Raw genomic sequence first — 46,416 nt, 5'->3', positions numbered from 1 at the left:
AGCTTATCACACAGTAAATGGAGATGCAAATACCATATCGTATTTGCGCCCAAATATAGAAGACAAGCTATATATGGGACCATAAAGGTGGATATAGGAAAAATATTGCGGGAGTTGTGCACCCGGAAGCACGTAGAAATACTGGAAGCAGAATGTTGTCCGGATCATATCCACATGCTGGTGACAATACCACCACATCTAAGTGTATCCGGTTTCATGGGATATCTAAAAAGTAAGAGCAGTTTAATGATATTTGATAAACATGCAAACTTAAAATATAAGTATGGCAATAGACATTTTTGGTGTCGGGGGTACTATGTGGACACGGTAGGAAAATACGAAGGTGCGATAAAAACCTATATCCGACAACAACTGCAGGAAGATATAGCACAGGACACGTTGGATTTCAAAGAGTATGTAGACCCGTTTACGGGTAAGAAGAGTACATAAGTAGGCAAAGAAAGAGCCCCCGAGTAGGGGGCTGCCAGTAACAGTGATGTGATTATAATTATTCTAAATATAGCTTGTCAAAAGGTTGCAAGAGCTCCGGGTGGCGCAGTATATAGCCGCTAAGGTTTTTCCACGCCTGTTGTTCATCCATATACGGTCGAGATCCTTCCAGAATATCTGATTCTGTATAATCGGGACCCAACGGTTGATATATATCACTTTCATACGTGCCGTAGCCGTCCGGCCGCAACCAGTGGTAGGGGCTTACGACATGGTCAATAGGTTCGGTAAGAGAAGTAAATAAGGAATAATATATAAAACCTTCAGGGGCAATGAGTTCCAATACAGTTGGCATAATGTTCATGTGACTGCCAATTGTATTGCCCGTAAACAAGCTTTGGTCGATGTCCTTGTGATGGAACATGAAGACCGGACAATGGCGTTCGCGAATGGAACACTCCCGCTTCATTAAAGAGGTGTTTTCGAGGGGAGTCATAGCAATAGCGTGGTCGGCCGTTACGACAAATAAACTGTCCGGCCATTCTTTTATCATCTTATCCATAAAGTCGGCGACAGCTCGATCGGAAAGCCCGAAAGTACCGAGATTCTGTTGGAGACTTTTATTTTTCTTTATGTCATCCGGTGCCTCGGCCATTACGGCTTCCGGATCGTAGCCGTATTTTTTTAGATTCATTTTAAACGGCCCATGGTAGGACGTAGTGTAAATCATATGAAATTCCGGCGTTTCCGTATACTGTTCTCTAATTAACTGAGTTGCCTTTTCCAGATAGATGTTATCATAAACACCAACCCATGTTTTCGGTGCTGACGGCCCGCAGAAGTCCGTGGCAGTCATGACCTTGTCAAAGCCGCAGGCCGGAGCAAACTGGTTGAAGTTGCCGTACGTAACATTGCCGCCATACCAATAAATGGAACGATAGCCCAGCTTTTTCAGCTGCAGCGGCAGTGACGTAGGGACGGTGCCTTTCCAAAAATCTTCCTTTTCATTTAATTCGAGGCCCGCGTCAAAAATGCCCGACATGAGACTGACAATAGACGGTCGTGAAATAATACCGGCAGAGAGTGAGTTTTTTAAGGAGGCGGTGTGGTCATGATTCAGCCATCGTTTACCGCCGTCGGCGACGTGGAGACACGCATAGGCCGGGTCGAATAATTGTTGTAAGTAACTTTCTCCGACAATAAGGAATATGTGCGACGGTTTGGCTATTCTGGGGCCTGCAGCGATCTTTTTAAAACAGTACAGCGGATTGTCACCACTTTTCAAATGTGGTGAATTAGGGGGCAACAGTACGTTCAGCGAATTTAAATCTTCTTCGTCCGTATGTGTATAGGCTTCATTGAGTTTATGCTTTTTTACCTGCTCCAGAGCAACTAAATCATCGACAGTGGCCTTGGCGAAGAATGTATCTTTTTTGACGATGCTGGGGATAGTATCCCATTCGGGCTTGTCATCATGACTGAGCGTACCTCCGTAGCGGAACCAATAAAAACCTAAAATAAGAACAAGAAAAAGCAGTGTGTTAAAGAGATAATAAATTGGACCGGAGAGAAAGGGCGGATAGGGAAGACTGGGTAGATTCAGAAAAAAGGAGACTGTGAAGAAGCAGCCTGCCATGTACGGAATGAGAGCCAGCAGAATTAAGACACCGTGATCCTGATGGAAAAATATGTCCAGGAGGTTATGCTTTTCCGCCTTTTCGGCTAAGCGCAGTATATGGTTATACGTCGTGTGAAAGTGATTGTAAAAAATCATTTTGCCCACAAAGGCGGCGTATAAGATGAAAGCATATATCATGGCTGCGCCTAAGCGCAAGGTATTCCCCCAAGCGTATAGGGAAGGGAAAAAAGCTGTCGGCACGGACAGTAAGAGCATGGGCAGTAAAAACACATAGGCGTTAAAGTCCATACCCCACCAAAAGCCGTAGCGGAAGCAATGCCAAATAACTTTCCCTTTGCCGCGGAGCGTGTCATACGGGCTATATACTTTTATGAATACGGCACGAAAGAGAGCGCATAAAATCGGAAAAAATAAGAATAACTTTATATCCTGCTGTACAGATTGAAAAAATAGAGTAAACACGTTGTACACTCCCGTTATACTAAAAAATGAAGTTATGTTTGCAGCACTTTTATCGGTCTCGGTGAAGGCGGGGAAATTACTTTCAATTGCAGAAGGCAACCTAAGAGAAACCAGAAAATACGCATATTTGCCGACATATCAAGAGTGTATTCTACCTGACCGAAGAGTACGATATAGCTTAAAACAGTAGTGAATATTAGTAAATCATAAGGATTTTTTTTCTTATGGTAGGCTTTTAATGAAGCGCATAAAAAGTAGGAAAGCCAATAGAGAAGGCCGAGAAAACCGATAATTCCCGTTTCCGCCAAAAGATGGAAGAAGTTATTATGCGCATGGCTCAGGTGCTGCGTTTCCTGCGCATATCTGTATCCGTTGTCATAATGGAACCTGAACTGCCCCAGGCCTACGCCCGTAAGAGGCCTATCTTCGAACATGTCCAGGCTGGAGGCCCAAGTCCAAATGCGGTCGCTGTTGGAACGGTCCGTCGTTGTGTTGGTAATAGAGCGGAAGCGTGCGTTATATTCGGGCTGTGAAATCATAATACCGCCGAAGACGAGGAGCAACAAAAGAGAAAGAACGATTTTTTTCTTTTGCCGTATAAGATAATGGCCTGCCGTAAGGGGGAGCGTAATGAGGCAAGTCAGCCAGGCGCCGCGGCTCTTGTTACAAAATAAGGCGATAATAATACAAAACAGCGTAATCAGAGAGATACATTTCAGCCGTTTTTCTATAGAAGGTTCGTAGAGCATGACGAGAACAAAAGGGAGCATCATGCAAATGAGCCCGGCAATGCCCAACTGACTGCCGCCCAAGCCCCAACCGCGATCGTTATTTCCCAAGTGATAGACGACCTGGATTAAGGTGACAAAGCAGTCGATGCCGAAGACGGCCGTAAATAGTGTCAACATGTTGATTAGGTAATGCCGTTTGCGGATAAACAGCAAAATGAGCAAGAACGGACAAAACCGCCAAAGCCACATTTGCAGAAATTCGTGCATGCCGACGGTTATGTTGCCGGTCAAAAGCGTTGCCGGCAAGGTAGATAATACGAAGACGGTATAGGCTTTTAAATATCCCTTCGTTTTCTTCGGGATATGGACGGTTTTTCTCATTTTGTAAAATAAATATATCCCTATTGCCAAGGCAATACCGTTGCATATTTCTCCGACCGCCATAGATAAACGGGAGAGAGAAACCGTTAGGGCAATAGTAATAGCCAATACCCGTACAAGCATTGTATTTTCTTTCATACATAAGCTCCCGGAAAAGAAGAACGGCGAACTGTATGCAGTTGCCGTCATCAGTTATTTTTCAGACATTTTACAGCAAAAAAATATCGGTCTTATCTTAGGCTGTTTAAAGATGATTTATAATTTCTTTTATCTTATTTACTGTTTCATTGATCATGAAGCGGGAAGCGACAGTTTTCTTTCCGTTCTCTATGACGGCAGGCAAGTACTCTTTATTTTCGTAAATTTCTTTTATTTTAAGCGCTAAAGAGGTCGCGTTTACAGAGGCAATAATGTAGCCGTTTTTATGATCCTCAATAATTTCAGTTTGCGCACCGGATCTGCTCGTTAAAACGGGAATACCCAGATACATGGCTTCACATAAGACCAGACCGAATGCTTCCGCTACTTTAGAAGGGAGAACCAGTATGTCCAAGTCTTTATAAAAAAGCTCTATATGCTCGTAAAAACCGCGGTACTGCACGAAGCTTTCCGCTCGGCTGGCGGCAATGTGATTTTGCAACGCCGCGAGGGCTTGTGGCGTACCGTGACCGGCGAGAAAGAGCCTGACAGCAGGATAGTGTTTGTGCAGTATAACGGCAGCATCAATTAAGTCATAAACACCCTTATTCTCCCTTATACGGCCTGCATACCCTAAGGTGAAAAAGTCGGTGTCCTTTGTGGCTGTCGTATTTTTTGCAAAGCGGCGGGGATTAACACCGTTATAGACCATATGAAACTTGTCCGTGCGTGCAGGGACCGTTTGTTTATCATAGACGAGCTGTGATACACAGATAAACGCATCTACTTGTGATGTAATCCAGCGATGATAGATATCGGTTTTATAAGGGATTACATTGTGCTTGAAGAATAGCAATTTACAGCCAACCAGCTTTTTTAAGGCAATGCTTAATAATACGTACTTACCGGAATGACAGCAAATTACAGTTATCCCCAATTTTGTTAGGGTGCGGGCAAGAGTGCGAATGTTCATGAAGCCCTTCCATTTTTGTAAATTATGCGGCACGATATGACTGACGGGCCGCATGCGCTCCATAAAAAGCCTGTTGTGTTCATCAACTAAGACATAGTTTTCTATGCCGCGAGATGTCAACTCATCGCATACATCGTATACATATTGTTCGCCGCCGCCCCAGAGAGAGGCACCCATAATATTTATCATCGTCATATGATGTTGTCCTTGCTTTTGCCGTAAATCATAATTCGCCGTCACTGCGGTAAAGGTAATAGGCTTTTACATATTTGGTAAACGTGTAAAAGGCATGGTTCATAGAGAGAACAAAGCCTATTTTTCCATCTCTGAAGCCGCCTTGGATTAGATATATTTTGATAAACGCCCAAAGCGGCCGAAGTAAAATATGGGACACAAAACGGATCGTTTTTTTCTGTTCCACATATTGCTGGGCTAAAAGAGATGTATATTGATTGAATTTTCTGAAATACTGCTCCCAGTTTTCATAAGTACGATGATATAATTTCCCGCTCAGCACTTTTTCTTCATAAGGCGCTTCCAGCTGCTCGTGTATACGCCCCACTACATGAGCTCCCTTTTTTGGGCAGAGACGCAATACCTTATCGGGGCGTACGGAGCCGTGAGTAGCCGTATAATGGCGGAATTGATTATACCGCCGGATAATGCCGCAAATATAGGTGTTATTTTGGACAATTTTGCTGATTTCGTCTGCCAAATTGGAGGAAATACGCTCATCGGCGTCCAAAAAGAATATCCATTCACCGGTTGTGATAGAAATGGCAAAGTTCTTTTGTGATTCCCAACTGTTGTTAAGGCTGTGTTCTACAACGCGTGCGCCTAATGTTTTCGCAATAGATGCGGTCGAGTCCGTGCTGTAATCGTCGATTATGAGTATTTCATCAGCGAATTTTGCCGATTTGATGCAGTCACCGATGTTTTTTTCTTCATTTTTTGCAAGTATAATCACGGAAAGCGAGCTCATATGATCTCCTGTCGATGATATCGGTCGTGCGGTAAAAATATATGTAATATATCCTGTGTATCAATGGAATTATACCATATACGGAGGCAGAATAATATTTTAATGAAGGAAATGGCCTTTTTGTTTGGACTGTCGGGGTTTTATGATATACTGATATAGATAAATTAGGTTTACTATGTTGGATTGATATAGTCATGTCTTAGGGAGTAGTGTAATTATGATAAAAAAGTCCGAAGAATGGCTGCACAGGGAAATTGATTCTCTTGCCGAAGAAGGGCTTATTTCTGAAAATGCGCGGCAAGAACTGAAAGTGCGATACAGTAGAGAAAAGGCCGTGTCTTTTTTGGAGTTGCCCTTAGGGATTCTCCTGCTTGTAATCGGATTCACTTTAGCGACAATCGGTGCCGTCTGGGGTGTTGCACACGTGTGGTATGCCGTATCCATGACGGCACGCCTGGTCTTTGGAGCGGTTTTGCTCTTTCTCTCTCAACTCGGTATTTTTGCCGGTATCGTACAGCGAAAACAGGCTCAATTATTCGGAGAAATTGCCTGCATTGTCCATTATTTGATTATCTTTGTCGTCTTTGCCGTCGTGGAACAGACCTTTTATGTCGGCGGCGACAGGTCTTCGTATATTGCCGTAGGCGCCCTTCTAGGGTTGCCTGCCGTGTATTTGCTCCGCTCTCTCGGCGGAGCCGTTTGGTATGTCGCGTCTCTGCTGTTTTGGGCCGGCACGGGCGGCATGCTTAACGCACCCTTCGGGGTGGGCTCTATTTGGCTCATGTTGATTGCACTTCTGCCGGCATATGGCGTTTTTTTCCGTCACGGTGATGAAGTGCGCCTGTCCCTGTTTTCTTGGCTCATGACGATCGGGGTCTTTGTGGCTTTTGCAGTCGTTATCGTTGAAAGTGATTATATTCCCTTCTTTGTTTTGGGGAACTTGGCCGTACTGATGATGTTGACGGGCTATTCCATTGACATTCACAAGGCGTACGGTACGCCTTTCCGTTGGTTCGGCCGTATTGCGGCAATAGGTGCTTTAATAATTTCTACAGTGCCTTCCGTTTGGGTCGGCATTGCCGATATAGCCGGATTTCACTGGTCCACGACATTGATTACAATTGTTATCTTCGCAGTGGAAGCGGCCCTTTTCACTAAAGGTGTAAAGAAACGTTTATGGGCACCTCTTCTGTACACGGGCATACCCGTGCTGCTGGGAGTTGAAACGTTGTTGGTACGCAGCGGCATATATTCATCCTTGCCATTGGTACTCTCCTTTCTCTATGCCTTGTTTATAGCTTTTTATGAAGTCGGCCAGGGTACCCGGCCGGGACATGCCAACCATCTGCGCCTGGGTATCGGCGCCTTGGTTATACTCGTTATTGCCGTCGTGGCGGGCAACACGTTCTCGCCCTTTGTACCGGTGACGGTTATTGTCATTGCAGCTTTGGTGATTACGCAAATCGACAAAATACAAAAGAAGCGCCGTGCCCGTACCGTTACGCCGCACAGCGGCAGAACCGTTACGGATGTGCGCAGCGGCGGCAAGCGAAAGAATCGCGGCAAGGCGGGCCGGCAGGCGGAGCCGGCTTCCTTGCAGAGCCGTGAGGCGGATATGCCTGAATGGATGCGCCAATCGGAGACCGCAACGACTGTCGTAGCGAAAGAAACGGAGCCGTCACAATTTGTGCCGCCCGTCTTCCACAGTCCCGACAGTGTGCCTATTATAGCCCAGCAGAAAGTAACGCGTCCGAAAGAAAAGGCAACCGAAAGAAAGCCGGGTACGTCCCCGTGGGAAAGTGTCGGGAAGGACAGCAAAAAAGAAAAGAAAGAGCCTATGCGCTCTCCTTGGGCTGATGAAGGAGGCGGAAAATAATGAAGATAAGAGGCAACTCTTTTTCCGTAGGAGCCGGCGGCGTATACTTGGTTTTGATTATGACCGTCCTGATTCAACTGGGCTTTCTCTTTTATTACAGTTGGCATTGGCATAATATTACGGTCGACGGTATTCCCTACCAGTGGCGCTGCGTATTGCGTCTGGAAATGAGCGCTTTCGGTACGGATTATATTCGGGTTATTTTTCCGGAAGATACAACCGTCTGGAATGACACGGCCTTGCCTGTAAAGGGTCAGGAAATATATGTGGCCATCGGGCAGGATACACGGGGTATTATGGAAGTTCGCGGTGCATCGGCCTCGCCGCCTGCGGATCGGAGCGATTATATGAAGGCGAAGGTTGTCGCCGTCGATGAAGAAGCGAGGAGCGTGCAGTTCAAGGTCGGCTTTGACCGATATCGCGTAGCGCCCGAATATAGAGACGGTATTTACGATATTTCCGCAGGAGACAGCGTTATTGCCAATGTGCGCCTTAAAAAAGGGGACGGTGTTATTGACGGAATTTATATTAACGGCATTCCCTTGGAAGCGAGCAGTACAGGTGCCGCTTTGCAGGGTATGCCTCATGACGATGCCAAGGGGACGGCTCCTAAGATTCGCATAGTAGAAAGCACCATGGTTCCGCCGAAGGAAGAGTAAAAGAACTGTAAGGGAAAGAGAGGGCATAATGAAACCTTATGTAAAAATAGGGCTGACAGCCGCTTTAATATTTGCTTTCGCCTTATTATCTGGCTTCAGATCGCAAACGATTATTCACGATGACGGCAGCGAGACGCAGGATATTTTGAAGGTATCCGCTTCGGAGTCGGATAAGGATGCGCTTGAAGCCGACGCGGACGAGTTTCAGAAGCGCAATTATACGGTTATGGATTATGACAACAATAACGGCAAGGGCTTTCGCGCCATGAGGACCTTAACCAGTGAAGGCGCCAATAAGAGCTCTATTGACCGAATCGTGCACAAGACCCATGACGGTATTATTTGCACCATGTATTATATTGATTATACTTACAATGACGGCAGTCTCGGCTATTTGCGTTTGGGTAAAGCCATGCCTGAAAACGGCGCCGACTTGGAATACATCGTGTCCTTTCCGGCCGGTACGGATGTGAAAAGTAACAGCCCCGCCGCCGATGTGCAGGGGCAAACTTACATGTGGCGGCTCACCGGCACAAAACCGCAAACCATTAAGCTCCAGGCGACGGTTTGGCATAAATTGACGATTTACGCATTTTTATTTGTCATCATATGTATTTTCTTCAGCGTTATCGTCATGGAATTTCGCCGCAAATATACCCGTGATTGGGATAAGGCCGTGCGCCTGCGCCGCTTTGAAGTGGCCTTGTTATTCATTCCCCTCTTTATCCTGGGCTATATGGCCTATGAATACTATGAAGGTACACATATTACGGCCAACACGTTGCGTACTATTTCCGAACAGCAACAGGAAGAACAGCGGCTGCGGGACGAAGAGGACCGAAAGGCCAAAGAGACGGCCGCAAGAAAGCAGCTGGAAAGCGATGCGGCTGTTGCACGTATTCGTAGGAAAGCCGAAGATATTACGGAATCTCTTCATGCGCTGCAGCAGAAATATGAGAACGGAAAGCTTAGTGTCTCTCAGGTAAAGAGCGAAGCTGCGGCCATTGCCGGGCAGGCGCGGGAGCTTCTCGGTTCGGAAACGGCTTTGAGTGATGCCGATACGGAAGTGGTAAAGCAGGTCATATCGACCATTACAAATGAGGCCGAGTCGTTATCGTCTCGTGCGGAAGCGAAAGAAAAAGAAGCGGTTGAAAAACAGCGTAAGAAGAAAAGCGATACGAAGAAGTCCGGTGACGCCAAAGAGACGGAGCGGAATAATACGAAAAAACGATGAGGTTATTTTTTACCGGATATTACTTATTTGTCTGAAAAATGATACAATAAGGAACACAGTAATGGATAGAATTTCAATATGAAGTTGTGTAGACCTAAGGAGGACGCATATGCATAGTGTTGAAGAAATTAAAAACGGTGTCTATTGGATGGGGTGCAATGACTTTGTCACTCCCTTGTTTGAACGTATTTTTCCGCTTCCTGCCGGCGTAAGCTATAATTCATACTTTATTGATGACGAAAGGACCTGCGTTCTCGACGGTATCGACAAGAGTTGCCGCGACGAATTTTTGGAGGACGTGGCGTATCTCTTGAAGGGCCGCAAACTGGACTACTTTATTATTCAGCACATGGAGCCGGATCATGCAAGTTCCGCCCTGGCCCTCATTGAAAAGTATCCTGATGTAAAAATCGTCGGCCAGGCACAGACCTTCAAGCTCTTCGAACAGTTCTACAGTGAAGACTATAAAGCCAATTATCATCCCATCGGAGACGGCGATCAGCTCGACTTGGGTAAACACAAGCTGACTTTCGTCAAGGCGCCTATGGTTCATTGGCCGGAAGTGTTCATGACCTATGATGCAACCGACAAAATTCTCTTTTCCGCCGATGCTTTCGGTATGTTCGGCACCGTCGGCAATGTGTATGCGGACCAGGTAAACTATGAGGGAGAATACTTGGATGAAGCACGCCGTTATTACGTCAATATTGTCGGTAAATACGGTATGCAGGTTATGAACGTCCTGAAAAAGGCCGCGACCTTGCAGATCGACTATATTTGCCCTTTGCACGGCCTTGTATTCCGTACTCCTGAAACGATCAAATATATTGTCGACAAGTACCTTCATTGGGCGCAATACGTACCGGAAAGAAAGGGCGTCATCATCGCCTTTGCATCCATTTATGGTGATACAAGCCGCGCTGCTTGCGTTTTGGCCAATAAGTTGAGCAAACTTGGCGTGAATAATGTATATCTCTACGATGTGTCCAAGGTTCACCCGTCCTATATTAATGCCAAGGTTTGGGAATACAGCCACTTGGTACTGGCATCGCCGACGTATAACCTGAATCTGTTCCTGCCGATGGAAAACTTTCTGCACGACCTCGCAACCTTGGCCTTCCAGAATCGCAAAATCGCCGTTTTAGGCTGCCATTCGTGGTCGTCCGTAGCGCATAAAGAAATGGTAAATTATGTGGAAAACGTATTTAAGAAATGCGAACTTTTCCCGACTACCTTAGATATGAAGTCGTCTCTTCATGCGGATCAGGAAGCGATTATTGATGCCATGGCCAAGGAAATTGCCGATGATGTTGCGGCTTATGCCGAACCGAACACTTTAATTTAATAGGAAAGCCGGGTGAAAAACGTGATTATTCGTGACGACAGTGCGAAAAGCGGCGACCTTCATAATCAGGATAAGGCAAAAAACAAAGGGGAAGAATTGAAAGTGGACTTAGGCCGGCCGCTGACGGAAGAAGAAGAAAAAATCTTTGCCAAATTAAAGGAAGGCTTACAATTGTAATGGAAAAGCCCCGGAATTTATGTTCCGGGGCTTTTTACACAGTAATAAAATAAACGTTATGCTGTGTAGAGGAGACGTTGTATATGGCTCTTACGGTCCTTTTCGGAAAAGCGGGCAGCGGAAAAACTACATACTGCTTTAATAAAATAAAAGCGGCGCAGCAGGCAAGCAAAAAAGCACTGCTTCTCGTGCCGGACCAAGGCACATACAGCACGGAACGGCGCCTTGCCGAATATATGGCCGGCCGCGGCTTTATGGGCACGCGCGTCGTCGGTTTCAACCGTCTGGCCTACCTGGTGCTGCAAGAGTGCGGTATGGCCGAAGCATCTCTTTCCGATTTTGATAAACGAATTGTTTTGAATCGCCTTACCGCCAAGAACTTGACGGAGTTTACGGCTTTACGGCAGGCCGCGGAACAACCGAATTTTGCCGGCATGATGGCAAAGTTTTTGAATGAATGTCGTTCTTTTGCCGTCCCGGCGGACGCACTGAATGATATTGCCCGTTCCTTGCCGGAAGGTGTGCTGCAGCGTAAAATTGCCGATACGGCTTTCCTCTACGACCGGTATGAGGCCTATCTGCAGGAGCACTTTGACTCAAGCTGCGACATCTTTACGGCTCTTGCGGAAAAGGCGGGACAAGCGACGTTCTTGCAGGATGCCGTTGTCTATGTCGACGGGTTCCAGTGGTTCACGCCGCAGCAACTGCACGTTTTAAAGAGCGTGGTTACCGCAGCGGCGGAAGTGGTCATCACTTTGACAATGGATCCGGAACAGCCGGAGCGGCAGGCACGGGAGACGGCTCTTTATCACAGAGCTTATGAAGCGTACCGGGAAATTTGTGAACTTTTTACAGATGTACGCCTTGTGAGTGTGACCGGGGCAGGGCAAAGTGAGCTGCAGCGCTTTCATGATGCTTTCTTTAAAACGTTGCCGACACAATTAGAGAGACCGATTTCGGGACTGACCTCGGCAGAATGCAAAAACAGAACTATCGAAGTCGATTATATGGCAAGGACCGTACGACGCCTCGTGCGGCAAGGGCGGCGGTGGCGGGATATAGTGATCATATCCCGCTCAGGTGACCCGTATAATCAGCTGTGCGAGCGTATTTTTAAGGAATATGACATTCCCTGTTTCACCGACTACCGTCGGCCCATGAAGGCGCATCCTCTCGTGGAAGCGATTGCGTCCGTCTTGGAAACGGTATTACACAATAAGGGCAATACAGATGCCCTCTTTCGCCTCTTAAAGACGGATCTCATGCCCTTTACGCGGCGCGAAGCGGATGATTTGGAAAATTATTGCCTTGCCGCCGGTATTCGCGGCATCCGTTGGCAAGAGGCGCGGGATTGGCAGTATTTGCCGAAGGGGCTGCACCCGTACAACTATGATCTGACCTATATTAACGATATTCGTCAGCGTGTAGTCGCCCTCTTGTCGCCGCTGCGGCGGCTGCAGGGAGAAACGGCGGAGCTGCATGTATTCGCTGCGCTTCTGTGGCAGTGGCTTGCGGCTGTTGCCGTACCGGCGCGATTGTCGGAGTGGCAAAAGGAGGCGATTGCCGCAGGACGGGAGGAGGATGCGAAGGAGCACGAGCAGGTGTGGAAAAAAGTTGTCTTCCTCCTGGAACGGCTTGTTGAACTGTGCGGCCATGATATAGTGACGGGACGGGAATTCGTTAAGCTGCTGACGGAAGGATTGGAAGAGCTTCACTTTACGCTCATTCCGCCGACCTTGGATCACGTGACGGTTACAACTGTCGACAGGGGGTATACACTGCGCAGTCCCGTCGTTTTCGTTTGCGGTATGAATGACGGTGTTTTTCCGCTGCATTACGGTGAAGAAGGTATTTTAAACGACAGGGAGCGGCAGGCTTTGAAGAAAACGGGATTGCCTCTCGGACCGGACAGCCGGTTCCGCACCTTTCAGGAGCGCTTTTTGTTTTACCTTGCCGTGACGCGAGCGGAAGAGGAACTGTATCTTACGCGGGCTCTTGCTGATGAGGACGGTACCGAACTTATCCCGTCGACATGGATAAAGGAACTTGAAAAAAAAGGATATGTTCGGGAAACCGTGAAAGAAGACGGCAGCGTTCGACCGGAGCGGGCAAAAGAGTTTTTAGTTGCCGCGCCGTCGGCCTTTCACTATTTGCCCGCTATGCTGCGGCCTGCCCTAACAGGCGGGCCCGTAGCCGATTTGTGGTGGTCTCTCTATGATTGGGGTCTTGCGCACGGGTACGGTACGGATATGCGCAAACGCTTGGCCGGGCTTTTTTATCAAAACAGTGTACAGCCCTTGCCGCCCAAGCTGACGGCAGCCCTGTTTCTGCATGACCGTAAATTGAGCGGGTCCGTAACGCTTTTTGAAAAATATAGGCGCTGCCCCTTTGCTTTTTTTGCGCAGTATGCTTTGGTTCTCCGAGAAAGGCCCGTATACACCTTTGCGGCACCCGATTTCGGTACTCTTGTGCACGGCGTGTTGCGAGGTCTCGGCGAAAGATTGTTGGCTGCCGGCCGGCAGTGGCGTGATTTGACCGATGACGAAATAGAAGTGCTGTGCCGTGAAGAGACGGAGAAATTGGCGGCAAACACGGCCGGGAATATTCTTGTCTCCGACGCATATTTCCTGCAAATCAAGGAGCGCCTTGTTGACACCTTGATACGGACTGTGCGGTACTTGCAGGCCTTCAGCCGTGTTTCGGAATTTTCCCTTACGGCCCTGGAAAAGCCGTTCGGTAAAAAAGGTGACTGGAAAGGCGCCGCCTTTATTTTGTCTAACGGCGTAACCGTACAATTAAACGGACAAATAGACCGCATTGATACCATACACCGGCAAGGGCGCACATTTGTCCTGATTATGGACTATAAGTCCGGCAGAAAAGCCGTTACCTTGCAGGAGATATATGACGGGCTCGAACTGCAGCTCATCATGTATATGGCTACGGCTCTTAACAACCTTGACGGAGACTGCGTTCCGGCAGGGGCCGTGTATTGTCATGTGCGCAACGATATAGACAATTGCAAAACGGAGCCGCCTGAGGACGAGAAAAAAATTGCTTATATGAATGCCGGCAGAATGAGCGGCTTCTATTTGGATGATGCGGGCGTCATGCAGGCTATGGACGCCACCATCGTCGAATCTTCACCGTTTTCGGGGCTGCACATCAACAAGAACGGTACGCTGAGACATTCTGCGGCTATATACAGCGAACTCGCTTGGAAAGGTCTGGTACGGACGGCGGAGCAGCGTATTGTCGACCTGTCTTCCCGCCTGACGGGCGGCCATATTACTGTCAGCCCGGCGCGGTGGGGCCGGAAGAATGAAAGAAAAGCCTGTGACTATTGCCCGTATGCGGCAGTGTGTCGCTTCGACGTTACTGCCGACGACGGCAATCGGTGGTCTTTTGCAAAAAAAACGGCATCCGAAGAAATTATGAAGGAGCTGTTGAAAAGAGGAGGGGCGGAAGATGGCGTGGACTGAGTTCCAAGAAGAGGCTATACAAAGCAGAAATCAGAATCTGCTCCTTTCGGCGGCAGCCGGATCGGGGAAGACGGCTGTCCTGGTGGAACGGATTATTCGACGCCTTCTCGATAAAAAAGAGCCTCTCGATATTACGGAAATCCTCGTCGTCACTTTTACGAAGGCGGCGGCAGGCGAGATGCGGGATCGCATCGGTGCCGCCTTGACGGCAGCTCTTGCGGAGCGGGACGACAGTCATGCGGAGCGGCAGCTGGCCCTCTTGCCGTCGGCAAAAATTTCCACATTTCATGCCTTTTGCCAATATGTCGTTCGCACCTACTTTTATACGATCGACCTGGACCCGCAGTTTACCGTGGCCGGCACGGAAGAGCTGGAGCTCTTGAAGCAGTCCGTCATGGAAGATCTGTTCTTATCTTATTATGAAGACTCGGAAAAAGCGAAAAAATTGGCTCTCTTAGCCGATATTTTCGGCAGTGATCGCGGCGATGACGGCCTTATGGAGCTCGTCGGCAGGATATACGAGTATATTCGCAGTCAGCCTTGGCCGCTCGAGTGGCTGCATCATGCCGTGCTGCAGTATGAAGAAGGAAGCGCGTGCGCCTCGATTGATGAACTGCCGTGGACCGCGCCCATTATGAGCGTCGCCGCAGCAGCGCTGAATTCCTGTTCGGTTGCATATGATGAAATGTTGCGGGTTCTTGATCGTGAGCCGGAACTGCAGTCTCAGCGGCCCTTTTTTGCGGCGGAACGGCAAATGGTGGAAGCTGCCGCAGCATGCCGGACGTGGACGGACCTTGCGGTAAAACTTTCAGATCTGAACTTTGGACGTCTAAAAGCGCTGCGGAATTTGGCTCCTCACGTAAAAGAACTTTGGGAAGAATGCAAAGAGAGACGTAACGGCGTCAAGACATCTGTAGGTAAGCTGCAAGGCGCTTATTTCGCTATTCCGGCAGAGCGGTGGCTTGACGGTATTCGTAAGTCTCTGCCCGTCATGCACTGCCTGGCCGAATTGACGAAAGACTTTTACGAGGCCTATAAGACGGCGAAAAAAGAGAAAAACTGGCTCGACTTCGGCGACTTGGAGCATTTCTGCCTGGCCGTGTTAACGGAGCCTCGTACAAATGAAGAAGAGGCGGTTCCGTCTAAAGCGGCCTTTGAATTGCAGCAGACGTATAAAGAAATCCTTATCGACGAATATCAAGATACAAACGGTGTGCAGGAGCTCATTACAAACCTCATTTCCAACGGACACAATAAATTTATGGTCGGCGATATTAAGCAGAGTATTTATCGTTTTCGACTTGCAGACCCCTCTCTTTTTATGAAAAAATACGCTGCTTATGGACGCAACGCGGCGGCAGCAGATCGGTGCATTGATTTGTCATGTAATTTCCGCAGCACACCTGCCGTCATTAATGCCGTAAATGAAGTGTTTGCCTATGCCATGACGGAAGCGGCCGGAGGGATGACCTACGGCGAACGGGAAAAATTATATATAGGCAGAAGTGACGGCGCTCCGGGGCGGGTGGAGCTGCATTTGTTGGAGCGGGGTACCGCATCTGTCGTGGCGGATGATGAAGAACAGGAAGACGCAGATGATTTTGCGCGCCAATGCATTTGCATCAGTCGCCGTATAAGCGAGCTTATCGAATCGGGGGCGACGTACGTAGAGCCCAATGGAGAGGAAAAAATACTGCAGTACAGGCATATGGCAGTCCTCCTTCGGTCTGCGGCGCGTAAGTCCGATATCTTGCTTGCGACGCTGCAGGCGGCGGGTATTCCCGCCTATGCCGAACAGAAGGGCGGTTATTTTGATGTCATGGAAGTCCGCCTCGTTACGTCTCTGCTCATGTGTATTGACAATCCGTGCCAGGACATTCCGCTGGCCGCCGTCCTGCGTTCGCCCATGGTCGGACTGGATGAGACCGCTTTGGCGGAGCTGCGGCTGTCCGGCGAAGGGTATTTGTGGGACTGTGTACGCGCCTATGTCAGATCCGGAGTTACAGGTCGGCGGCAAGATATACTCACTCGTTTTTGTAAGCAAATGGATGAATGGCGCACTTTCAGTCGCCGTGCGGGCGTGGCCGAGTTGTTGGAACGCCTTTATGATGATACACTGTATTTCGACTATGTGGGGGGCATGAGAAACGGTGCCCTCAGGCAGGCCAACCTGGAAGCGTTGTATGAGCGCGCGCGACAATATGAAGGCGCCGGCTTCCACGGTCTCTTCCGTTTTCTGAAATTTATTGAAAAAATGAAGCAAAATGGTGTTGACTTAGCGCCGCCGGCTATTCTCGGCGAGGGTGAGAACGTCGTGCGCATCATGACCATTCACAAGAGCAAGGGGCTGGAATTTCCCGTTGTCTTCCTGGCCGATACGGAAAAGGGCTTTAATAAAAAGGATACGCAGGAAGCCGTCCTCTTCCATAAGGATCTGGGCATAGGTATAAAAGAATATGATGCCAAATGGCGCATGACCTGGCCTACCCTTGTTTGGAACGGTATTAAGGAACGGACTTTGCAGGAGAATAAAGCTGAAGAAGAACGGCTGCTCTACGTAGCCATGACGCGTGCTAAAAATCTGCTCATCATTGTGGGTACGCCCAAGGGGCGTGCCGGCAGCCAGGCGGAATCCTTGGCACAGCGCTTGCAACGATGGTGCGGCGAGCCGCGTCCCGAAGCGGGAGAATCGTACCTGGATTGGATTATGCCCGTCGTCATGTCCGCACCGGGCAGTGAAGCGCTGCAAGGTACGGCGGCAACGGCGGAAGCGGTATTTCATCCGTGCGGCATCTGGCATGTTGCCCTGCGCAGTATTACGGCAGGCGAATCGCAGCCCGAGACGAGCGGTGACAGTGACGATCGCCTTCATTGCGTACGGGAAAACCGGTTAACCCGTACGGCCGTTCCGGCTTGGCTTGAAGCGAACTTATCCTGGCAGTATCCCTACGGGGCTGCGACGGTGATGACGGCAAAGCTTTCCGTAACCGAGATTAAACGACGCATGCAAGAAGAAAACCGTGATGAAGAGTCGGCCGCGCTCATACGATTGCAGGCGGAAGAAGAGGATGTCTTTCAAGCCGGTCCGTCCTGGCTGGAGACGGAGCGGCAGGAAAAGGGCGGAACCTTTGCAGGTACGGTCTTTCACAAGGTCATGCAACATTTGGACCTGAGCCGTCCCGTGACGGCGGACTTGTTAAAAGAACGGCGCCGCCTGTGGGCAGAGCAGGGCATATTGACAGCTGAAGAAAATAGAATTCTGCCAACCGCCGCCGTTTCGGCTTTTGCCGCTTCTCCCCTTGCCCGGCGTATTGCCGCTTCAATTGAAGTGCATCGGGAATATCCGTTTACGCTGCTCTTGGACAGCAGCCGCATATATGCCGACGTGAAAGGTGAAGAAATACTGATACAGGGCGTTATAGACTGCCTTTTTAAAGAAGAAAACACTTGGGTCATTGTGGACTATAAAACGGACCGACTGACCGAGGAAGCGGATTTTCGCGCACGCTACGGTGTGCAGTTGAGCTTATACAAGCGTGCGGTCGAGCAAATGAGCGGCGAGAAGGTACGTGAAGTAATCATATACAGTTCGTACCTGCGAAAAGAGATTATAATGTAGAAGGAGCAAGACTATGAGCATGTTTGATATTATCGGCCCCGTCATGATCGGACCCTCCAGCTCTCATACGGCCGGGGCTGCCCGTATCGGATTGACGGCGCGCCATATTTTTCATGAAGAACCGGCAGAAGCGGAAATTACGGTTTACGGTTCTTTTGCGAAAACCTATAAGGGACACGGCACGGACAAGGCGCTTGTAGCGGGCATACTGGGGTTCGGCGCCGACGATGTGCGACTGCGCCGCTCCTTTGAAATAGCTGCCGAGCGGCAGGTGAAAATCCTTTTAAAAACGTCGGACGCCGAAGTGGCTCATCCCAATACGGTACGCATCCGTTTAACCGGAAAAAGCGGCAGGACGGTGGAGGTTGTGGGCGTATCCCTCGGCGGCGGTAAAATAGAAGTTCGCGAAATCGACGGCTTTGATGTTCTCGTGACAGGGGAAGAGCATACGCTCATGACCTTTCACCGCGATAAGCCCGGTATTATTTCCCGCGTGTCCGGTATCCTCGCGGCAGATAATATTAACGTCTCAACCATGCGCGTCTTTCGCAGCGGCAAGAATGAAAATGCCGTTATGATTCTCAGCACGGACAGTCCCGTGCCGGCGGAAATGGTGGAGGAAATAAAAAAAATAGACGGTATAAGCAATGTTATTGCCATGTTACCTTTATAGGAGAAAGATATGTATCAGTATGAATATAAAACATTAAGCGACCTTGCCGAACTGGCGGAGCGCTACGGAGTAGGTCTGTCGGAGGTCGTTTTACGACACGAGACGGAGACGACCGAACGGACCAAAGCGGACGTACATGAGCTTATGGCGGCACGGCTCGCCGTCTTTCGCGAATCCATCCGTTCGGGGTTGGCGGATACGGAAAAATCCGTCAGCGGCCTCGTCGGCGGTGATGCGGCTAAACTGGAAGCTGCCGGTGCGCGCCTGCTCGGTCCCTTGCCGCATAAGGCGGCAACCTATGCCATTGCCATCAATGAGGCCAATGCCAAGATGTTCAAGATCGTCGCCTGCCCGACCGCCGGCTCGTGCGGGATTTTGCCGGCAGCCCTGATTGCGGCGGCAGAGATACTGGGAAAAAGCGATGAAGAATGTCTGCGTCCCCTTTTTACTGCGGCCGGAATAGGTGCCGTCGTGGCACGCAATGCGTCCGTTGCCGGCGCTGTCGGCGGCTGTCAGGCCGAATGCGGCTCGGCTGCAGCCATGGCGGCAGCTGCCGTTGCCGAATTGGCCGGCAGTACGAACGAGCAGATTTTACACGCCTTTGCCCTATGTATGAAAAATACCTTGGGCCTTGCCTGTGATCCCGTTGCCGGCCTGGTGGAAGTACCCTGCGTTAAGCGTAACGGTGTGTACGCCGTAATGGCCGTAACGGCGGCTGAAATGGCCTTGGCCGGCATAAAGAGCGTTATTCCGCCGGATGAAGTCATTGAAGCAATGGACCGCATCGGGAGGAATATGCCTGTGGCTTTAAAAGAGACGGCGGAAGGTGGCCTGGCGAAGACCAGGACGGGTATGGAAATTACGAAACGACTTACGGAAAATGCGATTTAAGGATATGAGGATAAAACAAAAGTTCCCTATTCGGAGGATCCTCCGAATAGGGAACTTGCATGTCCTTATTAATTGACGATGTCGGTTATCCGCACATGACGGCTCGGTACTGTCGCACTTATAGAAAGTTCACCGGCCTCAAAGACCGGTAATCCCTCCAAACGGCGGTAGATAGAACGACACAAGCTTGCCGGGAGCGGTTTGACGGCGGCAACAGGAATATATTCACGAAGCAATTCGCTTTCCAAACGGCTCAACTCGACGCATCTTGTTTTCATAATAAGCATCCCTCGCAATTTTCGTCAACAGGCTACTATATATTGGTTTTTCTATGCGTATATTCTACAATAAATTCGGTATCTTGACAAGCAGTTAACGTGTAACTACTATATATTCCGTATAGGCATTATTTTGATAAATTAAAATATGACTTCTCTTTATTCAAAAGAAGTCATATTATCATTCATTGGTCTCGATTATCCTTGCAGACTTGTTACGTAAGAAGAAATATCGTTACTCTTCATGAGACCCGACATCAAGGCTACGCCTTTGACGGGAATATTATTTAATTTTTCCACCGTACTCGGATTGACTCCGCCCAAGGCATAAACCGGAACGGAGACGGCCTTACAGATTTCCTTTACCGTCGGCACGCCGATAGGCTCATAGGCCGCTTTGGACGGTGTCGGGAAGACATGTCCCGCAATGACGTAAGTTGCGCCGAGCTTTTCCGCTTCATGTGCTTCTTCCGGCGTGTGGACGGAAACGCCGAGCGTCGCCATATAATAGCTGATGGACGTGTGCGTCTTTAAATAGTCGAGAGAACACTGGAAGTGAGGAATATGCAGGCGCACGGCAACGCGTCCGAAATTATGCAGCACGCATTGCTTACCTCGCAAATTGCATAATTGTAATGCTTTCCTTGCATAATTAACATACTCATCTTCCGTTAAATCTTTTTCACGGAGAATGAGAGACTCTACAGGAGAGGATACAATTTGTTCCAATTGATCCCAATAATCCCTGTGGACAAGGTGTCTGTTTGTGATGGCAATGACTTTTCTCATCATAATCTCCTAATACATTACGACGCCCTATAATAGGGCTAAACAATAACTATAACAAATAACACGAATGAATTATTACAATTATTACTATACCGCAATGCGTAAGCGTAGTCAATGAGAGTATGCGTTAGATGTATGTTGAAAAGTAAAGAGACGGCTGTTATGAAAAAATATATACATGAAAATTACAAATAAAATTTGTCCTTATAACCGGTCGATAAGGAGTTCCAGTACCAGGTTGGCTTCATGAGCCGCGCAGAGAGCGACGCGCGGAGCCATGAGGCCTCTTCCCGGCAAGGCTTCCTGTGTAAAATCACCGCAGATATAAAAGTGCTCCCCTATTTTTTTTGTGCGAATATTATTGCTCTTGCCGTAGCCGGCCATGCCGGAAGCGGAAATAAGATAGGTGTCGGGGCATTCGGCGAGAATGACGTTTGCCAGCATGGCCTTTGTCTCTGCCGTATCGACAGCCTCTATAATGACCTTGTAACCCTGCAGCAGACGCTGCGTGTTGCCTTCGTCCAAGCGGACGCTTGTCGTCTTTACAACCGTATAGGGATTGATGCGCTTCAGTTGCCGCGCCAAGGCTTCCGTTTTCAGGCGGCCCAGGTCTTCCACGTAATAGGACTGCCTGTTTAAATTGCTCAGGTCGACTCGGTCGAAGTCGAATAGGTGGAGCTCGCCGATGCCGCAGCGGCAAAGCTGTACGGCTATGTTCGAACCCAGTCCGCCCAGTCCGATGACGGCGACGACGGCATTTTTGAGTTTGTCGTGCACTTGCGGCGTATGGCGCAGGCGGAGCATTTCTTCTATTTCTTCTTTTCGTATGGTCATGGCGAAACCTGTTAGACAAAAATATAATCACTTGTTACGGGCTGCATGCCCGCATCTTTTACAGCTGCGTACACTTCGCTGAAAGAGCGATTATCCGAAATTTCAAACTGTTCGTCCCCTTTTTCGGTACCTTCCGCATCTAAATGCGCGCCGATACCGACGCAGACACCGGCAGAGATTTTTGTAGCCGCAATTTTGATGATATTATTGCGAAAACGTGCATTTTCACGGCTGGAAACCGTAATGGAAGCGAAGGGGAGAAAGAGGCGATAGGCGCAGATAATTTGTACCAGGCGCCGTTCATCGACGTCTTTCGGGTTGATTTTGTCGTTATTGATAATCGGACGCAAGCGCGGACAGGAGAGGGCAATTTCCGCATGCGGATATTTACGCTGCAAAAGGGCGGCGTGTATGCCCGTTGCAACGGCATCGCGCTGATAATCGTCGAGGCCGAGAAGCGCCGCGAAGCCGACACCGCGCATGCCGCCCAAAATAGCCCGTTCCTGCGCGTAGAAACGGTAGGGGAAGATGCGTTTGGAGCCTGCCAGGTGCAGCTTCTCATAGGTGTCGGAGTTGTATGTTTCCTGAAATACCGTTACATAGTCGGCGCCGCAGTCATGCAGGTATTTGTATTCGGCCACATTGACCGGATATATTTCCAGGCCGATAACCCGGAAGTAGGAACGTGCAATTTTGACGGCTTTGCCGATGTATTCGACATCGGACATGCGGCGGCTTTCACCGGTCAGCATGAGAACTTCTTCCAGCCCCGTAGATGCAATGCTGCGGCATTCCGTATGGAGCTCTTCTTCCGTCAGGCGGGCCCGTTTAATATTATTGTGCGAGTTAAAACCGCAGTAGACGCAGTGATTTTCACAGTAATTGGCAAAATAAACGGGCGTGAACAGGGCGACGGAATTGCCGAAGTGCTCCCTTGTAACGGTTTTGGCTTTTTGTGCCATTTTTTCCAGGAAGGGAAGGGCCGCCGTAGAGAGAAGGGCCATAAAGTCGTGCGGCGAAAGGTCATCCTTTTGCAGGGCCGACCGTACGTCACGGCCCGTATAATCTTCGTTGTGAAAAGCATTGCGGTAAAGGAGCACGTCATCGAGCATGCCTGATGACAAGATGTCCATGTGGGGCAGATATTTCATGTGGTCCGTTCTTGTTGTACTCATTATGGCCTCCTTCTACGAATCGAGAAAACCGGTAAGCGGATCGGACGCGGCAGCCTCTTCTTTAATGCGGCCGAGACCGGCCAGGTAGGCATTTCTGCCGGCACGGACGGCTTCTTTAAAGGCACGGGCCATTAAGGGAACATTGCCGGCCGTGGCGACGGCCGTATTAGCCATGATGGCGGCCGCACCCATTTCCATGGCTTCACATGCTTGCGACGGGCGGCCGATGCCGGCGTCGACGATGACAGGCAGGTCGATTTCCCGAACGAGAATTTTAATGAACTCTTTCGTACACAGTCCCTTGTTGGTACCGATGGGCGCACCTAAGGGCATAACGGCTGCAGCCCCTGCCGAGACGAGCGCCCGGGCGGCGTATAAGTCGGGATACATGTAGGGCAGGACGACAAAGCCGTCTTTGGCAAGGATCTCCGTAGCCTTAATCGTTTCATTGTTATCGGGTAAGAGATATTTCGTGTCGCTCATGATTTCTATTTTTATGAAGCTGCCGTAGCCGACTTCACGGGACAGGCGCGCAATACGGATCGCTTCATCGGCGTTGCGCGCTCCCGACGTATTGGGCAGGAGCGTAACCGTTTCGGGAATATGTTCCATAATGTTGTCTTTTTCCCCGGCTTCGGCCCGGCGCAGGGCAAGCGTAATGATTTCCGCACCGGCTTCTTCAACGGCTGCATCGATGAGGGCGACCGAATATTTGCCGGAGCCGAGAATGAAGCGGGATGTAAATTCACGGCCGCCTAAGAGTAAGGGATCATTTTTCATACTATAAAGCCTCCTTGTAATGGTATCAGCCTGCCTATTCGGTATCAGCCGCCGCCGACGAACTGTACGATTTCAACGGTGTCTTTATCTTGAAGGAGCGTCGTATCATAGGCGCTTTTCGGGATAATCGTTCCGTTTCGTTCTACGGCAATCCGCAGGCGGTTATAACCCTTGTCATCCAAGTATCTTCCCAAGGAAATCTCCGTTTCAAATAAGGGTTGACCGTTAATTTTTATCAACATTACACCTCCGTTCATAAAAAAAGCCACACGAAAAAATACACCGACGGTGGTGTACCCCTTCGTGTGACCTGGACTACGGACTCACTCTATATAAAGTATAAGATATAATGGACTGAATGGCAATTATGAACAACGGCATAAAGAAGGCGAGCCTATAATTAAAAGGTATAAGAAAAACAAAAAGGAACCGCAGTAATAGTTGCTCTCTTTCCATTTAGGTAGGAGCTGATAAAGGCAAAAAAATAGGAACAATATCTTTCGATACTGTTCCCGCAAAAACATGAAGTTTTTTTTCTGTAACAATATCTTACAACAGGCAAAAATAAATTGTCAATAATGAAAAAGACTCCGGCTTTGTGCCAGAGTCCGTATAAAAAATTAAGACGCTTGTCCGAAGACGCGCGTCCGATAAAACCGATATTCGGTTTTTGTAATGGCTAGAATATATCAGAATTAAAGGACTCTTGTCAATATTTTTTTTTGAGTTTTAAGTACTTTCTTTCGGTCTATAGTCAGAATCGCAAGTATACAGACCGTCAATGTGTTCGTACAGGTCAGGTTTTATATGATTATAAAGAGGGTCAAGAATAAAATCTATTCCTTCCCGCCGTGCTTGTTTTGCAGCCGGTACGAAGTCACTATCACCGGAAATCAAGATTATTCTTTCGACCTGTTTTTTAAAAGCTAGTGATGTAATATCAATGCCGATTTTCATATCAACGCCTTTTTGCTCAACATTGATACAAAAGTCGTTTTTCGTTAAATCATTCAGTGTTCTGGAACCATTTAAAACCTTCCTCAACATGTCTTGTCTGATATTGAAATGTGCCTGTTCGTCGGCCAGCTTACCCAATCGCAAAGCTACCTTCCTTTTTCTTTTCAGCTCATCGAAAAATTTTATTGTCCATTCGTATAGGTCCGTTTTTGCAAAGTCTATATTTTCCCGTGTAAGAGGATGATATACGGTTTTTCGCATGGGTGGGCAGTCATAATAAAAGATACGATATAGCTGATGTTGATACTTGTTTTTCCCTTTTTTAGAGCGCTCATAAAGATGTCGATGGCAATATTCGATTAACTCGTCTGCCCTTTCTTCAGCTGTTTTAACACCTTTACATGCTTGCGCCCTTTGACGATAAAAACCGCCATCTACTAAAATCGCTACTTTCATCTGATCATCTCCTATATAAAATAAAAGTCCTTGGGTTCGGCCAAATCCATATTAGGGGACGGCTTACAACCAAGGACACTATTAGCAAATTAATTTGTGTATTTATTTTAATTCCTTAGTCTTAAAATGTCAAGTATATTTCGGCGTCAGTCTGCGTTATTATGAAACACAAATGATATTGTCATAGGGGAAACGCAAATGAAATTGTCACCCTGTTAAAAGTTTACTATAGTATCTCCATAAGACACATAAGGAGGTACCTATGAGAAAGGTTGAGTTAACAATGACAGAACAAGTTATCTATGAAATAGTCAAAGACTTTGTAGACCATCGCTCAAGATACAAAAAGGCTATTCACGACATCTGGGCGCTCTCTTTCGCGTATTTCAGCGTCTTGGCTTTTGTAAAAAGGCTTCTTCCTCCCAACAGCCTTATACCCCGCAGCATTATGACGCACCCTCGGACCTCGGTAAGAAATGGCAAATGGATGGTAAGCATGTGCCTGCTGCTTGTTACACGGCAGACGAGGATAGACACTTCTTCCAATACATGGCTCTTGACGAGGCTGAAAGGGAGCGCTTTATCTACGCCTATGAGGAGCAATCGAGCTATTCTACATGCGACTTCATCCGCCGGGCGATCGCTCACTTCGGGTATCTGCCGAAGATCATTCAAACCGATAACGGCGCTGAGTTCACTCACCTTGCTAAAAAACGCGTTCTCAAATTTTACTCTCTTGATGACCTACAGATCCGGATGAAGCGCTATCTCTTTCGCTCCAACAATTTCCCACAAAGGTGCTCGGCCGGCTCTCTCCCTCTCAAAAACGTAACCAACATATTGAGTATTGGATAATCCCAAGGTATGGTAGAATAGGCATATGTAGGAGGTTGCTATGACGGAACGAAAACGGAAAGACTGGCTCACAATAGGCAGCGCATTTTACCAGTCCGATGAAAGGATCCTCCGTTGCTACTATTCTTTTCTTGAGGAGATGCGAAAAGCCATGGCCGGCGGAGAGTCGTCTCTCGCCAAGGAGCGTACTTTTATCGGATTGCCGACGGGAAGCGAGTGGGGGCGGTATATTGCCGTTGATTTCGGCGGCTCGACCATACGGGCGGCCCGTATATTCCTGACGGGAAAAGGGTATTATGTCATCGAGCGAAAGGCGATGAAATCCTTGCGAGTTTCCGGAGAATATGATTTGACGGCAGAGGAAGCCACCGGAGAAACGCTTTTTGATGCGTTGGCCGAACTGGTGGAAAAGGTGGCGGACAAGGACAAGCGCTACGTTTTGGGGCATACCTTTTCATTCGGCGTAGACCGGAAGTCCCTTGCCGATGGTGTGCTTACGGCCTGGTCCAAGGAGATTCGGACAAGCGGCGTTGAAGGCAAGGCGGTTAACGAATTGCTTAAGGAAGCGCTGAAGCGGCGAGGGCTTATTTATATTGAACCTATAGCGCTCATCAACGATACGACGGCCGCTTTGTTGGCCGCTGCGTATACGGAAAAAAATTGCCCCATCGGCCTTGTCTGCGGCACGGGATTTAATATGTGCTGCTATGACGCGGCAAGCGGGGAAATCGTCAATTTGGAAGCCGGCGGCTATGACTATGGCGAGCGTACCGTTTGGGATTATGCTGCCGATACGGAAACACGGCAGCCGGGTTTTCATGTATTTGAAAAGATGGTGAGCGGCGGTTATGTGAGCCGTGTCTTTCAAAAGGTCGTCACGTCTTACTTGGGCTGCGTCGATATACCGCACATAGGTGCGGACCGGATGAACGAACTGATTACGTCGGCGTCGATTAAACAGCTTCGAGTGTTGGCCGGGAAATTCTGGCATCGCCTTATTTCGCCGGAAGAAGCGGAAGGGATTTGCAATTTGGGTACGTCTCTTTTTGTGCGGGCGTCTCAGTTGATGGGGACATCCGTTGCCGCTGTCTTAACGTACTTGTACGGGAAAAACATGCCGTCGGAACAGGTTGTTATTGCGGTTGAAGGCAGTATATGCCTGCATGTGCGCGGCTGCCTGCCCGTTATGGCAGGGGCTGCGCAAACGTGCCTGTCCGCCGACGACGATTCGGATCAAACACTGGAAATCGTACCGCACTATACGGCGGACGGTGCACTCGTAGGCGCGGCTATTGCCGCAGCTATCGCTATGGCAGACGGGGAGTAGCGGGACGTCGGTTTAAATCGCGCAGCATTTGGCGGTCTACCGGCGTCTCGTTGCCGTTCGTCGTCAAGTAGCCGCCGATCATAAGGCCGTCCAGGCCGGATGTGAGGGCATATGCCTGCATGGAGCGGAGATTAACCTCTCTGCCGCCGGCCGTGCGGATTTGTGCGTGCGGCAGAATAAAGCGGAAGACCGCAAAGGTGCGCAATATTTCCCATGGCGAAAGGGGGGGCGCTTTTTCCAAGGGTGTGCCCTTAATGGGATTTAAAATATTGAGCGGCACCGAGTCGATACCGAGGTCTTTCAGGGCAAATGCCATTTCCAGGCGCTGCTCGCACGATTCGCCGAGTCCGAAAATACCGCCGCAGCAGGGGCGCAGTCCTACCGCCTGTACGCGTTTTAACATAGCCGCTTTGTCGGCAAAGGAGTGGGTGCTGCAAATATGAGGAAAATAAGAAGGCGCCGTCTCAATGTTACTATGGTAACGTGAAATCCCCGCCTCTTTTAAAGCCAGCAGTTGTTTTTTTGCGATAAAGCCTAACGAACAGCATACTTCTATGTGTACGGTTTCGCGAATAAGAGGCACGGCCTGTAAAATTCGTTCGAACTCCGGTCCTTCTTCGACGGAACGGCCGCCTGTAACGATGGAAAAGCGGGCAGCACCGGCAGTTTTTGCTTTGCAGGCGGCCCGTACCATGGCATCGATTTCGATCAGGGCATGAACGGACAGTCCCGTATGATAGTGTGCCGATTGGGCGCAAAACCGGCAATCTTCGGGACAGCGGCCGGAGCGACCGCCGACGATGGCGCAACAGTCCACCTCGTTGCCGCGAAAACGGTGCCGAATCTTGTCGGCCATGGCGAGAAGGAGCGGCGTTTCGTCGTCGTTCAGCGTAAGGAGCGCAAGGGCTTCGTCAAATGTCAGACTGCCGCCGTCCAGAATACGTTGTGTGTACGTTAATAGTTGCAATGTATCCATAGTACCTCCTTGGGAAATATGTATATCGGCAGTATCAGTATACCGTAAGGGAAATATAAGGTCAACTTAAAATAAAACAATAAAGTTGACAATAAGGATGATACTAAGTGCCTGCCGTGTGAATTTGCTTTTCAAAAAGGTTCTTTTTCGTTACAATAGACGTATATTTCGTATAGAGGAACCCAGGCGATATGCTGCAAATTGACAGGCGAACCAAAACGCCCTATTATGTGCAAATTTATGAATATTATAAAGGCGAAATAGAAAAGGGACGTATGTGTCCGGGTACTAAGCTTCCGTCTATGCGTTCGCTGGCGACCTTTACGGGCTTGAGCAAACTTACGGTTGAAAACGCTTATAGCCAGCTTGTCGATGAAGGCTATATTGTAGGCCGCCGCAAGGCTCGCTACTGCGTGGCCGATTTACCCTTGAAGAAATATGTTCCAACGATCAGCCCCGCTCCGGAGGCGGCTGTAAAAAAGCGGCAGTATATGTACGACTTTGCCAGCGGCGACGTAGACTTGGACGGTTTTCCCCTTGTATTGTGGCGAAAGTATATGAACCGCGTCCTCTCACGGCCGGACATGCTGTTGGCCGGGCAGGATGAACAGGGCGCACCTGTCTTACGGGAGACACTGAGCCGGTATGTCTATGAAAAACGCGGCGTTTATGCGGCAGCCGACAATATTATTATTGCTAACGGTGTTACGACATTGCTCCGTATTTTAGGGCATCTTCTGCGGCTGACGCATAGACGTATCGGCGTGGAAGAACCGGGATTTCGCTTGGCCCGGGAAATTTTCCGTTCCGGCGGTTACGAAATCGTGCCTCTTCCCGTCGGGGAAAAGGGGTTTGATATAGACGGACTGAAGGCGGAAAAAGCGAGTCTTGCCTATGTTACGCCGTCTCATCAATTTCCGACGGGAAAGGTCATGTCTGCCGGGGAACGTCATAAGTTGCTCCAATGGGCGGAAGAGACGGACGGGCTCATCATTGAAGACGATTATGACAGTGAACTTCGTTATGAAGGACGCCCCATTCCGGCCCTGCAGGGATTGGACCGCAATAACCGAGTCATTTACTTGGGCTCCTTATCAAAGGTCCTGCCCTTTTTCGTGCGCATCAGTTATATGGCTTTGCCCAATCGCCTGATGGACCGGTATTATGAAGAGCAGGCTCTTTTTCGGCAGAGCGCGTCCGTTCCGGAACAATGTGTTGTTGCCGAGTACATCCACGACGGCGAAATGGACAAACAAATTCGTCGCCTTCGGCGGCTTTATCAGGAGAAGGGGAAGAAGACGGAACAACTTTTACGGCAGTACTTCGGAGACGCCGCCGGTGTCAGTCCCGTCGTATCGGGTATTCATTGTCAATTGGCCCTGACCTCGTCACTGACGGAGGCGGAGCTCACGGAAGCGGCCAAGCGGGAGGGCTGTCTGGTCCTGCCGATGGGCACTTTTTATGAACGGCCCGCCGATTTACAAGTGCGGCGCTTTTTATTGTCTTTTGCGAAAATACGGGAATATATGTTGGAAGAGGCTGTTGCGGCCTTGCATCGGGCTTGGATGACGGGAGGAAACGGGAATGGTTGAAACACTACGTTTTATTCACTGCGGCGACTTACATTTGGGCTGCCCTTTCGGCGGTCTTGCGCCGCTTGATGACCGGTGGGAACGGATTATCGGCAACGCGCCGCTGCGGGCTTTTCAAAAGGTCGTCCGGCTTGCCATAGATAAGCGCGTGCATGCACTCCTTATTGCCGGCGATATTTATAACAGCGCTACGCATAATCTGGCGGCACAACTTGATTTTGTCCGCCTCTTGCATAAACTGGCCGTACATGAGATTCCCGTGTACATTGTTCTGGGCAACCATGATCCCAAGTCGTCATGGCAGGCTAAAATTCCCTTTCCTTCCAATGTGCATGTCTTCGCGACGGATAAGGCCGAACGGGTGCCCATTTTTGTAAACGGAGAAGAAGCTGCCGCCGTGTACGGTCAAAGTTATGAGTATCGCGAGTTTCGGGATAATGCGGCGCGACACATGCGGCGCCGTGAAGGCGACCGCTATGCCGTCGGGCTGCTGCATACGCAGGTGGGAGATGCCGCCTCACCTTATGCGCCCTGTACGTTGCAGGACTTAAAGGAAAGCGGTATGGATTATTGGGCCTTGGGGCACGTGCACAAAAGGCAAGTGCTTTCGGAAGAGCCGTACATCGTGTATGCCGGCAATACGCAGGGGACAGATCAAACGGAGACGGGGGCGCGCGGCTGCTATTATGTGGAAGTCGGCCCGCACGGCACGGCGGAGCTGCGCTTTGTCGATACAAGCGTTGCCCGTTGGGAAAAGATTGATATTCCCATTGACACGATCGAATCCGTATCGGCCTTGCGCGAATCCGTGCGTATAGCAAAGGAAAAGATTCGCCGTGAAGCGGGAAAGCCCGTCTTTTTGACGGTTAATTTTATCGGTGCCGGCAGCATGTACAGAGTCATTAATAATCCCGAATCTGTGCAGTACTGGATTAACAGCTGGCAAGAAGATGAAGAAGGTAAATATGCCTTCGTTATGGTTGTGGCTATCCGTAACGGAGCACGGCCGAAAATAAATCTTGCCGAGCGGAGCAAATTACCCGATACGGTCGGTGATTACCTGAATATAGCCGAGCAGATAGATTCTTTGGGGGATGAGGAGAAGTCGGAATTGTTGCGGCGTATTTTTACGGAACGGCCGGAGTTCGAACGCTTCGGCGCATACGGCAGAGAACTTTCGGACGCGCGCCTGCGTGCAGCTTTTGAACGGGCGAAGTGGCTGGGTATGCAGCGTCTTTTGGAAGATAACAGAGGATAACGGGTATGAAAATCATACAAATGAATTTGGACGATTTCGGTATATACCATAATGTCATGTGGAATCCGCCCGAACGTGGCTTAATCGTCATACACGGCCGTAACGAAAGCGGCAAGACGACGCTCATGAAGTACGTGCGCTCCATGTTTTTCGGCTATTTGCGCGGTGAGTGGAAGGGCTGCTTCGGCCACATGGATATACGCCGCGAAAACGGCCGGGAATACCGTATTTACCGTAACGAGAAAGAATCGTATATTGCCGACGGCGACATGCTCATCCACGAAGAGCCTGCAGCCTTGTGGTGGCATGACTTGGAGCGGACTACGTATGACAAAATATTTGCCGTCGGATTGGAAGATTTGCAAGGCTTCAAAATTCTTTCCAACGAGTCCGTGCGCAGTCACTTTTTCAGCATTGAAAGCGGCGTGCGCATGGGCGTGACGAGCCGTGACTTACAGCGACTTATGGGAGAACTCTTCGTTGCATCGCCTCAGGGGAAAAAGCCGATCAATATGTTGTTGTCGGCGCAGCACGACGTGGATCTTCAAATTGATCGCCTGGCCTATGATGAAGAAGAATTTGCGGCCCTTCAGGGAGAAGAAAACGGGACCCATGAAGAAGAACGGAAAGTGCGGCTTGAAATAGAAGAGTACAAGCAGCAGTTGGAACGGACAGCCATGCCCATTACCGCTTGGAATGTGTATAAGCGCGGTCAGGAGGCGCGGCGGTATATGCAGGAACTGGCCGATGTCGCGCAATTTCCTGCCGACGGGGCGCAGCGCTTTACGGAGCTGGAAGATAAGATTACCCTGTATGATGAACAAATAAGGGAATTAAAAAGGAACCGCTCTGAAGCCTCCGGTTTTAAAGATGAGTGGAATCACTGGTTTGCGGCGGCGGCACAAATTGAAGAACTGCATGAGCAGTTGCCGCAGTGGCGGCAAGATTGTGCTAAACTTGCGGAAAATGCGGATAGCGACAGAGACCGGCAGCTTGATAAGAACCGGGCGACCCGGCAATTGCGCGAGTGGTTGGATGGCGCCGTGCCGACAGCCGTTGACTGGGAAAGCGGATTGACTGTTGCTATGAATTTGGAACAGCAAACGCGGGGTGAAGAAAAGTGGCGTGCCGCTAAACCGACCTTGCCTGATACGGCGCAGGTGCCTGCTATAAATGAGCCCGTGAGGACAAAGACGCAGTGGCAGGAATTGGGGAAAAATTTAGCCTCTGCTCAGGAAATCCTGCTGGAACGGAAAAAGACGGCCGAACTGCTTGCCTGGGTACAGGCCGAGCCGGAACAACATGCCTACGGATTTGCGGCCTTGGCGGTTTTGTGCGTTACTGCTGCCGTTGCCCTGTGTTACGCGGCAACTGCATATGCATTGGCTGTCATATATGCCGGTGCCGCTGCGGCGTTCGCGGGAGCGGGCGCATTCTTTTACAAGTACAGACAGGCGACGACGAGAAAATCGAAACGGTCGCTGGCTTTAGAAGCGGACATGGAGCGAATTAACAAAAAACTTGACACCTTTGCGAAAAACTACGGCCTTACGTCGTGCGGCGGAGACGACAATGAAACCTGGCAGCACGGTCTCGAGGGCCTGCGCAAGGAATATCTCGACTGGCAGACCCGTTCTACACGCGAGTCGTGGGAGCGGGAACAACAGGATATGTATCAAGCCATGTACACGAAGTGGAGCCGTGAAGGAGAGGCCTGGGCAGAGCGAATCGGCAAGATTCGCGGCGAATGGCAGGCCTGGCAGCAGCAATCCGGATTTATTCGTCTTCAGGCGGATCGGCTGACGGAGGCGAAGACAATATGGGAGCAGTGGCAGCGCCTCGACCGGGAAGAAAAAGCCTGGGAAGCGGAGCGGGCCGTATTGGAGCAACGTGTCGGCCGCATCGCCGATAAAGGGGAACAGCTTTTCCGGGAAATTTCCATAAAAAAAGCCCTCACGCCGGCTGCGATGGAGGACGTATATAAAGAATGGCAGCACATACAAGTTCAGGCGGAAGTGGCCAAGGAGCAGGAACGGCAGCGCAAAGAAGAACAGGCGCGCCTTGACGCGTTGGAAAAAGAAAAACAGATTCGTCTTGACCGGCAGCAGGAAGTATTGCGACAAGCGAATTGCCACAGTGCCGGAGAGTTTCGCAATAAAGTCCTGCAGTATCGGCGTTTTTGCCAATACAAGGAAGTGTATGAACAGTCGGAAGCGCATATTCGCCTCATTGCGAAGTCGCCGAAAAATTTCAGCGCCCTGCAACGGGAACTGAAGACACGCAATCTGAAAGACTGGCAAGATGAACAGGCGGCGTATGAAGAGCGGATTGCCGCTTGTGAACGGAAGTTGGCTGCTATTGCCGAACGGCGCGGTTCTGTTGTAGAACGGCTGAGCGCCATGGCCAAAAGCGATACGGGGGAAAAACTCTTGCAGAAAAAGCAGGCCCTTCGTGCAGACCTGGATAGGAATGTTGACGACTGGCTTACTTATTTGTACGCACAGTACATGCTGCGCGAAGCACAGTCTTATTACGAGCGGGTGCGGCAACCCGTCGTCATTCGCAAAGCGGGTGAATACCTGTCCCTCATGACGGGCGGCCGGTATACCTTGCAGGCTACCTTTGACGGGCGCCAACTCTTTGCCGTAGACGGCATGCAGCGGCGTATCCCGGAAAAGCAGTGGAGCAGCGGGTTGGGCGATCAAATTTACTTGGCCGTTCGCGTCAGTCTGGCCGTGGCCTTTTCGCACCAAATCGAGCCTATGCCGCTCATTCTCGATGATATTCTCGTCCGCTTTGACGAAGAACGGCAAAAGGAAGCGCTCCGCTTTTTGGCGGACATGGGCAAAGAAGAACAGATTTTCCTTTTTACGTGCTCTGAAGAAACGCGGCGTCTCGCAGAAGTCGTGCGAGGTGAATTGGCCGGAGAAACGGATACAGTGCATGTATTTGAAATTTCTAAAGGGACTATTCAAGCAGCTGCAGAGTAACACTTATTCCGTATTGAGGTTGTACTTTTCGTTTAGCTGCTGAATACAGATCAGTATATGCAGGAGATCCTTGCCGAAGGGCCTTAGTGCGTACGTGCCTGCTTCGGCTTTTTCGATGAGGCCGTTGTGAAGGAGCAGTTTTATTTTTCGTGTCAATTCTGTCTGGCTTAAATAAGGAACATTTATCAGGATGGAAGAGAAAGACGTACAGCCGTTTTCAATAGAAATTAAAATTTCAGGCACCCATTTAGAACGGAGTACGTCCTGGATGTTGATGAAGTTTGCGTTAAACTTTTTCATTGACGGACCTCCTTCAGCGTAACAAGTGTTCTTACCGACTAGCTTATCATATAACGAACAAAATTGTTAGTTGAAAATTTAAATCAATACTATTACAATATACTTTAGGAGGATTATTCTCCGTTAGTAGTATTAGGAGGTAGTAAAAATGAAAAACTTAGACAGTGTAAACAAGTATCTTGCAAACTTAGCCGTTTTGAATGTAAAAACACATAATCTTCATTTTAACGTGGTAGGTCCGAGCTTTAAGAATGTACACGAATATTTGGAAAGCATTTACGATACGTACTTTGACTATTACGATGCCGTAGCGGAACTTGTTAAGATGCAGGAACAAATGCCCATCGTTTCCGTAGCGGAATACCTGAAGCTGACATCCATTGAAGAAGTTCCCGCTAAAGAATATCCTATTGCGGAAGCGTTAGAAATCGCCCGTAAAGACATGGAAGTCATGCGTGATGCAGCTCTTGCCATCCGTAAAGAAGCGGAAGAGGAAGATAACTTTGCTCTTGCCAACATGATGGAAGACCATGTTGCATATTATGCAAAGCAGCTGTGGTTCATGAAAGCGTCTTTAACGAAGTAAGCTGTGAGCTCTTCAGCTTGGATATAAGAAAGAAGGGGTACTTTTCGAAGTGCCCCTTCTTTCTTATATCATTTTTATTTTTCCCTGTGTTTGTCCGTCAGCTCTTTGCGGTGCTGCATAATGCGCATCCATCGCGGCGTAAACATGTGATTTTTCGTAATCAGGACATAATATAACGGAATGGATAAGAATGCAATGGCGGCAGCGACGAAGTAAACTCCCGAAAAGCCCCAAAGAGAGACTGTCAGACCGAGGGGATAGGGTCCGATGCCGATGCCCAAGTCGGTGAGCGCAAAAAAGGTGGACGTTGCCAAGCCTATCTGTGCATCCGACACGCCGTGAATAGCCAAGGCCTGGCCGGCCGAGGTCATGGTGCTGAAGCTTAGTCCCAGGAGGAGTCCGCCGATGATAAAGTACAGGCTGCTTGAGGCAAAGGCGACGAAGAGCATGCACAGGCCGAGGAAAATCAGGGTCGGGTACATGACGATATTACCGCCCGAGCGATCGAGAATACGCCCCGTAACGGGACGGCTCAAGAAGGAAGACAGGGCATAGGCGAAGAAGAAGAGCGTGCCGCCCGTAATGAGTCCGAGTGAGTCGGCGTAAGAGCCCATAAAGCTGAGAACTGCCGAGTAGACGACACCGCAGAAGAAGGAAATACATGAAATGGGCAGGGCCTTTTCCAAAATAAAGCTTCGCGCCGATAAATGATGTAACGCTTCCCGTTCCGTTTCGGTTGTAACGTGTTCCGGCGTGTGCAGGGACAAGGTTAAGAAGACGATAACGGCGGAAAGAAAAAGACATTCGTACAAATTGAAGAAGTAGTTGCCGCCGCGGCTGAGGACGATGCCGAGAAAGGGCCCCAAAGCGGATGCTACCGTATTGCCCAAGGCATAATAACCGATGCCTTCGCCGCGCCGTGCTGCCGGTACAAGGGCGCCGACGACCGTGCTGGCCGCCGTGGCGGATATACCGTAAGCCACTCCATGTACGCAGCGGACGATCATAAATGTACTTAAAGATGAGGCAATGAAGTAAAAGGGCAGGGCGGCGAAATAAATAACCGCACCGGCAAACAAAATCCGCTTACGCCCCGTAATATCGACAAAACGCCCGGTAATGACGCGGGAAATAAGAGCGCCGATAATAAAAATACCCGATGCCAGACCGGCTTCGCTGAGTGAAACATGCCATGCCGCCTGTGCGTACACGGTCGACCAGAGCATGAGCTGATAGTAAATCATGTAGAGCAAAAAGTTGATTGCCGTAATACAAATAAAATCACGGGTCCAAAGACGTTCTGAAGCCATTTATAACACCATACCTCTCTTTCGGGCGACATGCGTTCCCGTCCCTATAAACACCATAACTATACGCCATATTGTGATATAAAACAAGTATGCTGCGGCAGGCTTTCTAAATGAGCGACATGAGCAATTCTTTTGTGTATACCGTGGGACAGGATAAAAATTCCCTGGCCGAGCCGGAAAAGTCTATTTTACCCTCTTTGAGGACGAGGACACGCGGCGCAAACCGAAGGGCCGTACGAATGTCATGCGTAATAAAGATACAGGCAACAGTACGGCTGCAGCACAACCTGTCGAGCAGGTGCGTAACGGAGGCACGCAGGGGCAGATCGAGTGATTCCGTTATTTCATCGCAAATGAGAAGCCGCGGCTTTACGCACAGGGCGCGCAAAATAGCGGCTCGTTGGCATTCGCCGCCGCTTACTTCGTGCGGATAACGGCGCAGTACGGTTTCATTAAGCTCCAATTCCGTCATGAGCTGCGGCAGTTCTGCTGCGGTTTTGGAAAGTCCGTAATTATTCAACACGGCGCAAATACTGTCAGATAAGGTATAACGCGGGTGAAAAGAGAGAAAGGGGTTTTGTGAAATAAGGCGAATATCTCTGCAGAGGCGGCGCTTTTCTTTTTTTGAAGCGCCCGTAATAGCCGTATCGCCGAAAAATATTTGTCCGCCCGTTGCCGGTGAGAGCAGACAGATTGTACGTGCCAATGTAGTTTTTCCGGAGCCGCTTTCACCGATGAGCGCCAGTTTTTCGCCTTTGTCCAATGAAAAGGAAATATTCTTCAAGGCGTAGGTTATATTGTTGCGGGCGCAGTATGTTTTAGTCAGGTGATTAACTGATAAGAGCATGTATATCCCTGCCGATGTCGGCCAGGCGGAGCAGTTCTTTCGTATAGACAGAATGAGGTGCGTGCAGTATTTCATTTTTCGTGCCGTAGTCCTCTATGCGTCCGTTATGGCAAATGAGTAAAGAGTCTGCTAAAAAAGCGGCTAAACGGAGATTGTGCGTGACCACGACGATTGTTGTGCCGTATTGCCGCAGTTGCCGCAGGGATGCGGCCATTTTCACTTCTGTAAGGGAATCGACGGAAGCTGTCGGTTCATCTGCCAAAAGCAGCTTCGGCGGTACGAGAAAGGGGAAGAGGACGGCTGCCCGTTGGGCCATGCCGCCGGACAGCTCAAGCGGATATTTTTCCAAATCTGCCGGCGACAGACCTAGGGTCTTCGCAGCTGCAGCCAATCTGTTTTGAACAATGTCCGGGGATTCCGGTTTTTTGACGTTGAATCGGTAGAAGTCGAGGAGCTGCTTCTTGACCGTTCGCAGCGGCGCGAGCGTAGCCGCCGCATTTTGAAAGAGGAGCTGCCTGTATGGCGATGCAAGGCAGCCGTCTGCAGGTTCGCCGTCTATGCGAAACTGCGTGTAATTGGCCGTAAACTCCGGCTTGAGGAGACCGCCGAGAAAGCGGAGAAACGTGGTCTTGCCGCAGCCTGAAGGGCCGACGACGGCAAGTATTTCTCGGCGTCTTACGGAACAGTGAAAGTTGCGAAGAATTGATTTTTCCGTCGTCTTTATGTATAAATGATCAACTTCCAGAAAGGGCGCAGTATTCATAAGAGCTCCTTTATATCAAGCGTATATCCAGGGCCGGCGTGATTTCGTAAAAATCCGTGCCGTGAGCCTGAAAGCCCGTGACGGTCGACTTCATAACCAGTGTCATATTGAGAAAAGCAACGTATACATAAGCGTTGTCTTCCAAGGCGAGGCGAACAATGCGTGCGGCCAGGTCGTTTCTGGCGGCAGCGCCGAAGGTTCCGTGCAGTTCATCGGCCAAGGCGTCGATCTCGGCATTTTCGTAGTGGCCGGCATTATACGGTCCTTTGTCGACAAGGCAGGAAGAAATATAATATTCCCTGTCGCCTGTAGGAACGGTGACGATGGCATTGGCATAGATGTCGAAATCGTCGCGTTTTAAGAAATCTTTATATGCATCCGTGCTGTTAATGACTACATCGATACCCATGTCCTTCAAGCGGCTCTGGGCATATTCCGCAAGGACAGGGAGTTCCTGGCGTGACGGATAAGTAAGCCAGCGCAGGCGCAGGCGTCGGCCGTTTTTTAAGACATAGCCGTCACTGTCTGTTTCCGTATAACCGGCCTGTTCCAACAGTTTGCGGCCTGCCGTTATGCTGTCGGCCTCGGGGCTTGCCGTTTCTTCCGCCGCTTCCGGATCCGGATAGGGGCCGAGTGCGGGACGTCCGTTGCCGTTTAACAAGACTTGGGCAAACTGCTTTTTATCAATAGCGCCGGCAACGGCTTTGCGAACAAACGGATCCTGCAGAGCGGGCGAACGAAAATTCATAGCCGCTTCATATACGCGGGATGTTTGCGCCGTGCTGAGTGTATAGTCGGCGTTCTTGCGATACGTTGGCAGGACCGTATAGGGCAGGCCCTGGGCGGCATCAAATTCGCCGCTCTGCAAGGCTGCCGACAGGGCGGCGCCGTCAGGGACGGACGTGACGATGATTTTATCCAATTTCGGTTTTTCAGTACCCCAGTAAGCGCCGTTTTTCTCTAAAACCACTTCCTTGTCCGTTACGGATACGGCTCTGTACGGTCCCGTGCCGACGCAAATGCGGTTATCCGTACCTGCGTCCATATCGATGACGGCGCTGTACGGATCCGTCAGGTAATTAACCAGGGCCGGAACGGGCTCTTTCAAATGGAGTGTCAGAACCTGCCCGTCCGAGTCCATGGATGCGATTTTTAAATCATAAGCGGCCCTGTCGTGTTGTGCGAGCAAGTCGGCGAAGCAGGTTTTAACGGCATCGGCCGTTACTTTTTTGCCGTTTGAGAACGTAAGGTCATCGCGGATTTTTATTTGTGCCGTCACATCATCCGTAAAGGTGAAGGATTCGGCGAGCCACGGTTCGATTTGCCTGTCGTCCGTCAGGCGAAAGAGTGTTTCTCCTATGCCATATCGTACGGTTGACCAGCCGCAGTACGAGTCGTGCGGATTGGTGCCGGCGTTTTGCATGGCCGGGCCGTAAGCGGTTGTGCCGTAACGGAAAACTTTTTCACTGCCTGCATTGTTTTTATCATTGCCGCAGCCGGCTGTACAGAAGATAAAAAGGGTTAAAATAATACAGGTCAATTTACTGAAAGTATTCATGATTACGATTCTCCTGACGTGTCGAAAATATCCCGCACCGTATCGGCGAGAAGCTGGAATAAGGCAACTGTGGCGGTGACGGCTGCCGCCGGCGCGAATAACAGCCACGGTGCCTGCTGCAGAAAGTTTCGCGATTCGTTCAGCATAGCCCCCCATTCGGGCGTAGGCGGCACGGCGCCGAGGCCGAGAAAAGAAAGACCGGACAATTCGATAATGACCGTGCCTATGTGTAAGGCCGCCGTGACGACGAGGGGGCCGATGACGACGGGCAGGATTTGGCGGGTAACGAGTGAAACAGTCGTAAAGCCGTCCATATAAGCCGCCTCAATATAGGATTCTCCGTACAGGTGAAAGGACTCGCTGTAGGCCAGGCGCATGTATTTCGGCCAGGACGCGAGACAGATGGCCAGGGCCGCCGGGATGATGCCGCCGCCGAGGACACTCGCCACAGCCAGTGCCAGGATCATGGACGGAAAGGCGAGAAAAGCGTCGGCTATGCGCAGTATCAGAGAAGCGGCCTTGCCGCGCGTACTGCTGCAGAAGAGGCCGAGCATCGTGCCGAAAGAAGCGGCGACCAAGGTGACCGCAAGGGCCGTAATGACCGTGTAAGATGCGCCGCCGACGACGCGGCTGAGCACATCGCGCCCGTAGCGGTCCGTTCCGAGAAGGTGTGCCACACCGGGCGGAGACAGGGCGGTATCCAGATTTTGACTGTACGGATCAAGGCCGAAAAAGGCTGCCGCACAAAGAGAAAAAAGAAGTTCCGCACCAATAAGTCCTGCCAAGAAGTAAAAGCGCTTGTGCAAGGTCATGACAATACCTCTTTTTCCCTCGTGTCAGCACGGCCGGGATTGATTTTGCGCCCCAACATATCGGCTAAAAAGTTGGCGCTTACGTATACTGACGTTGACCAGAGTACATAGGCCTGAATGATCGGATAATCGCGCAGAGAAATAGCTTCGACCGCTGCCCTGCCGAGGCCGTCCCAGCGAAATATGGTCTCTACGACGGCCGTTCCGCCAAGAAGAGAACCGACGGATAAGGCGAGGATAGTCAGCAGCGGTGCCGTGAGAGCCGGTAAAATATAATGCATCCAGATAAAGCGGGGCGGAATGCCTCGGGCCAGTGCCGCTTTTACGTAGGATTTATTCAGTTCTTCCAAAAAGAGAGCGCGTATTTGGCGCGTATATTTTGCGGAAATGACGACGGACAGGGTCAACGTCGGCAAGATCGGTAATGACGGTGAAAAAAGCTCCTTTCCCGAACCTTGCGCAACCAAGCAGTATAGAATCAGCAGGCCGATGCAAAAATCGGGCAGAGACGTGCCTATAAAAGAAAAGATCCGGCAGCCGTAATCGGGAAAGCGGTCTTTTTTTACGGCACTTATAATTCCTAAAGGCAGGGAAAGGCAGACGGACAGTGCGGTTGATGTGAGCATGAGCAGGGCCGTACCGGGAATTTTGGCCGCCAAAATTTCACTGACCGGCCTGCCCGAGACGAAAGACGTGCCGAAGTCACCGCTGCAGATTTGAGAAATCCAGTGAATATATTGCGTGACTATGGGCTCATTCAAGCCAAGGGCAATCCGTTTTGCCGTAAGGGGCTCTTCCGTCGTGCCGCCATATTGGCTGTAAAGCAAATCGACCGTATCGATTGTACCGATATGCATGAGTGCGAAAGAGATGAGGGAGACGCCGAAGAGTATGATAATAAGGTGTAAGAGCGAACGGAAAAAATAAAAATTCATGAACCGACCTTGATATTTAAAATTTATAATATTATTTTTATACTTGTCAGTATGCAGGAAAAAAAAGAAACGAACAAGCCCACCAAGGGGATAAAAGAATACTTTCCTGCAAATACTGCGCCGCAAATTAGGAAATTGACACATTATAAAAAGAAAGACCGTATGCAAGGGGCTTCATTATCGCCGTCGATGCATACGGTTTTTTGCTTGAATTTTACTTTGATTTTTTGTAAGTCGATCTGTGCTTGTACTTTTTTTTATCCGCTTTGACGCGAAAATAATTGTGTTTGATGGCTGTATTCTTTTCATCCGTCATTGTGTAGACATCAAAGAGGTCAAGAGATTCAATGAAAGGGACGAACTTTTTGAAGCCGAAGTTACGGACATCAAAGTCGGAAAACTGCTTATTCAAAAGATTGCCGAGAGTCCCCGAGAAAATCCATCCGTCTTCATCCGAATTTTCTTCGGTCAGCTTGATGAGAGCCTGTTTTATGGTGGAAGGATCCTTGCCGAGGGTTCTGTCAAAGGCGGAACCGCCGTCGGCAGGAAGCGGCAGCTGAGAGGCGTGGCTTTTTTCGGCCTGTGTCGCCGTCGCGTCTTCTTCGTGGTGGTGTTCTTCTTCCGATTCTTCCCACAACACGTCGAGGTAGAGGAACTTATTACACGCCGAAATAAAGGAACGGGGCGTTTTGCTTTCGCCCATGCCGAGGACGTATTTTTGCGATTCCCGCAGCCTTGACGCAAGACGCGTAAAATCGCTGTCGGACGAGACTATGCAAAAGGCATCGAGCTCACTTTGGTAGAGTAAATCCATCGTATCGATAATCAGGGCCGAGTCGGATGAGTTTTTGCGAATAGTATTGCTGTATTGTTGAATCGGCTGAATGGCGTTGTCAAGAATAATATTTCGCCACGATGACATTTGCGGTGTCGTCCAGTTGCCGTAAATTCGTTTATAGACGATATTGCCGAGGTTATTCGCTTCCGAAAGAATTACATCAATGTATTTGTTGGAAATATTTTCGGCGTCAATGAGAACGGCCAATTTCATCTCTTGGTTCATACCGGTTGCAGACTCTCCTTCGAGTTGTAATTAAATGAGTTTTTTCAGATTTTCCGTTATTTTGGACGGGTTTTTGACAGGCGCCAAATCCATAATCGGCTGTTCGCCTACATAAAGAAGATTGTCGCTGCCCGTACGGACGTCGCCGGATGCCGGCTTTTTGCCGTCGTGATACACGGCGGAGAGATTGCCCGCAATAAGATACGCCCGTTCTTTACCGCTCATGGCAGCAATGTCTTCCGGTTGATACCAGTCCTTGCCGTGCAGGGATATCATACCCGTGTCGGCATTGACCTTGACGACCTTGCTGCTCCATTCCGTAATATCTTTGCTGTACTTATCGCGGCGAGAAACGGTGGTGGGATGATCATTGAAGAGATCGGACAAACCGCCGCCTGATTCACCGGGATTTTTGTCGAGGACGCGTTGCCATACGGCGGCGCCGGCACCGATGTTGTAGCCGGCCCCTACGGCATAGCCGAAAGCCAGCTCGTCGGCTTGCTTTTCCATAGGCTTTGTAATTAATTTTGCCGAGCCGACTTGCGCCAAAATGCCGGCCACGAGTTGGCTCGAATAGTTGCCGCCGACGGCCGCGCTTGCCAAAACGAGAGGCATTTGTTTACGAATGCCCTGAATAGGATGGCCTTTTTGGCCGTGACCCAATTCATGGGCGAGAACGAAGGCGATTTCGTTTTCATTATAATTGAGCGGTTCAAAAGCACCGATGTTGATGCTGAGGTTATGTCCGATGGTGCAGAAGGCGTTAAAGCTCGTGTCGTTATTGACGAAGTAATTGTACGGTTTTTTCGTAATGGACGGATCGGATTTCGCAATGGAGGCGGACAGGCGTGTCATAATGCGGTCCAACATGGCGTTTGCCTGCGGATCCGTATTGACGCCGTACTTTTGCTTCAATTGTTCAAAGAATTCGTTGCGCCCTTGATTATCGAGATATTTTAATTCCTTTTCCAATTCGATGTATTGCACGCCCGCGCCGGCAAGGCCTGCCCAGTCGATAGCCTGTGCGGGCTGAGTTGCCGGCAGAGCCGCAGCAAAAGAAAATGCCAAGGCGCCGGCCATAACACTTGACTTTATAGCATGTTTCAGCGAGTTCCCATTCATATAAAAGCCTCCTGTATATATGCCTGTGATTATACGATTGACCTTATTATAGCATAGAAATGATTGTGATATAATGAAAGAGATTCATGATTTCCGTATCAATCCCGCATGTATTTGCGGAATCTTTCCGGGAGGTATATATGAAATGTGTTGTCATCGGTATCGGCGGTGTAGGCGGTTACGTTGCGTCCGTTTTGTGTAAGAACGACGAAGACGTGACACTCGTCGCCAGAGGAGGGCGTAAGGAAGCACTTCGGCATAAAGGGCTTGTTCTGCACAGCGCCTATATGGGAGAGCATGTTTTTCATCCCGCCGTGACGGATGATGCCGCAATAATCGGCATGGCGGACATCGTCTTCGTGTGTGTCAAAAATTATTCTCTTGTCGAAGCGCTTCGTTCCGTAGAGCCGTGTATCGGCGAGAAGACGCTCGTCGTTCCCGTCATGAACGGACTGGATCATGCCGCCGTTACGGCGGAGATACTTTCGCACGGCATCGTCGTCGATTCGGTCATGTACATTACATCTTTATTCAACGACGACTATTCCATTACGGAAAGCGGCGGCTTTGCCCGTATGGGTGTAAGCTCGAAGACGGCGGGAGCGGCCGAAAGGGTGCGAGCCCTGCTCCATCATCCCGGCGAGATGACCTGCTTTATTCCCGAGGATATGCAGGCCGCCGCATGGAGCAAATACATTCTCAACTGCGCTTATAACGTCATTACAGCCTACTATAAGGCGAACATTGCCGATCTTTCGCAAGGCGAGCGGCTGACCGAATTTCGTGATCTCATTGACGAAGCTTATGCCGTTGCCGTTGCGGACGGCGTAAGCCTGGCGGCAGATCTGCCGCAGTCAATATATGAAAAAATCATGGGACCGCGGAACGATAAAAACTCGACGAGTTCCATGGCCCGCGATGTCATGTCCGGACGCAGAACCGAAGTGGAAACCTTCAGCGGTTACCTCGTGCGGTTGGCCCATAAGCTGCATGTGCCCGTTCCCGTATCGGAACGATTCTACGAAGCCTTGAAACATACGGGTGTATAATATGTATTTAAGTTAGGATAAAGAGCATTATATTATAAGTACTGATAGTGTTATAGTAGGCGTGGCATTGTAATTTAATGGAAGCGAAGATTCCGCGGAATCGATTATTGTATTGACGAGTATTGTGTCGGCAAGTATTGGGACATTAGTATTGGTAGTTGCAAGTTTTATTAAATAAAGAATTATATTTTGAGCGTAGGAGAAGAAAAAAAGAGGCTAGGGTTTTGGCCAAATAAGATATTTGCAGAGACGCTAGATAAAATAAAGAAACATGAATTGGGGTTTCCCTTATCTCCATGATTGCACCGACGTCGTGTGGACGGATTTGGAAAATTGCCCGGACAAGCGGCGGCTTTCTTTATATCGTGTCGTCTCTCGGTGTTACGGGAACGCGCGCGGAAATTACAACGGATCTAAGCGAAATTATTCGGCACGTCCGTTCCGTTACGGACACTCCGGCGGCAGTGGGCTTCGGCATCAATACACCCGTACAAGCCGAGACCGTTGCCCGAATAGCGGACGGCGTCATCGTCGGCAGCGCTATCGTAGACATCATTGCGGAACACGGCGCTGAAGCCGGTCCGTACATTTACGACTATGTGAAGATGATGAAAGAAGCAGTGGAAAAGGCGAAAGAATAAAATAGAAATGAGAAAAGTACAGGTAAAGCGGTTTGGGTAAATTTAAATGCCCCGTTCATGCAAACAGCGTGAACGGGGCATTTTTGCGTGTATTCGGACCGGAACCTTACAGCATAAAACTGTAAACTTGTGCTTTACAACCTGTAAAAGTGTAAAGTCACTTTACACTTTTCATACTGAGAAAACGGCTGCATTACGGCATTTGAGATTGGCACGAAAGTTTCATGACTATATAGCAGAAACAATCCTCAAACTATGAATGGATTGCAATAGAGCTGATAGGAGGAAAAGAAAATGAACGATTTATCCGATAAGATTATGTTGACAGTTGCTACGACAGGTGCATACCCGCAGAAACAGCATAATCCGGCCGTACCCCTCGATCCGCCGGAAATTATTGAAGATATTCTGGCTTGTGCTGAAGCGGGTGCAAGCATTGCGCACATACATGTGCGAGATGATGAGCACAAGGCATCTATGGCTTACGAGAAATTTGAGGAAGTTGTAAAAGGTGTTCGCCCCAAGTCGAATATCGTCTTGAATTTAACGACGTCAGGCGGTACGGGTTGGCCCGACGATGTGCGCATGAAACCGATTCAGGAGCTTCATCCCGAAATCGGTTCCTATGACTGCGGGACCATGAACTGGCAGCGCACCTGCGTTTTTGAAAATACGCCGCAATTTTTGGAAAAATTGGGAACCGAAATGCAGCGCCATGACGTAAAGCCGGAAATTGAAGTGTTTGACCCCGGCATGATTTACAATGCCTTGGATTTACAGAAGCGAGGTTTCCTTAAAGAAGGGTCTCTTCATTTCCAAATTGTCATGGGCGTTAAAGGCGGGATTGATGCAACCGTATCCAACTTGGTTTGGATGCGCAGCTTGCTGCCGGAAAATGCAACGTGGGGAGCTGTCGGTATCGGGCACGGTCAGATGGCAATTATGCTGGCTACACTTGCAATGAGCGGACATCTTCGCGTCGGTATGGAAGACAATGTCATGATGAAAAAAGGCGTATTGGCCAAGAGTAATGCGGAATTTGTAAAACGTGCCGTCAATCTTATCCGCTTAGCCGGAAAAGAAGTGGCTACACCTGATGAAGCGCGTCAAATTCTGGGTGTAGAAAATAAGACGGCATTGGCCAATAAAACATCACATTGAGGAGAACTGAGCATGAAAAAGAATATTTTAGTCTACGGGGCAGGACTCATGGGGCGCGGTATTGCACAAGTTTTTTCGCGAAAGACGGAATATGATGTCTTTTTATATGATATTAAAGACGATAATACCTTGGGAAAAGTAAAAGCATCCTTGGACGAGTTTGTTGAAAAAAATGTTATTTCAGCCGAAGAGGCGGCGGTACAGCGCAGTCGTATTCATTTTGTCAATGACTTGACGGAGTCTTTTTGCAAGACCGTCGATGTAGTAGTGGAAGCCGTTTTCGAAGATAT

41 protein-coding genes (1 of these 41 cut by a window edge) are annotated in these 46,416 nt (G+C 49.5%); 20 read left to right on the top strand and 21 right to left on the bottom strand.

Translation table 11 applies throughout. The annotated features are described in order from the left end of the window. A partial coding sequence (gene tnpA, locus BQ2674_RS00430) for an IS200/IS605 family transposase (RefSeq protein WP_143696382.1) occupies window positions 1-450 on the top strand: 450 nt, incomplete at its 5' end. Window positions 451-508: 58 nt separating this feature from the next. Here the strand turns inward: tnpA and BQ2674_RS00425 are convergent. The 4 genes from BQ2674_RS00425 to BQ2674_RS00410 form a co-directional block, all read right to left on the bottom strand. Next, complete coding sequence (locus BQ2674_RS00425) at window positions 509-2,266, bottom strand: LTA synthase family protein (RefSeq protein WP_235828774.1); 1,758 nt, start codon at window positions 2,264-2,266, stop codon at window positions 509-511. A 317-nt stretch (window positions 2,267-2,583) separates the two neighbouring features. Beyond that, complete coding sequence (locus tag BQ2674_RS00420) at window positions 2,584-3,801, bottom strand: O-antigen ligase family protein (RefSeq protein ID WP_159427192.1); 1,218 nt, start codon at window positions 3,799-3,801, stop codon at window positions 2,584-2,586. 106 nt (window positions 3,802-3,907) lie between these two features. After that, window positions 3,908-4,969: a glycosyltransferase family 4 protein gene (locus BQ2674_RS00415; protein WP_075571924.1), complete on the bottom strand. Its 1,062-nt coding sequence runs from the start codon at window positions 4,967-4,969 to the stop codon at window positions 3,908-3,910. A 28-nt stretch (window positions 4,970-4,997) separates the two neighbouring features. Continuing rightward, window positions 4,998-5,756 (bottom strand): glycosyltransferase family 2 protein, encoded by a 759-nt coding sequence (locus BQ2674_RS00410; protein WP_075571923.1) that lies wholly within the window; start codon window positions 5,754-5,756, stop codon window positions 4,998-5,000. Between the two features lie 217 nt (window positions 5,757-5,973). Here BQ2674_RS00410 and BQ2674_RS00405 point away from each other — a divergent pair, with 217 nt between their 5' ends. The 9 genes from BQ2674_RS00405 (at window position 5,974) to sdaAA (ending at window position 19,712) form a co-directional block, all read left to right on the top strand. Next, window positions 5,974-7,632 (top strand): DUF2157 domain-containing protein, encoded by a 1,659-nt coding sequence (locus BQ2674_RS00405; RefSeq protein WP_075571922.1) that lies wholly within the window; start codon window positions 5,974-5,976, stop codon window positions 7,630-7,632. After that, window positions 7,632-8,291 (top strand): hypothetical protein, encoded by a 660-nt coding sequence (locus BQ2674_RS00400; RefSeq protein WP_075571921.1) that lies wholly within the window; start codon window positions 7,632-7,634, stop codon window positions 8,289-8,291. The genes BQ2674_RS00405 and BQ2674_RS00400 overlap by 1 nt, the downstream gene beginning before the upstream one ends. Window positions 8,292-8,319: 28 nt before the next feature. After that, window positions 8,320-9,525 carry a hypothetical protein gene (locus BQ2674_RS00395; RefSeq protein WP_075571920.1) on the top strand — a complete coding sequence of 402 codons (1,206 nt, stop codon included), beginning with the start codon at window positions 8,320-8,322 and terminating at the stop codon, window positions 9,523-9,525. Between the two features lie 109 nt (window positions 9,526-9,634). After that, window positions 9,635-10,870 (top strand): FprA family A-type flavoprotein, encoded by a 1,236-nt coding sequence (locus BQ2674_RS00390; protein ID WP_075571919.1) that lies wholly within the window; start codon window positions 9,635-9,637, stop codon window positions 10,868-10,870. 12 nt (window positions 10,871-10,882) lie between these two features. After that, window positions 10,883-11,047: a hypothetical protein gene (locus tag BQ2674_RS08380; RefSeq protein WP_159427191.1), complete on the top strand. Its 165-nt coding sequence runs from the start codon at window positions 10,883-10,885 to the stop codon at window positions 11,045-11,047. Between the two features lie 83 nt (window positions 11,048-11,130). After that, the gene (locus BQ2674_RS00385; protein WP_075571918.1) at window positions 11,131-14,529 is read left to right on the top strand and encodes a PD-(D/E)XK nuclease family protein; all 3,399 of its coding nucleotides are present in this window, start codon (window positions 11,131-11,133) and stop codon (window positions 14,527-14,529) included. Then, a complete protein-coding gene (gene addA / locus BQ2674_RS00380; RefSeq protein ID WP_075571917.1) occupies window positions 14,516-18,148 on the top strand; it encodes a helicase-exonuclease AddAB subunit AddA in 3,633 nt (1,210 codons plus the stop codon). Before BQ2674_RS00385 ends, addA begins: the two co-directional genes overlap by 14 nt. 13 nt (window positions 18,149-18,161) lie before the next feature. After that, window positions 18,162-18,821 (top strand): L-serine ammonia-lyase, iron-sulfur-dependent subunit beta, encoded by a 660-nt coding sequence (gene sdaAB / locus BQ2674_RS00375; protein ID WP_075571916.1) that lies wholly within the window; start codon window positions 18,162-18,164, stop codon window positions 18,819-18,821. 9 nt (window positions 18,822-18,830) lie between these two features. Next, window positions 18,831-19,712, top strand: a complete 882-nt coding sequence (gene sdaAA / locus BQ2674_RS00370) for an L-serine ammonia-lyase, iron-sulfur-dependent, subunit alpha (RefSeq protein ID WP_075571915.1) — start codon at window positions 18,831-18,833, stop codon at window positions 19,710-19,712. Between the two features lie 68 nt (window positions 19,713-19,780). Here the strand turns inward: sdaAA and BQ2674_RS00365 are convergent, their stop codons facing one another. The 7 genes from BQ2674_RS00365 to BQ2674_RS00335 form a co-directional block, all read right to left on the bottom strand. After that, window positions 19,781-19,990, bottom strand: coding sequence for a hypothetical protein (locus tag BQ2674_RS00365; protein WP_075571914.1), 210 nt, complete (start codon window positions 19,988-19,990; stop codon window positions 19,781-19,783). A gap of 198 nt (window positions 19,991-20,188) precedes the next feature. Further along, a complete protein-coding gene (locus tag BQ2674_RS00360) occupies window positions 20,189-20,782 on the bottom strand; it encodes a thiamine phosphate synthase (RefSeq protein ID WP_075571913.1) in 594 nt (197 codons plus the stop codon). A gap of 201 nt (window positions 20,783-20,983) precedes the next feature. Further along, entirely contained in the window at window positions 20,984-21,613 is a 630-nt protein-coding gene (thiF, locus tag BQ2674_RS00355; RefSeq protein ID WP_075571912.1) for a sulfur carrier protein ThiS adenylyltransferase ThiF, read from the bottom strand. An 11-nt stretch (window positions 21,614-21,624) separates the two neighbouring features. Further along, window positions 21,625-22,788: a 2-iminoacetate synthase ThiH gene (gene thiH, locus BQ2674_RS00350; RefSeq protein WP_075571911.1), complete on the bottom strand. Its 1,164-nt coding sequence runs from the start codon at window positions 22,786-22,788 to the stop codon at window positions 21,625-21,627. A 12-nt stretch (window positions 22,789-22,800) separates the two neighbouring features. Continuing rightward, complete coding sequence (locus BQ2674_RS00345) at window positions 22,801-23,568, bottom strand: thiazole synthase (protein WP_075571910.1); 768 nt, start codon at window positions 23,566-23,568, stop codon at window positions 22,801-22,803. Between the two features lie 44 nt (window positions 23,569-23,612). After that, window positions 23,613-23,810 carry a sulfur carrier protein ThiS gene (thiS, locus tag BQ2674_RS00340; RefSeq protein WP_235828773.1) on the bottom strand — a complete coding sequence of 66 codons (198 nt, stop codon included), beginning with the start codon at window positions 23,808-23,810 and terminating at the stop codon, window positions 23,613-23,615. A gap of 487 nt (window positions 23,811-24,297) precedes the next feature. Further along, the gene (locus BQ2674_RS00335) at window positions 24,298-24,981 is read right to left on the bottom strand and encodes an NYN domain-containing protein (protein WP_075571909.1); all 684 of its coding nucleotides are present in this window, start codon (window positions 24,979-24,981) and stop codon (window positions 24,298-24,300) included. Window positions 24,982-25,464: 483 nt separating this feature from the next. On the opposite strand from BQ2674_RS00335, the gene BQ2674_RS08705 reads away from it, so the two are divergent. Then, window positions 25,465-25,836: a DDE-type integrase/transposase/recombinase gene (locus tag BQ2674_RS08705; protein WP_075571908.1), complete on the top strand. Its 372-nt coding sequence runs from the start codon at window positions 25,465-25,467 to the stop codon at window positions 25,834-25,836. Window positions 25,837-25,876: 40 nt separating this feature from the next. Continuing rightward, a complete protein-coding gene (locus BQ2674_RS00325; protein WP_075571907.1) occupies window positions 25,877-27,163 on the top strand; it encodes a hexokinase family protein in 1,287 nt (428 codons plus the stop codon). On the opposite strand, the gene bioB is transcribed toward BQ2674_RS00325, so the two are convergent. Next, window positions 27,144-28,139, bottom strand: a complete 996-nt coding sequence (gene bioB / locus BQ2674_RS00320; protein WP_075571906.1) for a biotin synthase BioB — start codon at window positions 28,137-28,139, stop codon at window positions 27,144-27,146. The two genes, BQ2674_RS00325 and bioB, sit on opposite strands and share 20 nt — an antisense overlap. Before the next feature lie 191 nt (window positions 28,140-28,330). Here bioB and pdxR point away from each other — a divergent pair, with 191 nt between their 5' ends. From pdxR to BQ2674_RS00305, 3 genes are read left to right on the top strand one after another with little or no spacing between them, the layout of a single operon-like run. After that, entirely contained in the window at window positions 28,331-29,731 is a 1,401-nt protein-coding gene (pdxR, locus tag BQ2674_RS00315; RefSeq protein ID WP_075571905.1) for a MocR-like pyridoxine biosynthesis transcription factor PdxR, read from the top strand. Further along, complete coding sequence (locus BQ2674_RS00310; RefSeq protein ID WP_075571904.1) at window positions 29,724-30,989, top strand: metallophosphoesterase family protein; 1,266 nt, start codon at window positions 29,724-29,726, stop codon at window positions 30,987-30,989. Before pdxR ends, BQ2674_RS00310 begins: the two co-directional genes overlap by 8 nt. A 5-nt stretch (window positions 30,990-30,994) precedes the next feature. After that, the gene (locus BQ2674_RS00305) at window positions 30,995-33,979 is read left to right on the top strand and encodes an AAA family ATPase (protein WP_075571903.1); all 2,985 of its coding nucleotides are present in this window, start codon (window positions 30,995-30,997) and stop codon (window positions 33,977-33,979) included. A 3-nt stretch (window positions 33,980-33,982) separates the two neighbouring features. Here the strand turns inward: BQ2674_RS00305 and BQ2674_RS00300 are convergent, their stop codons facing one another. Continuing rightward, window positions 33,983-34,279: a winged helix-turn-helix transcriptional regulator gene (locus BQ2674_RS00300; RefSeq protein WP_075571902.1), complete on the bottom strand. Its 297-nt coding sequence runs from the start codon at window positions 34,277-34,279 to the stop codon at window positions 33,983-33,985. 148 nt (window positions 34,280-34,427) lie between these two features. On the opposite strand from BQ2674_RS00300, the gene BQ2674_RS00295 reads away from it, so the two are divergent. Then, a complete protein-coding gene (locus BQ2674_RS00295) occupies window positions 34,428-34,865 on the top strand; it encodes a Dps family protein (protein ID WP_075571901.1) in 438 nt (145 codons plus the stop codon). Between the two features lie 74 nt (window positions 34,866-34,939). On the opposite strand, the gene BQ2674_RS00290 is transcribed toward BQ2674_RS00295, so the two are convergent. The 8 genes from BQ2674_RS00290 to BQ2674_RS00255 all read right to left on the bottom strand — a co-directional run bounded on the left by BQ2674_RS00290 (window position 34,940) and on the right by BQ2674_RS00255 (window position 43,275). Further along, a complete protein-coding gene (locus BQ2674_RS00290; protein WP_075571900.1) occupies window positions 34,940-36,175 on the bottom strand; it encodes an MFS transporter in 1,236 nt (411 codons plus the stop codon). A gap of 106 nt (window positions 36,176-36,281) precedes the next feature. Next, window positions 36,282-37,022 (bottom strand): ABC transporter ATP-binding protein, encoded by a 741-nt coding sequence (locus tag BQ2674_RS00285; RefSeq protein ID WP_075571899.1) that lies wholly within the window; start codon window positions 37,020-37,022, stop codon window positions 36,282-36,284. Continuing rightward, window positions 37,006-37,785, bottom strand: a complete 780-nt coding sequence (locus BQ2674_RS00280; protein ID WP_075571898.1) for an ATP-binding cassette domain-containing protein — start codon at window positions 37,783-37,785, stop codon at window positions 37,006-37,008. The genes BQ2674_RS00285 and BQ2674_RS00280 overlap by 17 nt, the downstream gene beginning before the upstream one ends. A 10-nt stretch (window positions 37,786-37,795) precedes the next feature. Continuing rightward, window positions 37,796-39,343 carry an ABC transporter substrate-binding protein gene (locus BQ2674_RS00275; RefSeq protein ID WP_075571897.1) on the bottom strand — a complete coding sequence of 516 codons (1,548 nt, stop codon included), beginning with the start codon at window positions 39,341-39,343 and terminating at the stop codon, window positions 37,796-37,798. A gap of 2 nt (window positions 39,344-39,345) precedes the next feature. Further along, on the bottom strand, window positions 39,346-40,155 hold the full coding sequence (locus tag BQ2674_RS00270; protein ID WP_075571896.1) for an ABC transporter permease: 810 nt from the start codon (window positions 40,153-40,155) through the stop codon (window positions 39,346-39,348). Beyond that, window positions 40,152-41,090, bottom strand: coding sequence for an ABC transporter permease (locus BQ2674_RS00265; RefSeq protein WP_075571931.1), 939 nt, complete (start codon window positions 41,088-41,090; stop codon window positions 40,152-40,154). Before BQ2674_RS00265 ends, BQ2674_RS00270 begins: the two co-directional genes overlap by 4 nt. A 214-nt stretch (window positions 41,091-41,304) precedes the next feature. After that, window positions 41,305-42,153, bottom strand: coding sequence for an NYN domain-containing protein (locus tag BQ2674_RS00260; RefSeq protein ID WP_075571895.1), 849 nt, complete (start codon window positions 42,151-42,153; stop codon window positions 41,305-41,307). Window positions 42,154-42,183: 30 nt separating this feature from the next. Continuing rightward, window positions 42,184-43,275 (bottom strand): M48 family metallopeptidase, encoded by a 1,092-nt coding sequence (locus BQ2674_RS00255; RefSeq protein ID WP_075571894.1) that lies wholly within the window; start codon window positions 43,273-43,275, stop codon window positions 42,184-42,186. A 140-nt stretch (window positions 43,276-43,415) separates the two neighbouring features. On the opposite strand from BQ2674_RS00255, the gene BQ2674_RS00250 reads away from it, so the two are divergent. From BQ2674_RS00250 to BQ2674_RS00235, 4 genes are all read left to right on the top strand, one after another. Then, a complete protein-coding gene (locus BQ2674_RS00250; protein WP_075571930.1) occupies window positions 43,416-44,324 on the top strand; it encodes a ketopantoate reductase family protein in 909 nt (302 codons plus the stop codon). A 275-nt stretch (window positions 44,325-44,599) separates the two neighbouring features. Beyond that, on the top strand, window positions 44,600-44,965 hold the full coding sequence (locus BQ2674_RS00245; protein ID WP_316244731.1) for a tryptophan synthase subunit alpha: 366 nt from the start codon (window positions 44,600-44,602) through the stop codon (window positions 44,963-44,965). A gap of 294 nt (window positions 44,966-45,259) precedes the next feature. Continuing rightward, on the top strand, window positions 45,260-46,126 hold the full coding sequence (locus BQ2674_RS00240; protein ID WP_075571893.1) for a BKACE family enzyme: 867 nt from the start codon (window positions 45,260-45,262) through the stop codon (window positions 46,124-46,126). Window positions 46,127-46,138: 12 nt separating this feature from the next. Then, on the top strand, window positions 46,139-46,416 hold the 5' end (the start) of the coding sequence (locus BQ2674_RS00235; RefSeq protein ID WP_075571892.1) for a 3-hydroxyacyl-CoA dehydrogenase family protein. Its footprint extends 646 nt past the window's final position; 278 of the gene's 924 nt are visible here — the first part of the coding sequence; it begins with the start codon at window positions 46,139-46,141; its stop codon lies off the right edge, out of view.

It is taken from the genome of Megasphaera coli (assembly GCF_900095855.1).
GTDB lineage: Bacteria > Bacillota > Negativicutes > Veillonellales > Megasphaeraceae > Megasphaera > Megasphaera massiliensis_A.
Note: the sequence above shows the minus strand (reverse complement) of the source record. Positions and strands in the feature narration are given on the sequence as shown.

Coding starts and splice junctions, on each gene's coding strand:
- BQ2674_RS00415 (WP_075571924.1), bottom strand. CDS start 4,969: ATGACGATGATAAATATTATGGGTGCCTCTCTCTGGGGCGGCGGCGAA.
- BQ2674_RS00260 (WP_075571895.1), bottom strand. CDS start 42,153: ATGAACCAAGAGATGAAATTGGCCGTTCTCATTGACGCCGAAAATATT.
- BQ2674_RS08705 (WP_075571908.1), top strand. CDS start 25,465: ATGGATGGTAAGCATGTGCCTGCTGCTTGTTACACGGCAGACGAGGAT.
- thiH (WP_075571911.1), bottom strand. CDS start 22,788: ATGAGTACAACAAGAACGGACCACATGAAATATCTGCCCCACATGGAC.
- BQ2674_RS00290 (WP_075571900.1), bottom strand. CDS start 36,175: ATGGCTTCAGAACGTCTTTGGACCCGTGATTTTATTTGTATTACGGCA.
- BQ2674_RS00300 (WP_075571902.1), bottom strand. CDS start 34,279: ATGAAAAAGTTTAACGCAAACTTCATCAACATCCAGGACGTACTCCGT.
- BQ2674_RS00305 (WP_075571903.1), top strand. CDS start 30,995: ATGAAAATCATACAAATGAATTTGGACGATTTCGGTATATACCATAAT.
- BQ2674_RS00365 (WP_075571914.1), bottom strand. CDS start 19,990: ATGAAAACAAGATGCGTCGAGTTGAGCCGTTTGGAAAGCGAATTGCTT.
- BQ2674_RS00250 (WP_075571930.1), top strand. CDS start 43,416: ATGAAATGTGTTGTCATCGGTATCGGCGGTGTAGGCGGTTACGTTGCG.
- BQ2674_RS00310 (WP_075571904.1), top strand. CDS start 29,724: ATGGTTGAAACACTACGTTTTATTCACTGCGGCGACTTACATTTGGGC.
- BQ2674_RS00420 (WP_159427192.1), bottom strand. CDS start 3,801: ATGAAAGAAAATACAATGCTTGTACGGGTATTGGCTATTACTATTGCC.
- BQ2674_RS00295 (WP_075571901.1), top strand. CDS start 34,428: ATGAAAAACTTAGACAGTGTAAACAAGTATCTTGCAAACTTAGCCGTT.
- BQ2674_RS00280 (WP_075571898.1), bottom strand. CDS start 37,785: ATGAATACTGCGCCCTTTCTGGAAGTTGATCATTTATACATAAAGACG.
- bioB (WP_075571906.1), bottom strand. CDS start 28,139: ATGGATACATTGCAACTATTAACGTACACACAACGTATTCTGGACGGC.
- BQ2674_RS00265 (WP_075571931.1), bottom strand. CDS start 41,090: ATGAATTTTTATTTTTTCCGTTCGCTCTTACACCTTATTATCATACTC.
- addA (WP_075571917.1), top strand. CDS start 14,516: ATGGCGTGGACTGAGTTCCAAGAAGAGGCTATACAAAGCAGAAATCAG.
- sdaAB (WP_075571916.1), top strand. CDS start 18,162: ATGAGCATGTTTGATATTATCGGCCCCGTCATGATCGGACCCTCCAGC.
- thiS (WP_235828773.1), bottom strand. CDS start 23,810: ATGTTGATAAAAATTAACGGTCAACCCTTATTTGAAACGGAGATTTCC.
- sdaAA (WP_075571915.1), top strand. CDS start 18,831: ATGTATCAGTATGAATATAAAACATTAAGCGACCTTGCCGAACTGGCG.
- BQ2674_RS00345 (WP_075571910.1), bottom strand. CDS start 23,568: ATGAAAAATGATCCCTTACTCTTAGGCGGCCGTGAATTTACATCCCGC.
- BQ2674_RS00390 (WP_075571919.1), top strand. CDS start 9,635: ATGCATAGTGTTGAAGAAATTAAAAACGGTGTCTATTGGATGGGGTGC.
- BQ2674_RS00335 (WP_075571909.1), bottom strand. CDS start 24,981: ATGAAAGTAGCGATTTTAGTAGATGGCGGTTTTTATCGTCAAAGGGCG.
- thiF (WP_075571912.1), bottom strand. CDS start 21,613: ATGACCATACGAAAAGAAGAAATAGAAGAAATGCTCCGCCTGCGCCAT.
- BQ2674_RS00270 (WP_075571896.1), bottom strand. CDS start 40,155: ATGACCTTGCACAAGCGCTTTTACTTCTTGGCAGGACTTATTGGTGCG.
- BQ2674_RS00395 (WP_075571920.1), top strand. CDS start 8,320: ATGAAACCTTATGTAAAAATAGGGCTGACAGCCGCTTTAATATTTGCT.
- BQ2674_RS00425 (WP_235828774.1), bottom strand. CDS start 2,266: ATGATATATGCTTTCATCTTATACGCCGCCTTTGTGGGCAAAATGATT.
- pdxR (WP_075571905.1), top strand. CDS start 28,331: ATGCTGCAAATTGACAGGCGAACCAAAACGCCCTATTATGTGCAAATT.
- BQ2674_RS00285 (WP_075571899.1), bottom strand. CDS start 37,022: ATGCTCTTATCAGTTAATCACCTGACTAAAACATACTGCGCCCGCAAC.
- BQ2674_RS00410 (WP_075571923.1), bottom strand. CDS start 5,756: ATGAGCTCGCTTTCCGTGATTATACTTGCAAAAAATGAAGAAAAAAAC.
- BQ2674_RS00385 (WP_075571918.1), top strand. CDS start 11,131: ATGGCTCTTACGGTCCTTTTCGGAAAAGCGGGCAGCGGAAAAACTACA.
- BQ2674_RS00405 (WP_075571922.1), top strand. CDS start 5,974: ATGATAAAAAAGTCCGAAGAATGGCTGCACAGGGAAATTGATTCTCTT.
- BQ2674_RS00400 (WP_075571921.1), top strand. CDS start 7,632: ATGAAGATAAGAGGCAACTCTTTTTCCGTAGGAGCCGGCGGCGTATAC.
- BQ2674_RS00240 (WP_075571893.1), top strand. CDS start 45,260: ATGAACGATTTATCCGATAAGATTATGTTGACAGTTGCTACGACAGGT.
- BQ2674_RS00360 (WP_075571913.1), bottom strand. CDS start 20,782: ATGATGAGAAAAGTCATTGCCATCACAAACAGACACCTTGTCCACAGG.
- BQ2674_RS00275 (WP_075571897.1), bottom strand. CDS start 39,343: ATGAATACTTTCAGTAAATTGACCTGTATTATTTTAACCCTTTTTATC.
- BQ2674_RS00255 (WP_075571894.1), bottom strand. CDS start 43,275: ATGAATGGGAACTCGCTGAAACATGCTATAAAGTCAAGTGTTATGGCC.
- BQ2674_RS00325 (WP_075571907.1), top strand. CDS start 25,877: ATGACGGAACGAAAACGGAAAGACTGGCTCACAATAGGCAGCGCATTT.